Here is a 57,671-nt window from a genome sequence, read left to right as displayed (position 1 = left end):
CATGCACGAACGCCGCTTCCGTGCCGATGAAAGCCGGAGCGGTCTGCGATATCTCACCGATCACCAGATCCTCCTGCGCCGGAACGGAGGAGGCATGCGCACCCATGGCCCTGTCGAAAGCGATGATGCGGCGGTTGGGGAACAGCTCCCGCAGGTGATTGAAGGTGCGCCCGTTGCCAAGGCCGATTTCCATAAGCGCGCCTTCAGCCGGCAGATCGAGATCGGCTGCAACATGGTTGAGGATATCCCGCTGCGCGGTCAGCCGGCGAATGAAACTATCGAGTCTGCTCATGTTATCAGGCCTTGATGATGTGTTTTGCGGCTATATCGCGACGCGCGAAAACATTGCGCGTATCGATGATAAGCGGCGCCCATTCGCTTAGAGCGGCATAATCCACATTGTCATGATCGGTCGCAACGAGAACGGCGTCGAAGGCGCCAATCGTCTGCCTGTCCCACGGCACGGATTTCATGCCCATCAGGTGGCTATATTCTCGGGTTTTCGGGATTTCGGCCACGTGGGGATCGAAATAGGCCGCATCGCCGCCACGCTCCTGAATAAGCTCGATGAGCTTCAGCGAGGGGCTTTCGCGAATATCCGGCACATTCTTTTTATAGGCGAGGCCGACGACCAGCACCTTCGAGCGGCTGAGCGCCTTGCCGGAATGAATATCGAGCGCCTCTGCAACCCGCCCGATGACGTGACGCGGCATGCCGGTATTGATCTCGCCGGCCAGTTCGATGAACCGCGTCGGCAGTTCATATTCGCGTGATTTCCAAGTGAGGTAGAAAGGGTCGATCGGTATACAATGGCCGCCAAGGCCCGGGCCGGGATAAAACGGCATGAAACCGAACGGCTTGGTCTTCGCCGCATCGATCACTTCCCAGATGTCGATACCCATCGCCTCGTAGACGACCTTGAGTTCGTTGACGAGCGCGATATTGACGGCGCGGAAGACGTTTTCGGTGATTTTCACCGCCTCGGCCGTGGCGTTTGTCGAGACGGGAACGATCTTTTTGACCACCGAACCGTAAAATGCCGCCATCAGCTTTCCGGCCGCTTCGCCATCGCCGGCGACAACCTTGGGAATGGTCGAGGTCTCGAAATCGCGATTGCCGGGATCTTCCCGTTCGGGTGAAAAGCCGATGAAGAAATCGACGCCGGAGACGAGCCCCGTGCTTTCCAGAATGGTCTTCACCACACCGTCCGTCGTGCCGGGATAGGTGGTCGATTCCAGAACCACGAGCTGTCCCTTGCGCAGATGGGCGGCAATATCGCGGCAGGTCTTTTCGACATAAGAAAGGTCCGGCTCGCGATATTTCGTAAGGGGTGTGGGCACGCAGATGGCAATGACATCGCATTCGGCCAGCCTGGAGAAATCCGAGGTGGCGACAAAGCCCTCATCCTGCCGCACACTTGCCAGCACCTCGTCCGAAACGGCCTCGATGTAGCTGCGCCCCGCTTCGATCGCGGTAATTTTACCGGGGTCGATATCGAAACCGACAACCTTGAAACCGCCCCTGGCGATCGTCATGGCAAGCGGCAGACCGACATAGCCGAGGCCGATCACCCCCGCTTTGGCGCTTTTGTTTTCAATGCTGGAAAGCAGGTTCCGGGAAATGTCTGGAGAAGTCAAAGCGTGTCACGCTCCGCGCATGTGCAAAAGATGCCTTTCAGTTGGGCAAGAATGACGGACCTGTCAAGGCTCGGCCCTTTCAAATTCCGGTTGACGCCCAAGCCACCGGCAACGCACAACCATCGCCATGAAGATCGCCTTTTATGCGCCGCTCAAATCTCCTAACCATCCCGTTCCCTCCGGCGACCGGCTGATGGCCCGCCTGTTGATGAATGCGATGACGATGGGCGGTCACGATGTTTCCGTCGCTTCGGAACTGCGCAGCTTCCTGAAACAGCCGGATGGCCCGGCAAGGGCCTTGCTCGCCGATGAGGCCGAGCGCGAAATCGAGATCGTCACACGGCGCTGGCGACGGGATGGCGTGCCGGATCTCTGGTTTTGTTACCACCCCTATTACAAGGCCCCGGACTTGCTTGGCCCGGAACTGAGCAAACGTTTCAACATCCCCTATGTCAGCGCTGAAGCGTCCTATTCGCCGAAGCGAAATGGGATGGGATGGCAGGCGGTTCAGGATGGGTTGCTGGCCGCATTGAACGCCGCCGCCACCAATATCTGCTTCACCGCGCGGGATCGTGAAGGGCTCGTGCGGGCCTCGCCCATCCTTCGCTGGGCCATGCTGCCGCCCTTCATCGATGCCGGGGCTTTTCTCGAAAACACGCCCCAGCCGACACCTGCAAGGCTCATCACCGTCGCCATGATGCGGACGGGTGACAAGCTCGACAGCTATCGCGCCCTTTCCGAAGCGCTCGCCCTGTTGCCGCAGGATCTCGACTGGACGCTGGATATCGTCGGCGACGGACCGGAACGCCCGGCCGTACAGGCCATGTTCGGCGCGTTTCCCAATCACCGTCTCGTCTGGCACGGGGAAAAAACCGCGGCCGAGATCGCAATGCTCCTTTCAAAAGCCTCTCTCTATGTCTGGCCGGGCCATGGCGAGGCCTATGGGCTTGCCTATCTCGAAGCGCAGGCTGTCGGCCTGCCCGTTGTGGCCGAAGAAGTGGCTGGCGTCCCCGAGGTGGTAAAATCCGGCGCCACAGGATTACTGACACCAGAAAATGATAGAGCCGCCTATGCCGACGCGATCAAAACCCTGCTCGGCGACGACAGACAACGCGAAGAACTGGCACGGGCGGCCCGGCAATTCGTGAGGAATGAACGGTCTCTGGAAAATGCCGCAAAAGAACTGAACCATATCCTGCTGCAAGCAAAGGCGCGAACATCATGAGTCTGGAAAAACTCGTTGCGGCACTGGACGAATGCGGGCGGCGCGGCATATCCGCCGACCTCTGGCTCCGGGACGACGATGCGGTGGAGCCGACGCCCGCGCTCGACACGTTGCTCGATCTTTGCGGCGGCTTTTCCGCTCCGGTCACGCTCGCGGTCATCCCCGAGATGACAAACGATAGGCTCGCACGCTATCTGGATGTGTCGGACATTGCCCAGGTCGCCGTGCATGGCTGGTCCCATACGAATTATGCCGGCGAGAAGGAAAAGAAACAGGAACTCGGATCGCATCGCGATCCGGCTGTCGTTCTCGATGAATTGCAATCCGGACTGGATAAACTCCACGACCTGCATGGCGGGCGTCTGGTGCCGATGCTCGTGCCGCCGTGGAACCGCATAGATGCCGGTGTCGTGAAGGCACTGGCGGGCCTCGGATATCGCGCCCTATCCGTTTTCGGCCCGGAGAAAAGCACCCTGCCGCCCTGCCTGAACACCCATGTCGATGTGATCGACTGGCACGGCAGCCGCGGTGGCCGCGACGACGACGTGCTCTTCGCGGAGACCGCCGCCCGCATATTGAGTGCCGCCGAAAACGGCACCACCACTGGCATCCTCACCCACCATCTCGTGCATGACGACAATGTCTGGCGCTTTCTGAGACGGCTTTTCGAGGTGACGGCCGAACATCCCGCCGCCCGCTGGCGTTCTTCGAAAGACCTCGTCGACGAAATCTCACCATGATTTCCAGGCGATCAGCAACCCGCTCGCCTCAGTGGAAAGTTTCCGCCTGACCGCTTCCACCGTTTCAAAGGGCGCGCGGTCGGGAAGGGACGCGGCAACGAACCCCGCTGGCGCAAGGCTGATGCTCCCCGCCCGGGCGATGATGGTGAAGATCAAAGGGCCGGTCGACCACCAGGCGGGCGCGCGCGGCATGTCTTCGATAATACCGGGAAAGGCTTCCAGCATCCTGCTGAAAACCGGATGTCCGGCAGGCGTAGCGATGAAGGAATTGGCAAGCAGCATGCTGCCCTGCCCCGTGTCCCGTGGCGTTTTTTCGTCAAACACCGTCAGCCCCGCCAGCGGCAGGAATGTATCGAAACTCACATCGTCCCGCGCCGGATACCAGTCGCAATCGAGATAGATGCCGCCAAACCGCTCCAGCAGCATATAACGGGCCACATCCACCGCGCCCGGATAATCGCCCTTGTCCAGCATGGTTTTGAAGACGCCGTTCGAAAACACGCCTTCCCGCTCAAGATCGGCCTCCCGCCAGAGCCGATAGTCGTAACCATGGTTCGAAGCGTGGGCGGCCCATGCCTTAACCGAGACCGGCGGTGCTTTTTCCCCGATCCATATCTGGTGGATGAGCCTTGGCACATCCTCACGGCTTTTGAGGCTGATCGTGCGACGTTCTTCCGTGGAAAACCGCGCATATTTCTCCAGCACCTGCGGGGGTGGAACAAGCGTATATTGATAACCGATCTTGGCGACCATATCGCCCTCGGCCTTGGCGAGGCGCAGCCGTGCCGCATGCAGCCGGCGCGGCAGGCCGAGCACTGTTTTTTCACCCATCAGGTGGCCGTCCTTTGCTGCAACCAGCGATAACAGAAGCGCATTGGCTTCCGCATACTGACCGCCATTTTGCAACTGCCGGGCCTTATCCAGCTGGGCATCGTAATATTTCTTGTCGGACATGGATCCTCATCCAGAAACGCTCGTTAACATATCGCCAAACAAAAGGCGTCAGGCAAGCCGTCGTGTTTCGGAAGCCGGCTTTGAATTCGCTAAACAATTCGATGTTTCAGAGGCATAGACAGACAACAAACCCTGCGATAACGTGGATTTAAGCCCTCCTGAGCAAATTGTCACAAGGCAACGATAAAGAGACGGCAAGGAACCCTTTGGCATGAGCGCAGGCGCAGATTTGCTCCGTATTGAAAATCTGCGGGTCTCGTTTTCTCTCATGGGCGGCACCATCGATGCCGTCAGGGGCGCGAGCCTTCGTATTCTTCCGGGAAAAGTCACTGCCCTCGTCGGCGAGTCCGGCTCCGGAAAATCCGTCATCGGCCAGACCATCATGGGCATCCATCCCAAGACGGCGCGCGTGAATGGCCGCGTGCTGTTCACCGATCCGGAAAATGCCGCAGCCGGCCCCATCGATCTGCTGCAATTGCCGAAGGACGGCCGGGAAATCCGTTCGATACGCGGAAATCGCATCGGCCTGATCTTTCAGGAGCCGATGACGTCGTTCTCGCCGCTGCACACCATCGGCAACCAGATCGACGAGGCGCTCAGGATTCACAGCATCCTGTCACCGGCCGAACGTGCGGAAAAAATGCATGAAACGCTCGACCTCGTGGGGTTTTCCAAACCCAAGAAGGTCGTGAACATGTATCCCTTCGAGCTGTCGGGCGGCATGCGCCAGCGCGCGATGATTGCCATGGCGCTGATCTGTCGTCCCGCACTTCTGATCGCCGACGAGCCGACCACGGCGCTGGATGTGACCATACAGGCGCAAATCCTCAAGCTGCTGCGCGACCTCCAGAGCCGTCTGAACATGAGCATGCTGCTCATCACCCACGATCTCGGCGTGGTAGCCAATATCGCCGACGAGGTCGCCGTGATCTATCAGGGCGAGATCATGGAGGCCGGCACGGTCGACGACATTTTCAAGTCGCCGAGCCACCCCTATCTCAAGGGCCTGATGGCCGCCGTGCCGCATTTCGACATGAAGCCCGGCGAAAGGCTGAAGGCGCTTCGCGAAATCAACATTGACCACGAAAGCCTCGTCGGCAAAAAAAACGCCACAGTGAACAAGACCCCCGGCCCGCTTCTGACCGTGGACAATATCAGCAAGACGTTCACGACCCGGAAATCCAGCTGGTTCCGCAAAGGCGGCGCCAATGCCACCAAGGCGGTCAACAGCGTCAGTTTTGAAATTCGTCGCGGAGAATGCCTCGGGCTGGTGGGCGAAAGCGGCAGCGGCAAAACCACCGTCAGCAAAATCCTCATGCGCGCCGTTCGCCCTGATGAAGGCTCGGTAACCTTTCACCGGCCTGAGGGAGACATCGATGTCCTCAATGCCAGGGACGGAGACCTGAAAGAGCTGCGGTCGAAGATACAGATGGTCTTCCAGGATCCGATATCGTCGCTGTCTCCACGCATGACCGTGGGCAATATCCTGAGCGAACCACTGGAAATCCACGGACGGGGCGATGCGAAATACCGCGCGGAGAAAGTGCGCAATCTCGTCAGGGCCATCGGTCTCGGGGAAAGCGCGCTCAACCGTTACCCGCACAGTTTCTCGGGCGGACAGAGGCAGCGTATCGGCATCGCCAGGGCATTGGCGCTCGGTCCCGAACTTCTCATCTGCGACGAACCCGTTTCCGCACTCGATGTCTCCGTGCAGGCACAAATCCTCAATCTGCTGAAGGATTTGCAGCAGGATCTCGGGCTGACCTATCTCTTCATTTCGCATAATCTGGCGGTGGTGGACTATATGGCCGACCGCGTGGCGGTGATGTGCGAGGGTCGTATCGTGGAGTTGGCGCCGCGCGAAATCCTGATGCGCTCTCCGGTTCATCCCTATACGAAATCCCTGCTGGCGGCCGTGCCTTTCCCCGATCTCGACCGTCCGCTCGATTTCCGCACCATCGGCAAGATCAGCGCGACCGGCAAATTCGACTGGGGCAAACAGTTCCGCGACGAGGGCGATGGCGACATGATCTCCGCCGATCTCGGTGAAGGCCATTTCGTGCTTGCAAACGGCAATGCCGATATACGGGAGCTTCGCCCTTGATCACGCGTCGCACCACCCTTGCCCTCCTGGCCTCCGTCTTCCTGCCGGCCTATGCGCGGGCCGCCTATACCGACCCCAGCTATTTCAAGGAAAAACGGGAAAAGGGCGAATTACCCGACGTGGCGGAACGCCTGCCGAAAAACCCGCGCGTCATCGACATGAAAACGCTTGGCCGCGAGCCGGGAAAACATGGCGGCACGGTGCGTATGCTCATTGGCGGCCAGCGCGACATTCGCCTGATGCCGATCAGCAGCTATGCCCGCCTTGTCGGCTACGACGAGAAATTCGAGCTTCATCCGGATATTCTCGAAAGCTACGACGTTCAGGAAGAACGCATCTTCACCTTCAAGCTGCGCGAAGGCCACAAATGGTCCGACGGCAGCGACTTCACCTCCGAGGATTTCCGCTATTTCTGGGAGGACGTCGCCCTCAACAGGGAAATTCACAAGGGCGGTCCGCCGATCGAACTTCTGGTCAACAGCAAGCCGCCGCTTATCGAAGTCATCGACCGGCTGACGGTGCGCTACACCTGGGACGGTCCGAACCCGGATTTTCTGGCGAAGCTCGCAGCGGCCTCGCCTGCCCGGCTGTTCCTGCCCGCCGCCTATATGAAACAGTTTCACGTCAAATATCAGACTGCGGAAAAGCTCGCCAAGCTGATCAAGAAAAACAAGACGGATGACTGGAGCGGGCTGCATATCAAGATGTCGCGGCAGGTTCGGCCAGAAAATCCCGATCTGCCGACGCTGGATGCCTGGCGCAACACCACCGCGCCGCCGGCCGAGCAATTCGTCTTCGAGCGTAACCCCTATTATCACCGGGTCGACGAAAACGGCCTGCAACTGCCCTATCTCGATCGTTTTCTGCTCAACGTCACTTCGTCCGATATCATCTCGGCCAAGACGGCGTCCGGCGATAGCGATCTGCAATATTTCGGCCTCGATTTCGCCGATTACACCTTTCTGAAGGATGCCGAAAAGCGCTTTCCCCTGAAGGTGAACCTCTACAAGCGCTCTCAGGGTTCGCGCATCGCGCTGCTGCCCAACCTCAATTGTGCCGACCCGATCTGGCGCAGCGCTTTTCAGGATGTGCGCGTGCGCCGGGCGCTGTCGCTCGCGATAAACCGGCACGAAATCAACATGGTCTGCTTTTACGGGCTGGCAAAGGAAAGCGCCGATACCGTTCTGCCGGAAAGCCCGCTTTACCGGCAGGAATTTGCGGACGCCTGGAGCGCTTTCGACCAGGCGGCGGCCAACAGGCTGCTTGACGAAGCCGGTCTCGACAAGCGCGACAATGCCGGCCTTCGGCTCCTGCCGGATGGCCGCCCGGCCTATATCATCGTCGAAACGACTGGCGAAAGCACGCTCGAAACCGACGTGATGGAACTGGTGACGGATCACTGGCGACATATCGGCATTGCCGTTTCCGTCCGTCCCACCCAGCGCGATGTCTTCCGCAAGCGCGCCATGGGCGGCGAGGTGTTGATGTCGGTATGGATGGGCATGGATAACGGTGTGCCAACGCCGGACATGCTGCCTTCCGGCCTCGCGCCCACCGGCGATGACCAGCTGCAATGGCCGGTCTGGGGCGTGCACTATCTTTCCGGCGGCCGCGAGGGCAAGGAGCCCGATCTGCCGGAGGCGGCGCATCTGCTCGATCTCCTGAAAAAATGGCGCAGAAGCGTCACCGAACAGGAGCGCGAAGCCATCTGGCTGGAAATGCTGGGTATTTATACGCAGCAGGTGTTTTCCATCGGCATCGTCAACGGCGCGCTGCAACCCGTCGTTCATGTCAAACGCATGCGAAACGTGCCGGACAAGGCGCTTTTCGGTTACGAGCCCACATCCTATCTCGGCGTCTATATGCCGGATAGCTTCTGGTATGACGGAGACGCCTGATATGCTGCGGTATATTTTAAAGCGCATCCTCGTCATGATCCCCACGCTGATCCTGATTTCGATGCTGGTCTTCACCATCATCGAGCTGCCGCCGGGCGATTATTTCGAAAGTTATGTCGCCGAGCTGCGCGCCATGGGCGAGACGGCAAACCTTGCCGAAATCGAGGAGCTGCGTGTCCGCTACGGTTTCGACCAGCCGGCACCGATCCGCTATTTCCGCTGGGCGACCGGCATGCTGGTCGGTGATTTCGGTTATTCCTTCGAATATCAGCTGCCGGTCAGCGATGTGGTGGGAGACCGCCTGTGGCTGACGGTGCTCGTCTCCTTCGTCACCATCATCGTCACCTGGCTTATCGCCTTCCCGATCGGCATCTACTCCGCCACGCATAAATACAGCTGGGGCGATTACGGCCTCACCTTCCTCGGCCTGCTCGGCATCGCCATTCCCAACTTCATGCTGGCGCTGATTTTGATGTATTTCGCCAATATCTGGTTCGGTATCTCCATCGGCCATCTGATGGATCGGGAATATCTGAACCAGGCGATGAGCTGGGCGAAGTTCAAGTCGATCCTCGAACATATCTGGATCCCTGTCCTCATCATCGGAACGGCGGGCACCGCCGGTATGATCCGCCGCCTGCGCGCCAACCTGCTCGATGAATTGCAGAAACAATATGTGGTGACCGCCCGCGCCAAGGGGCTACATCCCTTCAAGGTGCTCACCAAATATCCGCTGCGCATGGCGCTGAATTTCTTCATCTCGGACATCGGCTCGATCCTGCCCGCGATCATCTCCGGCGCGGAAATCACCGCCGTCGTGCTGTCGCTCGAAACCACCGGTCCCATGCTCATCCGGGCGTTGCAGAGCCAGGACATGTATCTGGCCGGCTCGTTCCTGATGTTCCTCGCATTCCTGACGGTGATCGGCGTTCTGGTGTCGGATATCGCCCTTGCCATACTCGACCCGAGAATCCGCTTCGGAGGTGGTAACGTCAAATGACTTCATCCATTCCGAAACCCGGCGAAGCGCTGCCCCATTACGTCTCGACCGCGCCCTTCGACCCGTCGCTGATCGAACCCAACACATCCGGAATGGCGGCCTTCAGCAAGGCCTCGCAGCTGCGCCTCATGTGGTGGCAGTTCCGTCAGCACAAGATCGCGGTGTGGTCCGGCGCCTTTCTGGTGGTGCTTTATCTTTCGATCCTGATCTGCGAATTCCTCGCACCCTATAATCTCCACACCCGCAATATCGAGCATATCTACGCCCCGCCGCAGGCCATTCACCTGTTCAATGACGGAAAATTTGTCGGACCCTTCGTTTATGGCCGGGAAATGACGCTCGACATGGACAATCTGAGACGAGTCTACCGGGATGTGCCGACGGATATCCAGCCGCTGCGTTTCTTCTGCAAGGGCGACACCTATCGCTTCTGGGGCATGTTCGAGGGCAGAACCCATCTCGTCTGCCCGGCGGAGGGCGGTGAATTGTTCCTGCTCGGCACGGATCGCCTCGGCCGTGACGTGCTATCCCGCATAATATATGGCGCGCGCATTTCGCTGACCATCGGCCTTTTCGGCGTCGCCATGAGCTTCGTTCTCGGCATTGTGATCGGCGGTCTGGCGGGTTATCGCGGCGGCACATTCGATCTGATTGTCCAGCGCATCATCGAGGTCCTGCAATCCATCCCGAGCATTCCGCTCTGGCTGGCGCTTGCGGCGATCATGCCGGTGACCTGGAGCCCCATCCTCGTCTATCTCGGCATCACCATCATTCTCGGCATGCTGGACTGGACGGGCCTTGCGCGCGCCGTGCGCTCGAAACTTCTGGCGCTTCGCGAAGAAGACTATGTTTTGTCTGCACAATTAATGGGTGCCGGCACGCCGCGCATCATCGGCAGGCACCTTATTCCCGGCTTCATGTCGCACTTGATCGCATCGGCCACCCTGACGATACCGGGCATGATTCTCGGCGAAACCGCACTGAGCTTCCTCGGCCTCGGTCTCAGGCCACCGATCACAAGTTGGGGAATTCTGCTCACGGAGGCGCGCAGCGTCAGCGTCATTGCGCTATATCCATGGCTTCTCATCCCGACGATCCCGGTCGTTCTCGTCATTCTGGCCTTTAATTTCTTCGGTGACGGACTACGTGATGCTGCGGATCCCTTCAGATAAAATGGAACACCCTTTGATAAACTGCCCTTCCGCCATCGCCTTTTTTGTGAAAGGCAAAAAGAGGTGTGGCCCATGACCTCCCGTTTGAACGACGCGCGTATCCTCATGTACAGCCACGATTCCTTCGGGCTCGGGCATCTGCGGCGGTGTCGCACCATCGCGCATGCTCTGGTGGAGGATTATCGCGGCCTCAACGTCCTCATCATTTCAGGCGCGACGATTGCCGGCGCTTTCGATTACCGCGCGCGCGTCGATTTCGTGAAAATCCCAAGCGTCATCAAGCTGCGCAACGGCGAATATACGTCCATGGACAGACATATCGATCTTCAGGAAACGCTGAAGATGCGCCGCTCCATCATCTACCACACCGCCGAAAGCTTCCAGCCGGATATCTTCATCGTCGACAAGGAGCCCATGGGCCTGCGCGGCGAGGTGGAAGAAACGCTCGCCTATCTCAAGGGACAGGGCACCAAGCTCGTCATCGGCCTGCGCGACGTCATGGATGCGCCGCAGCTGCTCGAAGCCGAGTGGAAGCGCAACAATGTCATGACCAAGATCGGCCAGTTCTATGACCACGTCTGGATTTATGGCCCACCCGATTTCCACGATCCGCTGACGGGGCTCGACGTTCCGCACACCGTTCGCGACAAGATGGATTTCGTCGGTTTCCTGCAAAGATCCAGGACGCAGGCCGAGACCGTATCGCATCGGCCGGAAGGCGATTACCTTCTCGTCACCACCGGCGGCGGCGGCGATGGCAGCGAATTGATCGACGACGTCATCAACGCTTATCGCCATGACAGCGAACTGACGCACAAGGCGCTGGTGGTGCTCGGCCCCTATATGCCGGCGGATCAACGCCAGCGCTTCATGAGCAGCGTTGCCGATATTCCGCATATCGAAATCATCGAATTCGACAACCGCATGGAAGATCTCGTCGCCGGCGCGCAGGCTGTCGTCTCCATGGGTGGATACAACACCGTCTGCGAGATATTGTCCTTCGACAAACCCGCCCTCGTCGTGCCGCGTACGGTGCCGCGCGAAGAACAGCTTATCCGCGCCAGCCGCGCCTCGGAGCTTGGTCTTTTCGATATGCTTCTGCCGGAAGATGCCGAAAACCCGGCAAAAATGGCGGCAGCTTTGAAAGCGCTGCCGAACCGCGCGCCGCCTTCCGTCAATGCGCGCGGGTTGAAGCTGGACGGTCTGGAAAACATATCGCGCCGGATAGCCGAATGGCTGCCGCCCGAGGGCGACAAGGCGCCGATCACGCTGACCGCGTGACCGGTTCCCCGACAAACACCGCTTCAAAAGAGACACGCGCAACGTGACCGATACAAAAAAAATCGTGGTGCTCCTCAAGGGCTATCCGCGCCTGTCCGAGACTTTCATCGCCCAGGAACTTCTGGGGCTGGAGAAAGCCGGGCTGAAACTCGAACTCATGTCCATGCGCCGGCCCACGGACAAGAAGCGCCACCCCGTTCACGATGAAATCCGCGCGCCCGTTACCTATTTGCCAGAGTATCTGCACGAGGAACCGCTGCGCGTTTTGAAGGCGCTTTGGGCGTGCCGCAGGAAGCCGGGCTTCACCAAGGCGCTTCGCCGGTTTTTCAACGACCTGCCGCATGATCTCAGCCGCAATCGCTTCCGCCGTTTCGGGCAAGCTGCGGTGCTCGCGCATGAATGGCCGGCGGATGCCGAATGGCTGCATGTCCATTTCATCCACACGCCCGCCTCCGTCGCCGCCTATACCCACCTCATCACCGGCACGCCCTGGACGATTTCAGCCCACGCCAAGGACATCTGGACCTCCAGCGACCGCGACCTTGCCGCCAAGCTGCAAAGCGCCCGCTGGGCGGTGACCTGCACAGCCGGCGGCTTTCGGCATCTGCAGACCCTTTCCGGGTCAAGGCAGAATGTGCATCTGAGCTATCACGGCCTCGACCTCACCCGGTTCCCGCATTTCGACACGCCACGACCGGCGAGAGACGGTTCAGATGCCGATGATCCGGTGAGGATTTTGAGCGTCGGCCGGGCGGTCAAGAAAAAGGGCATCGATATTCTCCTGCGCGCCCTCGCCTCGCTGCCGCAGGATATCCATTGGCGCTTCACCCATATCGGCGGCGGCGATGAACTGGCTGCGCTGAAGAAACTTGCAGACGAACTCGGCGTCGCCGACAGGATCGTCTGGACCGGGGCCATGGACCAGAAGCAGGTGCTGGAGAACTACCGGGAAGCGGACCTCTTCGCCCTTGCCTGCCGCATCACCAGCGATGGCGACCGCGACGGCCTGCCAAATGTGCTGGTCGAGGCCGCGAGCCAGGCGCTAACCTGCATCTCCACTAATATTTCCGGCATTCCGGAGTTCTTCGTCAGCGGTGAAAACGGCTTGCTGACGGAACCGGAAAATCCGACAGCCTTCGCAGAGGCCCTGCGCACGGCCATCACCGATCCGCAATTGCGCCAACGTCTTGGCAGTGCCGCCGAAAACCGTGTGCGCACCGCCTTTGACCATCGCACCAGCATTGTCGAGCTGAAGGCCCTGTTCGAGACCGAGTGGGAAAAAACGCCATGACCGATACGGAAAAACGCCCCTGCGTCTTCTTCTACGTCCAGCACCTTCTCGGCATCGGCCATATCGCCCGCGCCAGCCGCATTGCCAATGCCCTTCAGGCGAACGGTTTCGATGTCGTGCTGGTTACGGGCGGCACCCCGGTTCCGGGCTTTCCGGGCGAGGGCATCCGCCATGTCGAATTGCCGCCCATCGCCGTCAGCGACGGCAGTTTTGCCGGCCTGGTCGACAGTTCCGGCAAACCGGTGGACGACGACTTCAAGAGGCTTAGAACCGACATGCTGATCGGGGCCTATCACGGCGCCAAACCCGATATCGTTATCATCGAGGCCTTCCCCTTCGGTCGCAGGCAGGTGCGTTTCGAATTGTTACCGCTTCTCGATGAGATAGAAGACAGCGAACCGCGCCCGCTCGTCATGGCGTCGCTGCGCGACATCTTGCAGGAAAAGACCAAACCGGGCCGGGACGAAGAGACCGTGTCGCTGGTGAAGAAACATTTCGATGCGGTGCTCGTCCATGGCGATCCGGATTTCGCCCGGCTGGAAGACACGTTTCCCCTCGCAGACGAAATCAGCCAGCGCATCGTCTATACCGGCCTCGTCGCTCCCCTTCCGCCGCCGGAACCGACGGAGAAATTCGATATCGTGGTTTCCGCAGGCGGCGGCGCCGTTGGGGCCGCACTCATACGGGCTGCTCTCGAGGCTGCCCCCCTCCTGGATGGCATCAAGAGCTGGTGCCTCGTGACCGGTCCCAACATGCCGCAGGCGGATTTCGATGCGATATCGGCGCGGGCGGCGGGCAATGTGTCCGTCTTCCGTTTCCGCAAGGATTTCGCAAGTTTGCTCGCCGGCGCACGGCTTTCGATTTCACAGGCAGGTTACAACACCGTCTGCGATATTCTTCAGGCAAAATGCCGCTCGCTTCTGATCCCCTTCGCAGCCGGGGGCGAAACCGAACAGAGCGCCCGCGCCGAACGGCTGGCGCGGTTGGGGCTGGCGCATGTGCTGGAGGAGAAGGATATTTCGGCGCAAGCGATGGCCGATGCCATCAAGACGGCATTGTCCCTGCCGGCTCCCGGCACGATCACGCCCGATCTCGATGGCGCAGCCGGAACCGCTAGAGCGTTGCGCCGCCTTTATGATGAGCGCTGAGGATCGTCTTCAACTCGCGAACCGCCGCCTCATCGGTAACCTTGCGCCCTGCGCTGGTGAAACCGAGCTTCGCCACCCTGCTGTCCGGATCAAAGGATGGAACGGCGGAACAGGATGCGTGGATTTCCGAGATCGGAAAGCGATCCAGCAAGGTCTGTACGCTCTGGGGACGCACCCCGGCACCGGGCATGACGACGATCCGGCCTGCGGCCATCTCGGATAGGTGTGCCAGGGCCTCAATCCCCTCAAGCGCCGAACGCGCGCCGCCGGAAGTGAGAATTCTTGGAAACCCCAACGCGATGGCGGCTTCCAGCGCCTCTTCCATGTCAGGCACGACATCGAAAGCCCGGTGCAGGGTCACATCCAGCCCGTTGGCATGACTGCACAATTCTTCAAGCAAGCCGATATCGAGCGAACCATCGCCACGCGATGCGCCGAGCACCACGCCGGAAAGGCCGGCGGCACGCGCCGCGTCGATATCGCGTTTCATCACATCCGCTTCGTCGCGCGTGAAGACGAAATCACCGGCGCGCGGCCTGATCATGACGCTCACCGGCAACCCACAGGACGCCGCGCGCTGCATGAAACCCGCCGATGGCGTCACACCGCCGCCCGAAAGCGCCGCGCACAGCTCGATCCGATCGGCCCCGCCGCTGACCGCCGCTTCCAGACCGGCGACATCGTCCACGCAAATTTCGAGAATCATCGTAACCTCTTTCATTTGAGTGGCCGTTACCTGCGGCGGCCCTTTCCATCAAGCGCGTAAAGCATATAAACGCCGCCGAGCCCCACGATCGCCCCCAATATGGAGGTTCCCGAATAGCTGGAGACCAGGGTTCCAACGGCAAAAATCAACGCACCCAGACCAGCGCCGAGGAAGATATTGACCGCAATCAGCGAGCTTCCGAGTCCCGGCCGGTCCGCGATCAGTTCCTGCAGATAGGTAATTGGAATGCTGATGATCGCGGCGGCGCCCAGCGCACTGATGACCGTTTGGGCGTAGATATGCCACGGCGCTGAAGCGAGCCCCTGCAGAATAAGATAGATGGCGTAAAGCCCCGCTCCCGCCGCAAGTGTCAGCGTCTGCGGAACCTTTTTCTCGATCCAGCCCCACAGGAGAATGAAGACGATTTCCAGCGCAGCGACGATACCCGCAACAATACCGATATCCGCCACCGTGCCCTTGGCCTGTCCGGTTATGATGAGCGAGCGCACGGAATCGTTGAGATGCAGCATCGAGCAGATGAGCGCGATGGCGATGATCCGGAGCAGCACCCGCCGCGATCCGATTTCCGCAAGCGAGGCGCGCAGGCCGAACCGCGCTTCGGTATTTGCCGAAGCCGGCGTGGCGGCCCGCGGCAGGCAGAAGGCGACAAGCAGAAAGCAGACAAGCGCGCAGATGCCCGAAAACAGGAATGCCATCAGCATATTGCCGGAATTCACCAGAAAAACACCGACAATGCCCGGCACCAGCACCCAGGAAAGCGAGATGGTTGCCCGCATGATCGAATTCACCGCGATCATCTCACCCGTCGAAAGGTTGCGCGCATCGGCGCGCACATGGGCGAAGATCAACGAATTCATCGCTCCGAAAATCGGCAGAAGCACCAGCTTCGCGGCCACGAAGGCGGTGGCGTTACCGGCCAGATAGACCAGCAGATAACCGCTGACGCCGAAGAGCGCGATATAGAGCATTGGCTTGCGATATTCACCCAGCCTGTCTGCGACGATGCCCATCAACACGCTGGCGCTGACATTGATGACGGCGGCAAACAGCATCAGCAGCGAATAGACGCTGTTGCTCAGTCCTATTTCGCGAATGCCGATGACCGCCTGATAGGGGGCGGTCGCCGCATTCGAGAAGCCGAAGAACAGAATGGCGAGCGCCCCGATACGGATCGACGGATTGTTGATGACGATGGAAAGAGCCGACGGCATAGATATTCGCCTGAGATGATCCGGCACCGCCGGATCGCTGGGTAAAAGCTACCGAACCGCTGTCATCGCCAGCGGGCCGAAAGGATGGGTTGAGGGGTATAATCGAAATGCGGCTTCCATGGGTAAAAATCGCCATCCCGGCGGCGATTGGGAAGGTTTTCGATATCCTGATTGATGACCCCTTCCGTCAGCGCCATGAGGTTGGGGTTGGCGATAGGCGCAAGCTCCGGTGAAAGATAACCGGACTTGACGACCAGTAGCCGCACCTCCTTTGGATTAAAGCCGAGACGGGTGAAATCGGAAATCATGTGATAGGGCCTGCGCCGCGCCGCCAGAATGACCGTGATGCCGCCGATGGCGACCACAGCCTGCCGCTGATCCGCAGCACCTGGATCGTCCAGCTTCACAACGCGGGCGTCGACGGTCACGGACGGGCTCTGTGGATCGAGACTGCCGCCGATCTTCAGGGAAAGCGCGGCACCTTCGCCGGCCGCAAAGCAGGCTTCGACCGCCGGCCTGTCGGTGATACCGCCCAGCAGCGCACCCTGCCAGTTGCGCGCAATCAGCGCAGCCAGAACATCGGCGCGATCGCCAACCCCACCACCGGTCGGGTTATCGCCGGAGTCGGCCAAGATGATCGGCCGCGTTGCCGTTTTTTCGGCGATATCCAGAATGGCCTCGAGCGGCTCGGTCACGGGGCCGAAACAAAAATCCTGCCGGGTATTCCAGTAGGATTGCGCGATTTCTATCGCGACCGCCTGTGCGGCCGCTTTGTCCGTTCCCGTCACCACGGCGCAGGCCGTCGCCCGGGGTTCGTCCGCCCAAACGTAGCCGATCATAAAATTCGCATCCCAAATGCCGGGCCGCGCATCGTGATCCGGCAGAACGGCGTAAAGGCTTTTGGTGGGTTCGTCTTCCGTGGAGGTCTTCTCCCCCGGCAGCAGAACCGGAATTTTCGCCCAGGCCACGCCGGGCTTTTCGCCCGTCTTCAGGGCCTTCAGCAGCATCGTCCAGGCCCGTACCATCGTCTCGCGCACATCGATATGCGGCGCAGTTCGGTAGCCGGCAAATATGTCGAGCTGATCGATGATCGTCTGGCTGACATTGCCGTGCAGATCATAGCTCGCAGAGACCACGACATCCGGCCCGACGACGGCGCGGGCGCTTGAAATCCAGTCACCTTCCGCATCGTCCATGCCTTCGACATTCATCGCGCCGTGCATGGCGAGATAAAGCCCGTCGAGCGGCAGCGCGGCCTTCAGACGTTCGAGAAACTCCGCCTTGAACGCCTCATAGGCCACGCGCGAAACCGGTCCGCCCGGCACCGCCCGCGCATGCAGAAGCGGCAACACCTCCGCCCCGCCTTCACCGAGGAAATTGAAATACTCGGCCTCCAGCAGTTCCGCGCCGCGAAAGACGCGAAAATCCTGCTCGCCCATCAGCACCGGCGAATAGGTGCTGCATTCGGTATGAATTCCACCCACGGCAATACGCATGTCGGTTTCCCCTCAATAAACCGGGCTCAAGGGGACGATGGCCGCAAAACGCAGCCAGTCCTTTTGCGCCTTTGGCGTCCACGCCGCCTCGGCAATCGCCGGCAGACGGGGGAAAACCAGATGGTTGAAATAGGCACGATTGAGGAAATGTTCGGACCAGATGCAGGCTTGAACGCCCTTCATCCGCTCCTTCAACTCCTCGGGAAATTCGCCTACAGCCTCATAGGCATAGGTATGCGAAGGCGGAACGGTGCCCGCCCAGCTTGCGCCCGGCTCCTGCCATGCTTCATCCTGCACCATGTCGAGATAATAGGCCTGACCCGGCGTCATCACCACGTCATAGCCTTGGCGTGCAAGCTCAAGCCCGACTTCCGGCTTCTGCCACGCCATCAGCAACGTTCCGGCCGGATCGACGCCGCCGCCGTGGGAAACCTCGTCCCAGCCGGCAAGCTGGCGACCGCGCTCATGCAGCATCCCCTGAATGCGCTTCATGAAATAGGACTGGATGCCAAAGGTGCCGTCGAGCCCTTCCTTTTCCATCAGCGCCTTGGCAAGCGGCGAGGCCAGCCACGACCCATCCGCAACCTCATCGCCGCCAATATGGATCAGCCGCGACGGGAACAGCTCCACCATCTCGTCGAATATCCTGCCGAGGAATTCATAGGTCGGCTCGATGGCCGGGTTGAGCGCATTGTTCGGATATCCCTGCACAGACCGGTAGCTGTCCGGCGCTTCCTGCCCGTCCGTCAGCTCCGGATAGGCCACGAGAGCCGCCGTGCTGTGGCCGGGAATATCGACTTCCGGCACGATTTCGACGTTCAATGCCGCCGCATGCGCAACGACCATGCGCACCTCATCCTGCGTGTAATAGCCAGACACCGGCTCAGCCCCGTTACCGAGCTGCGGCAGAAGCGGCGCATCCGGGCCGCGCGTGGCGCCAACGGTGGTCAGCAGCGGATAGGCCTTGATTTCGAGCCGCCATGCCTCGTCATCCGTCAGGTGCCAATGGAAGCGGTTCATGCGCAGCCATGCGAGAATATCGATAAGCCGCAGGACATCGCCTGTGGGATAGAATTGCCGCGAGACATCGAGATGGCAGCCACGCCAGCTATAACGCGGCGCATCGCTGATGGTGCCGGAGGCCGGGAAGCGGAATTGGGGATCGATGCGCGCGCCATGCAGCAGCTGCGCCAGAACCGTCAGGCCATATTGCAGACCGGCAGCGGCCGAATATTCCACGACCACCGCTTCTTTTGAAAAAGTGAGGCGATAACCTTCCGCTTCCAGCCCGCTATGCCGCTTGAAACGAAGGGGTTTTCCCTCATGAACCGGCGCAAGGCTGAAAGGCACATGTCCGACGGCAAAGAGCCGGCGGAACAGCGAAAGCACGGTTTCCACCGCAAGCACTTCTTCTGCACCCGCATCTTGCGCCGGGAAGAGCGCGACGGGAAAACCCTCGCCCGGTTCGGCATCGATTTCAGCGGGCCAGGGCTGAATGGAAAAGGGCAGATCGAGCTTTCCTTCGGGAAGCAGCACCGGTGCCGGTTCGCTGTGACGCCCATCCAGCATCAGGTCACCGACATCGACGGCGCGATGCGTTCCATCGGCAAGGCTGACATAGGCGGATTTCGCACCATCCGTGCGATGTCGGGCCGGCCGCAGCAGGCCATCGACCGTGAAGCGCCAGGATTTCCCCGGCTCGAGCACGAAGCCCGCCGGCGGTGCAAACTCATGGAAATTGGCGTTGCGGCGCAGATAAATAGCATTGTCGCAAGCGGGCTTGTCTACCGTCCGCGTTAACGACGTGTAGACGATGCGAAAATCCTTCAGCGGCTCGCGCGAAAGATTGACCAGAGTAAAGGTAAAACCGCCCGAGGCGGAATCTTTGAGCGGATGCCAGGAATTTTCGAGACGATAATGTGCGAGCGCCATGATGCTCCCCTTTATTGCGCATTGAGCCCTCAGGAGGGCTTCGGTCAGTAATGTTCGGATTGCGAGAAGGTCCGGGCCAGCGGCGCCTGCCCCGCCGTCAGTCCGCAATCGACCGGCAGGCACACGCCGCTGATCGCCTCCGCCTGTGGGCCGGCCAGAAAGGCGACGGCGTTGGCAACATCTTCGGGCCTCACGATGCGTTGCAGCGGATACCAGTGCTTCGCCTCTTCGAAGACCTGAGGATTGGCAGCGGCCCGCGCCTCCCATGCCTGGGTGCGCACGGTGCCCGGCGCAACGGCATTCGAACGGATGCCGAATTTGCCGTATTCGACGGCGATCAGCTTGGTCAGATGGATCAGCCCGGCCTTTGCGGCGCTATAGGCCGGGTGGCCGAAGACCGCCATGCCGTTCACGGACGTGATATTGACCACCGACCCCTGGGTCCGCTTCAGCGCCTCCTCGAAAGCCCTGAAGCAGAGAAACGGCGCTTCCAGATTGAGGGCATTGTCTTTGCGCCATATATCGGCGGTCGTGTCATGCAGGCTGACGGCCCTTGCGGCGCCCGCATTGTTGACGAGGGTTACAACATCGCCCAGCTCCGCGACCTCGGCGGCCAGCCTTGCAAGGTCCTGCGGATCGGTGACATCGCAGGTTTTCGCGATGAAGCGGGAACTGGAAAGCAGGGATAGCGCGCTCGAAAGGGCGCCCGGGTCGATATCGACCAACACGACCTTTGCATGGCTTTCAGCGAGCGCCGTGGCAATTGCCCGGCCAATATCACCTGCCGCGCCGGTAACGACGGCGAGCTGGTCTTTCCTGTCCTTCATCTCCTACAACTCCCTTGAAGCTTTCCACCCGCCACAAAGCGGGTCTCAGGCAAACCAGCCTGTATTTTTCGTCAGCCCGCCTCAGTCACCGAGCAATTGCTTGTCATCCGGGTCACGATGTTCCACGAGCTGCTGCTTGATATGACGCAACGTCACCATCGACCGTTGCCGTTGGTGATAGGCAGCAAGCGTCGCCAGAACATCGACGGCGGCCAGATAGGCGTAGCGCGATGAGGTGGGGCGGAAGATATTGTTTCCCTCGGGCACATTGACAGCCACCACCATGTCGGCAGCCGCAGCGACTGGCGTGTCGCTCTGGGTGAGCGCAATGGTGGTGACCCCCATTTCCCGCGCCAGCCTGAAACACTTCACCAGTTCCATGTTGCGACCGGAAAAGGACGAACCGATGATGACGTCTTCCTTGCGCGCCGCAGCCGTCATCATCAGCTGCATGCTGTGATCGGCGCTGGTGGAAACGCGCAAACCCAGGCGGAACAGCCGGTTCTGAATTTCCGAAGCGATCATCGAGGAATTGCCGCCTGCGCCGAAGGCATAGATCATGCCGCTATTGGCGATCCTGATCGCCGCTTCATCGGCAAGGGCGGGATCAAGCGTCCTGTGCAGCAGGAAAAGCGCTTCCTGCGCCTTGGCGAGCACCTCTTCAGCAACATCCGAGGGACCGGTGCTGGAGGGTTCGGAGGTGAGGTATCGAATACCCACATAGGCGGTCTTGGCGAGGCTGACCTTGAAATCCGAAAAGCTCTGGCACCCCAGCCGACGGCAGAACCGCGTCACGGTCGGCGGCGACACTTCGGCGCGGGCCGCAAGCTCGATGATCGAGGCGTTGACGGCGAATTCGAAGTCCGAAACCAGAATATCGGCAATCCGCCGCTCCGACTGCGAGAATTGTCCCCTGTCTTCCTGTATTCTTGCGAAAATATCCATGTTCACCGGTCTCCGTTCCGCCAAAACTTAAGGCTTGGCCCCGTTTCCGATGCACCCTAAGAAAGCGCGCCCGTCAACCGCATAGATCCATGAATCGAGGATGTTTCGTCTTGCTGACGACACCGCGCACACCTTTGATTTGAAAATTATTTTCTCTGTTGATTGAGAGATGAGCATATGCCAACAATCAACACCAGAGAAATCTCCAAATCTTGAAAATAATTTCAATAATGGACCCAAACCATGCGTGATCCCTTCAAAAACCCCTTTCCCGAAACAGACATCGCCCGCCATTCCATCTGGGAGATGCTGGTAACGCGGGACATCGACGCGTTCCTTGCCGCCGACTGGTCGAAGGTCGCGGAGGATTTCGTCGAGGACGGCTTTCTCGGCATCAACGCCAACCGGGATGCGAACCCGGACAATTGGCGCCTGTCGTTCCCTTCGCTCAGCGCCTATCGCGACGAGTGGCTGCGGCAGGCGCAGGATTTTCAAACCCAGCAATTCGCAGAGGACCCGCGCGATGCGATCTTTGCGACCACCACGCTGGAAGAAATCGAAGTGGAAGGTGAGACCGCGCTGGTGCGCAAGAAGTTCGACGGCAGGCTTCGCAAGGCCGATGGCAGCTTCGACGTCATGAAGTGGCAGACGCTCTATTATTGCCGGCTGCATCAGGGACGCTGGAAGATCAGCGGTTTCACCGGCTACATGCCCAACCCCATGCCGTGATCCAGCGGACATCTGGAAAAGCTTTGCACGCCGGGCCGAAAGCCCGGCGTTGTTTTTTCGTCTGGAAGGGGCGGAAAAATGCCGGAGACGGATCGCGTCAGGAACAGCCGGGCATGGAAAAACAGATAACATGGCCCGGCTCCTGCGCCTTATTGGATCAGCTTGAGGACTGAAAGATCGACACGCCGCTCCAGCGCAATGCCGCTTTCGTCAAACAAATGGCAATCCGATGCCTTGATACCGGTGACGATGGGCTCATCCACGACCACAGGTGCCGAGCCGGAAAGCAGCGCGCAATAATTCTCACCCGTCGGCGCAACGCCATAAGCGATGGTATTGACCCCGAGCCGCTCGATCACGCTGGGCGCGACCGTGACATTGAGGTCGGCCGTTTCGAGACCGGTATGTTCCGGGCGGATGCCGAGCGTCAGCTGCGTGCCTTCAAGACCGGCGCGGGGCTCCACCGGCACGGTGATCGTCTGGCCCTCATATTCCACCGTCACGCCCTCGGCGCTGACGGATTTGCAGGTGACCTTCAGGAAATTCATTTTCGGGTTGCCGATGAATCCGGCCACGAAGAGGTTCGCCGGCTTGTGATAAAGCTCGAGCGGCGCGCCGACCTGGGCGATTTCGCCGGCATTCAGCACCACGATGCGGTCGGCCATGGTCATGGCTTCCACCTGATCGTGGGTGACATAGATCATCGTCGCCTTCAGCGTCCGGTGAAGATTGGTGAGTTCGATGCGCATATCGGCGCGAAGTGCTGCATCGAGGTTGGAAAGCGGCTCGTCGAACAGGAATATCTTCGGCTCGCGAACGATGGCGCGGCCGATCGCCACGCGCTGGCGCTGACCGCCGGACAACATGCCGGGGCGCTGCTGCAGACGCTGATCGAGCTGGAGAATCTTGGCGACGCCCTCGACCTTCTGCTTGATCTTGTCCTCCTCCATCTTCTCGACGCGCAGCGGAAAAGCGATGTTTTCAAAAACCGTCATGTGCGGGTAGAGCGCATAGGACTGGAACACCATGGCGATGCCGCGTTTGACCGGCGGCAAGTCGTTGACCTTCACGCCATTGATGACGACGTCACCGGCGGAAATATCCTCAAGACCGGCGATCATGCGCAGCAATGTGGATTTGCCGCATCCCGAGGGGCCGACAAAAACGACGAACTCGCCATCCCTGATGTCGAGCTGAACGCCCTTGATGACTTCGAAATGTCCATAGTTCTTGCGGACGTTGTTGAGATAAAGCTGACCCAAGACTTGCCTCTCCCGTCAGCGGCCGACATCTGGCCACGTTCAGAGATGTTCCGAAACAGGGGCAAAGCCACACCGGATCGGAACCGTTGAAAACAGGGGAAAGAGCATCCCGGAAGACGCAGGGCATTCCCACGGCGAAACTTGCCGGATGCGGACGGCCAGCGCCCGCATCCGTGCTCATGACAGATTATTTATACTGCTCGAGAGCCGAAGCCGCTTTCTTCGCGGCATCTTCCGGGGTTGCCTTGCCAGTGACGACAGACTGCACCATCTCGATCATCGTGTCCTGGAAACCCTTGTAGTCCGTGAAGAGCGGCTCGGGACCGCCATAGGCGATACCGTCGATCAGCGGCTTCCAGAAGGGATCCTTGGCGATGAATTCATCGACCTTCGGCGACGGACGCAGCGGGGTGAGGCCCGCGCCGCCCTGCAGTTCGTATTCACCCTGCGGGCCGGGAGAGGTGATGAATTTGGCGAACTCGGTCGCCTTTTCTTCCACGCCGGTTCCCTTGAAGATCGCCAGGCTGTCGGTGATGAGCAGCGTGCCGGGACCCTTTGCTTCCGGGCCGAGCGGCAGCGTGGCGATGCCCCAGTTGATCTTGGTTTCCTGCAGGCGCGTGGCGGCGCCCGAACCGGCCTGGATCATGCCGACCTTGCCATCGAGGAAGATGGCGCGGATTTCGTTCTGCTCATAAGCCGTCGGGCCTTCGACGGAATAGGGCGTGATGTCCTTGTAAGCCTTCAGCGCTGCAACAACCTGCGGGCTGTCGACAGTGATCTTGTCGCCGTCGATCACCTTGCCGTTGTTGGTGTAAACCCAGTGCATGAACTGGTGCATGGTGTTGTCGAAGGTCTTGGCGGGCAGGCCGTAGCCGGCGATGCCGGTCTTTTCCTTGATCTGCTTGGCGAAAGCGATCTCTTCGGCCCAGGTCTTCGGCGGCGTTTCCGGATCGAGACCGGCCTGCTTGAACAGGTCCTTGTTCCAGTAAAGCGCCTTGGTCGAGAATGCGACCGGCACGCCCCACTGCGTGTCCTCGAAGGTCACGGTGTCGACGATATTGGGGTAATAGCTCTTCTTTTCGTCTTCGGTCATCGGCACCGGAACGATGAGATCGTTCTGCGCGAACTGCTTCAGCGTGCGCGAACCGACATAGGCCATGGCGACCGGGGTGCCGGCAGCGGCGAGCGTGGTCGCCTTGTCCTGGCACTGGGCCCAGCCGACGACCTCAGGCACGACCTTCCAGCCCTCGTTCTTGCCTTCCCATTCCTTGATGTATTTCTCATGGATGGGGTCCATCTTGTCGCCGCAATAGATCCAGCTGATCTCCTTGTCGGCGGCGTGCGCCGTCACCGTCGTAAGGGCAGTGGAACCGGCAAATGCGAAAGCGCAGAGCGCCAATCCGTAATGTTTCAGTGCCATAGGTAGTCTCCCGTTTTGGTGGTCGTTCCGGTTGTTGATTATTTCACCGCGCCGGCGGTCAGACCGCTGACGAGATATCGTTGCATGAAGAAGATCACGACCATGGCCGGCGCAATGCCGACGAAGCTGGCCGCCATCAACTCATTCCAGATGACTTCCTGGCGACCGAAATAGGCGAAGAGGCCGATGGGCAGCGGCATATATTCGGTCTTGGAATTGAAGGTGAGCGCGAAGATGAACTGCTGGGCGTAGGCGCCGATGAAGGTGGTGATGGAGACCACTGCGATGCCCGGCATCGCCAGCGGCAGGATCACGCGGCGGAAGGTGTAGAAATAGCTCGCACCGTCCACATAGGCCGCCTCTTCCAGTTCCCGCGGGATACGCAGCATATAAGTGCGCAACAGCCAGATGGCGGTGGGGATCAGGAAGGCCGCGCCGGGAATGATCATCGCCAGATAGGTGTTCAGCACACCCATGTTGCGCATCAGCCGGTAAAGCGGGATCAGAAGCACCGCGCCCGAAAACATGTTGATCGCCAGAAATGCGCCGAGCAACTGCCCACGCCCACGAAACTCGAAACGGGCGAAAGCATAGGAGGCCGGCACCACCAGGATGAGGACGATGATGGTCGAAATGGTGGAGATGAAGAAGGAGTTGAAAACGTAGCGGGCAAAGCCCGGAACGCTGACCCACATGGTCCGGTAGGCCTCGAAGGAACCGTTTTCCGGCCAGAACTTGTAGGGCGAGGAGAAAAGCAGGCTGAGCGGCTTCAGCGAAACCAGAAAACCTTCCACGAAGGGCGCCAGCACGAAGGTCAGGAACACGGCGATGCCGCAATAGATCCCGACCATTTCATACCACCTGTAGCGGTTGATCATCGCATTCTTGTCGCTCATCGGCTGGCCTCCTGCGAGATGCGGCTGGTGATGCGGAAGTAGAAATAGGTGAAGATCGACAGGAAGATGCAGATCAGCACGGCGCGTGCAGCACCTTCACCGTATTTGTAGGAGCCGATCGCCGTCTTGTACGTGTCGATGATCATGGTCGTGGTCTGGCCGGTCGGGCCGCCCTGCGTCAGTATCCAGATGATATCGAAGGAATTGAAAGTCGAAATCAGCGAGATCATCGACATGGTAATCATGGCCGGCAGCATCAGCGGCAGCGTGATGCGGCGGAAGCGGTAAAAGCGGCTTGCCCCGTCTGTCCACGCGGCCTCGTAGAGATCCTGCGGAATGGCCTGGATGGCCGCCAGCAGATAGAGCGTCACCATCGGCACGCCGATCCAGACGTCGGTGACGATCGTTGCCCAGAAGGCCGTTCTGCCATAGGCGAGGAACGCAACCGGACCATCCACCAGGCCGAGGTTCTGGAGCACGCCGGAAATCATGCCGAACTGGCCGTTATACATCCAGCCCCACATGAAGATGCCGATAGCCATCGGCACGATCCATGGCGGCATGGTCAGGATACGAAACAGCGCCCGGCCGGGCACGGCCGAATTCAGCAAAACCGCACCGAATGTGCCGATGATCATCTTTATCGAGACGGAAAAGAACGTCCAGATAAAGGTCCGCGTGATGACATCGGCAAAAGTCGCGTTGAAAATCTTCTCGTAATTGATGAAGCCGACCCAATTCGTCGTTTTTCTAAGCGACGCATCGGTAAAGGACAGGATGAAGGTATCGACGAGCGGATAAGCAACGATAACCGTGATGTATAAAAGCGCCGGCAGAAGAAGAAGCCAGGCAAAGACGACCGCGCTGCGTTTCGCATCCATCGCGCCGCCCCCTCAAGCCGATTTCACAGCGGGGGATTTCGGCTGTCCGTGCAGCGCCAGATCGTATTCCTCCCACACCGGCTTGAGATCGATCACTTTACGGCCATGGCGCGCTTCATCCATGGCAAGCGCCAGAATACCGGCTTCGATCGCATCGAGCGCGGAAACAGGCAGCGGCGTACCCTTGACGATATGGGCGATGACATCCTCGGCCATCTGCTCGTCCGCCCCGTAATGCTGCGAGAGCGTGGTCGCCGCCGAATAGGTCTTGGCGACGGTCTTTTCATTTGTCCGGGCATTGTGCACGTTCAGGAAGCCGCGAACGAAATCGCCTTCGGCCATGCCCTTGGCGCCGATGACGCAGAAACGGCGGAAATCGTCGGGAACGTTGAGATTGGTATGGAAGGCGAGCGATGCGCCGTTCTCATATTCGACGATCGCCGTCTGGTAATCGATGATGTCGCCGTCGCTGTCGAAAACCTTGTCGGAACCCATCCAGCCGCTCGGCTTGCGATGGTAAACCTCCATGTCGTTGATGCCGTCATGCTGCGGCGCATTTGCCGGCGTGAAGCTCTTTCGCCCGCCGAAGCTCGATACGAAACGCGGCCGCGCACCGACCACGCCATTATAGAGATCGAGGTCGTGGCAGCATTTTTCCAGCATGAAGGAGCCGGAATAATTCTCGTAACGCCGCCAGTCGCGCATGAAGAATGCGCCGTGATAGGGCGGGATATGCTCCGAGGCCTCAATGGAAACGACATCGCCCAGCTTGCCTTCGGCCTGCGCGGCGCGCAGATCGCGGTAGAGCGGGGAATAACGCAAAACCAGACCAACGAGCAGCCGCTCGTGACCGTGCCTGTTGAGCAGCCTGGCGAGCTCAAGGCTTTCCTCGATGCTGACGACGATGGGTTTTTCCGAGAAGATGGTGCAGCCGGCCTCAAGCCCGATACGGATATGCTCCAGATGCATGTGGTTCGGTGAGCCGATCATCAAGAGATCGAATTTTTCGTTTGCGATCAGCGCCTCGGGACTATCGTAAGCCTTACCGGCCGAAATGCCCTTTTCCTGCAGGCCCGGCAGGCCCGCCGGCGCCGGATCGACATAACCGACGATCTCGAAATCCTTGTCGATCTCATGAAAAACGTAGCCCAGATAACCGAGACGGAATCCGAGTCCGATAATTCCCACCTTCATGAACTTTGTTCCCTGTTCATTCGTAATTCATTTTCGCAGAAGCAACCATTTCTGTGCTGGTTATCCAGTTATCTGCGATAATTTCCTGCCACGATGAAATTAATTTTCACAACGGTCAAGCTAAATTCGATTTCGCAAACGCTGCCGCGAGTCGGAAACCGATTTTTCCGGCGCAACGGATGCGAAACGGATCGCCGCCGACCACCGACGCAAAAAACAATACCAAAAAAATGCCAATCGTCCAGAGCAATTCCGTTATCGAGAAAATTTTTTTGGTTAATGCGAAAATATCCGGCACATAGCCTTATTATTCGGCAAAATATCGAAAAAACCACCGATTAATCATACAAATCTAGCAATGGTTCTATTTTGGTATTGCCGATTGCGTGGCATATGGTATAGCCAGAGCCGGCCATATCGCCGACCACATGGATCGTGACAGAGGTTATGGATGAACGGGGCAGCGCTTAATCTGGACGACCTGCAATCAGGCGGCGGCCCGCTTTACCTGAAACTGCGCCAGACGATTGAAGACGCCATCAATGGCGGCCGCCTGAAGCACGGCGACGCCTTGCCGCCGGAACGGGATATCGCCGAAAGCGCCTGCGTCAGCCGCGTCACGGTGCGCAAGGCAGTGGACGATCTCGTTCGCGACGGCCTTCTCGTTCGCCGGCACGGTTCAGGTACTTTCGTCGTCAAGCCCATCACCCGCATGCAGCAGCCCCTGACCAAACTTACCTCGTTTACCGAGGACATGCGCCGACGCGGAATGACGGCGAGCACCCGCTGGCTGGACAGAGGCCTGTTCCACCCGACCGGCGACGAGATGATGGCGCTCGGCCTTTCCCAATCGGCCATGGTGGCGCGGCTCACGCGCCTGCGTCTTGCCAATGACCAGCCAATCGCACTCGAAGTCACCAGCCTGCCGGGCGATATCCTGCCTGACCCGCAACTGGTGGAAAACTCGCTTTATCTGGAGCTTGAGAAAAACGGCATTCGCCCGGTGCGCGCCATTCAGCGCATCTCCGCCCGTAACCTCACCGATGAGGAAACATTGTTGCTTGGGGTTCCGCCGGGTTCGGCAGCGCTTTCCGTTCAGCGAATGGCCTATCTGGAAAGCGGGCGCCTCATGGAAATATCCCGCGCGCTGTACCGCAGCGACGCCTATGACCTCGTCGCCGAACTGACGATGGGGCCCGAGTGACAAATCTCTTGATCAAGGACACGAAACGATGACAACCCTGATGCGCCAGGAAATCGATGAGATTCCCGATGCAGTCGCCCGCCTGCTGGACAATGCCAATGCCGACTTCCACGAAGCCGGAGGCAGGCTGAAGGCCCGTGACCCGGCCGTTATCGTCACCATTGCCCGCGGCTCCTCCGACCACGCCGCGCATTTCCTGAAATATGCGATCGAATTGCAGACCGGGCTTCCGGTCGCTTCGCTCGGCCCCTCGCTCGCCTCGATCTACCAGACGAATCTGCGGCTGGACCGCGCGGCGGCCTTCGCCGTCTCGCAATCGGGCAAAAGCCCTGACATCGTCGCTCTGGCGGAAAGCGCCCGCAAGGGCGGCGCGCTTACCTTCTCGCTGGTCAACACCCTGCCCTCACCGCTCGGCGATGCTGCCAATCACGCCATCAATATCCAGGCGGGCCCTGAAAAAGCGGTGGCCGCAACCAAATCTTTCGTCAACTCCATCGTCGCCGGCCTCGCAATCCTTGCCGAATGGACGGAAGACAGCCTGCTCGCCAAAGCCGTCAGCGCCCTGCCGCAGAATTTCGCCAAGGCCATCGCACTCGACTGGAGCCAGATCGGCGAAGCGGTCAAGGGCGAGGAATCGCTCTATATGCTGGGCCGCGGTCCGGCGCTGGCCATTGCCGCGGAAGCCGCGCTGAAATGCAAGGAAACCTGCGAACTCCACGCGGAGGCCTATTCATCGGCGGAAGTCATGCACGGCCCCGTTTCGCTGGTCGCACCGAAATTTCCCGTCATCGCTTTTGCCGCGCGTGACCGCGCCGAAACCTCCGTGACCGATATCGCGGCCGGTCTCGCCGGCAAGGGCGCAAGTGTTTTCGTCACCTCCGCAAAAGGCAGCCCGGCCAAGCCCCTGCCGTTTGTGGAAACCAATCACCCGCTGACCGACGCCCTGTTGCTGATCGCGCCGTTTTACGGCTTCATCGAGCAATTGTCGCGCGCCCGCGGCTTCAACCCGGATGCGCCCGTGGCATTGAAGAAGGTGACGGAAACCCAATGAGCAGCAGCAAGGCATTTGTCGGCGCCCGCATTTTCGATGGCGCCGCGTGGCACGATGGCAAGGCGCTCGTGACCGGTGATGGCCAGGTTGCCGACATCGTCGACCGCGTATCCGTGCCCGCAAACGCCGAAATCATCGATGCGGAAGGACTGCTCATTGCGCCAGGCTTCATCGACCTTCAGGTCAATGGCGGCGGCGGCGTGATGTTCAACAACGAGCCGGATGTGGAAGGCATTGCCCGCATCTGCTCGGCCCATGCGCAATTCGGCACCACCGCCCTGATGGTCACACTCATCACCGACCGGCCGGATATCACGGCCAAAGCCGCCGAAGCCGGCATCGCCGCCCACAAGGCAGGGGTGCCCGGCTTTCTCGGCCTGCATTTCGAAGGGCCGCATCTTTCCGTCGCACGCAAGGGCACCCATGATCCGGCGCTGATCCGAAAGATGGAAACGGCCGATCTTGCGGTTCTGACGGGCTGCAAGGCGAAGCTTCCCTTCGTGCTGACAACCATCGCCCCGGAAAACGTAACCGAGGCGCAGGTCACAGTGCTGCGCAAGGCCGGCATCGTCGTCAGCCTCGGCCATACCGATGTGGGCCTTGGCGTCGCGACAGCCTATGCCGAGGCCGGCGCATCCATGGTAACACATCTTTTCAACGCCATGAGCCCGCTCAGCCATCGCGAACCGGGGCTGGTGGGCGCGGCACTTGCGAACGGCAAGCTGGATTGCGGGCTGATCGCCGACGGCTTCCATGTCGATCCTGCAGCAATCGGCATTGCGCTTCGCGCCAAGAATAGTCCCGGCCGCATTTTCCTCGTCACCGACGCCATGTCCACCATCGGCACGGATGATGACGGTTTCGAACTGAACGGCAGGCGCGTCTATCGCAACGGCGGCAGGCTGACGCTGGCCGACGGCACGCTGGCGGGGGCGGATATCGATATGCTCTCCTGCATCCGCTTCATGCATGAAAAGCTGGACACACCGCTGGAAGAGGCTTTGAGAATGGCGTCCTCCTATCCCGCCGAGGCAATCCGCGCTTCTGGCAAAGGTAAGCTTCTGCCCGGCTTCGATGCGGATTTCGTCATGCTGACACCCGACCTTCAGATGCATTCGACATGGATCGGCGCAGAAAAAATCCACGATGCCACCCATTCCGGAGCCTGAATCATGATCGTTTGTTTCGATATAGGCGGAACGACCATCAAGGGCGCGATTGCCTACGCTCCCGACGATATTCGGCCCGTGCCGCGTATCCCGACGCCCAAGACCAGTTTCGAAGACTTCGCCGCCGGCCTGAAATCCGTCATCGACAATAGCGGCGGCACACCCGCCTGCGTGTCGCTGTCGATTGCCGGCGTCATCGATCCCGACACCGGCAAGGCCACTGTCGCCAATATTCAGAGCATCCATGGCAGGGTCTTGAAGGACGAACTGGAAAAGGCGCTGAACCTTCCCGTCATAGTATCGAACGATGCGGATTGCTTCGTTATCGCCGAATCGGAAATCGGTTCCGGACGGGGTCATCGCGTGGTCTTCGGCGTCATTCTCGGAACGGGTGTCGGCGGCGGGCTGGTGATCGACGGCAAGCTTATCAACAGCGACGGCGGTTTCGCCGGCGAATGGGGACACGGACCGGTGGCTGCGACATTGGCCGGAAATCCGCCGGTTTCGCTACCGCGTTTCGAATGCGGTTGCGGCCTTACCGGCTGCATCGACGCAATCGGCAGCGCCCGTGGCATGGAAAAGCTGCATTCGCATCTTCACCAGCAGGCGATGACCAGCGAGGATATTATTTCGGCCTGGCAAGCGGGCGATGCGAAGGCCGCAAGAACCATCGATGTCCTTATCGATATTCTCGCCTCGCCTCTGGCAATGGTGATCAACGTTACCGGCGCAACCATCGTGCCGGTCGGCGGCGGACTTTCGAATTCGAAGGCGCTTCTCGCCGCTCTGGACGAGGTGGTAAGGAGCCGCATTCTGAGGCGCTTCGACCGCCCTCTGGTCGTACCAGCCATCTGCCGCATCGAGCCGGGGTTGATCGGATCCGCCGTTATCGGGCTGAAATATGAGAAAGAAGCCGCCGGCATTGCCTGAGCGGCGTCACACCGTCTCTATCTTTTCCCGACGGAAACCCAGCCCCACCAGCCGGCCGGTCAAATGGGAAAGAAGCGGAAACCGCATGATGGCCAGCACAAAGGCTGGCGGTCCTTTCGGTTTTTCCGCATCGGCCCGTCCCTTCTTGCCGCCGATGCGCATCATCCGCTGCAGAAATTGCGTGGCCTTGGTCGGGAAGGATCGCCGCTTTTCAATTGCGGCGAGATCGTCATCGGCAATGGCCCGGCCGGACACGAGCACCGGCACCAATATATTGGCCGCCGCAACCGCATCCTGAATGGCCAGATTAATGCCAACGCCCCCGACGGGAGACATGGCATGGGCCGCATCACCGATGCAGATAAGGCCGGGTTTCCACCAGCGCTTCAGCCGGTCGATACGGACGGTCAGGAGATGCACATCGTCCCAGCTCTTAAGCTCATCGAGCCTTTCGCGTGGAAAGGGGCAGATTTCCGCAACCCTGTCCCTGAAGGCTTCAATTCCCTGTAGCTTTATGTCGGCGAAAAATCCCTTTCGCACCACATAACCGCATTGCCAGTAATCGCCCCGGTTGATCATGACGAAACCCTGCCGCGAGCCGGCATGCCCCATGGTTTCCGTCGGATCGTCGGGCTGTTTCGAAAGACGCATCCACAGCACCTCGGTCGGAATGCCGAAGCGCTGCACTTCCAACCCCGCCGCCTCGCGGACGGTGGAGTTGCGCCCATCCGCCCCCACCACAAGATCGGCCTCGATCTCGATGATGCCTTCCGGTGTGCTGACCGTGAGACCGCCGACATGCCCGCCGCGCTCAATCAAGCCGGTCACCGGCGCATTCATCAGCAATCGGAAATTTTCGTATTGCCCCGCCTTGCCGACGATGAAATTGAGAAAATCCCATTGCGGCATAAAGGCGATGAAGCGGTGGCGGACCGGCAGGCGGGAAAAATCCGCTATCGTGACGCGCTCGCCGCCGATGACCGCATTCAGCCTTGGCGCGCGCGTATGCGGCAGGCTCAGAAACTCATCGACAAAACCGAGTTGCTCCATCAATTCAAGCGTCGAAGGGTGGATGGTGTCGCCGCGAAAATCCCGGAGAAAATCCCCGTGTTTCTCGACGACGACGACATCGATACCGCTGCGCGCGAGCAACAGGCCAAGCATCATGCCTGCCGGCCCGCCACCGGCCACGGCGACGGATGTACGGATATGCTGAACGGACTTGCCGTCATTTTCCGGAGCGCTTGTCGCTTCTTCCATCACCTTCCCCCAATATCCCGCTGAAAGTCTCTATCGTGTATCCGCCGCCGGGAGGTTTGCATTCTTCGGCTGCGGCCAGCCCTGCGCATCGAACCGGAACAGCATTTCGGACCGGGCAAAGATAAAGGCGAAGGCCATGGCCGTCCACATGCCGAGCAACAGCCCGGCGGCGACATCGCTTGGATAATGTGCGCCGACGATGACACGCGAAACACCGATGACAAGGGCAAGCAGGAGAAACGCCCAGCGGAAGCGCGGCATCAACATGGCGAAAGCGCCGAAAAACGCCCCGGCGGCGGTCGAATGGCCTGAGGGGAAACTTTCATAGAGATTGTCGCCGGTAAATGGGGTGAGGCTATAGGCGCCCATTTCCAGTAGAAGCTCCGGCCGTGCCCGTCCTATCAGGAATTTCAGCGTATGGACGAGAATACTCGCCGTTCCGATCGTCAGGAAGAAATAGGTAAGAAGCCGCCATGCCGTCCTCAGCCGTCCATTATAGGTCTGCGCCTTTAAAACCCGTGCGGCGACATAGGCCAATATCGCCAGAAGGCCGGTGGAATAGAGCATCCAGCGGAAGGTTCCGAAATCGGTAATGGCACGATTGAAGGAGACCACGCCCCCTGGCAACGCCTGCGCGCTTTCGGAAAGACGCGGATCAAAAGGAATGAAGACAAGGACCAGCACAAGGCTTGCCGCAAAAATCCACCCGCTGGAAACCAGAAAACGTTGCATCGATATCCTCTCATTGTTTTTCTTGCATATGGCTTTGCCTTCCGCAAAAACAATAGCCCCGGCTTTGTCCTTGTTATGGCTGATTTTCGCGGGTAGAGGCTAAGGAATGTTGCCCGAAAGTGCTTAGCGGTTTCGGGAAAAACGACGTGCACCAAGGGGTGCGAACCGGAAACGACCGACGGACTGAATATGACGAATGCCAGTGAAATGCCACGCAAGCTGACAATATTGGGTTCGACCGGTTCGATCGGCACCAATACGCTGGATGTCGTCCGTCAGCTGGGTGGCCGCGAGGCGTTCGAGATCACGGCTTTGACCGGCGCGGGCAACATCGCTCTTCTGGCGGAACAGGCGCGGGAATTCGGCGCGCGGCTGGCGGTTACCGCCGAGGACGACAAATACGAAGCACTGAAATCGGCCCTTGCCGGCACCGGCATCGAGGTTGCGGCGGGCAAATCCGGCCTCGAAGAGGCCGCTTCGACGGATGCCGGCTGGGTGATGGCGGCGATTGCCGGAACCCCCGGCCTCGCACCTACTCTTACAGCCGCACGGCGTGGCGCAGACATAGCGCTCGCCAACAAGGAATGCCTGGTTTCGGCTGGCGATGTTTTTCTGCGCACGGTCAAACGGGGCGGCGGCAGGCTGATCCCGGTCGACAGCGAGCACAGCGCAATCTTCCAATGCCTGACGGGCGAACACAAGCAGGCCGTGGAACGCATCGTGCTGACCGCATCCGGCGGTCCGTTCCGCACCTGGTCGCGCGAGGAGATGGCCAATGTCACGGCGGATATCGCCCGCGCCCATCCCAACTGGTCGATGGGACTGAAGGTCTCCATCGGCAGCGCCTCCATGTTCAACAAGGGGCTGGAAATGATCGAGGCGAAATATCTCTTCGATCTGAGGCCCGATCAGGTGGAGGTGATCGTCCACCCGCAGTCGATCATCCATTCGATGGTGGGTTACACCGACGGCTCCTATATCGCCCAGCTCGGCTCTCCCGACATGCGCACCGCTATTTCCTATGCCCTCACCTATCCGCAACGCGGCAATCTGAGTGTCGAGCGGCTGGATTTCGCAAAACTGGCGCGGCTCGATTTCGAAGCGCCGGATGAAGCCCGTTTCCCGGCTATCCGGCTGGCCCGCACAGCGCTGGAGCGCGGCGGTTTGCAGGGCGCTGCCCTGAATGCCGCCGAAGAGACCGCCTTTCACGCTTTCGTTGCGGGCAATATCGGTTTTCTCGATATGGCCGAGATCGTCGAAACGGTCATGGACCGCATGCATGACGGTCGCTCCGCCGCCACGATTGAAGATGTCTTCGCGGCGGACAGGGAAGCCCGAGATCATGCAATGAAAATAGTCTCTGACATAGGCAAAGCGGCTTAACCGGTACGCCGTGGAGGCGCAGCCTCGAAGGGTTGGCCATCACCCGGATACGCCAACCTGCCGGCGGCCTATGCCGATTTCATCCAATAGGATATGACGCGGATTTTGTCTGGATTGTTCCAGTGGATCGACAGTTCGAAATCCGCAAAGATCCAGCGGTGAATATCATATCGTCCGACCCGGTCCGGCTCGCCCAGTTTGGCAATTGCATCGGCCTTGGTGTCCGAGAAACGAAGGCCTTTCCACAAAGGCCCGCCATAGGTTTCGATACTGTCCTCGTAACCCCAGCAAGCGCAACTGGTCAGCAGGTTGGGGCCTTCCCCAACGGAATGGCCGTCGTTTTCGTCCACGAGAGCCTGGTCTTTGAAATGGAAGTCCACGCCGAATGCTGGCGCGCTGAGATCGAATATCGCCAGATTCCTGTCGAGTTTGACGGCTTTTGACCAGGTCAGACCAAAAGGCGCTACGACCTTCGTGACGGCTTCGCTGTCGAACGGCTTGGCGATTGCGGTGATGAAGTCCTCCGGTTCGGGATACTGGATTGACCTCTGCATCTCACTCTCCGCGCTCCCTTCTCTTCGCCCTCGAATTCAATCGAACCTCACGCCACCGCACGCGCCAGCGCACAATGCGACCAGAGCTGGTGCAGCGCGCCGACCAGATGCTCGATATCGGCATCGCTGTGCAACGGTGTCGGCGTAATGCGCAGGCGCTCGGTCTTGCGCGGCACGGTCGGATAGTTGATCGGCTGCACATAGACACCGTGATTGTCGAGCAGGATATCCGAAATCCATTTGCACTTGGCGGCATCGCCCACCATGACCGGCACAATGTGGCTTGGGTTGTCCATGTGCGGAATACCGCGCGCATCGAGAAGGCCGCGAAGCCTGCGCACCCGGTCCTGATGGCGGGCGCGCTCGAAGGGGCTTGCCTTCAGATGCTGGATCGATGCAATCGCACCGGCGGCGAGCGACGGCGGCAGGGCCGTCGTGAAGATGAAGCCGGAAGCGAAGGAGCGGATGAAGTCGCAGACCGCCGTGGAACCGGTAATATAGCCGCCCATGACGCCGAAGGCCTTGCCGAGCGTTCCCTCAATGATCGTCAGGCGATCCATCAGGCCTTCGCGCTCGGCAATGCCGCCACCGCGCGGTCCGTACATGCCGACGGCATGAACTTCATCGAGATAGGTCATGGCGCCATAACGGTCGGCCAGATCGCAGATTTCCTTGATCGGAGCGATATCGCCATCCATCGAATAGACGGATTCGAAGGCAATCAGCTTCGGCGCATTCGGATCCGCCGCCTTCAATTTGGCTTCTAGGTCTTCGAGATCGTTGTGCTTCCAGATCACCCGCTCGCAGCGGCCGTAACGGATGCCTTCGATCATCGATGCATGGTTGAGCGCATCCGAGAAAATGATGAGCCCCGGAATTTTCTGACCGAGCGTGCCGAGGGTGGCCCAGTTGGAGACATAACCCGAGGTGAAAATCAGCGCCGATTCCTTGCCGTGGAGGTCAGCAAGTTCGCGCTCGAGAAGGACGTGATAGTGGTTGGTGCCAGAAATATTCCGGGTGCCTCCCGCACCCGCGCCACAGTGATCGATGGCGGCCTTCATGGCTTCGATGACTTTCGGGTTCTGGCCCATGCCGAGATAGTCGTTGGAGCACCAGACGGTTACATCCTTGCGCTCGCCATTGGCGTTATACCGTGTCGCACGGGGGAAATTGCCCTGCTGGCGCTCGATATCCGCAAAAACGCGATAGCGTCCCTCAGAATGCAGGCTTTGCAGTTCCGTCGTGAAAAATGCCTCGAAGTCCATGCCATGCTCCAGAATTGACCAGATCGTTTTCTGCCTCGACACCGGGACCGTCAACCCTTGCGGGCCACATTAACCGCGTCTGCGTCAATTCGCCGTTGTTTTGAACCATTCCAATAAACCGTTTATAGAACCCGATGAAAAGTACAAAATTGATTCACATCAAAAAACCCGGATTTTTGGAACCTTTTTTGCGCCGCGCCGTTGTTTGGGACGCAATCGATTACGCTCGGAGGAATGCCGAAAGAGGAGGCTTCCCTAAACGACATCGAATTGTTAGTTATCTGTGGCGGTCGGAGGTAGCAGTCGCCGCAGATAAATATGGGACGCCTACCGAGCCACAAGAGCTCATTGTAACGTTGGAGAGAGTTTCATGAAAAAGGCAATCATATTTGCGCTGGTCGGCCTGTCGCTCGCAAGCTGCACGCAGACCGAAAAGGGAGCTTCGATCGGCGCCGTTTCCGGTGCTGTCCTTGGCGGCGCTATCACGGGCAACGTTCGTGGCGCGGCAGTGGGTGCGGCAATCGGCGGTGTGGGCGGTGCCCTCATCGGCAATGCTTCCGAACCGGGCTATTGCTATTATCGCGACCAGTACGGTCAGCGTTACACGGCGCGTTGCCGCTAATCGCTTCGCGAAATACCGTTGCACAGAAGCCCCGGTCAACCGGGGCTTTTTGCGTTTTGGGCGGCAAAACACAAGCGCAAGGGTCCTCAAAGCCGTTTATTTATGATTAAATTGCAATGTTAACGGACAGGAAACGGGTTAGGGCGACAATAAAGGCTCAACCATAAAGCAGCTTATGCGAAGAACACGAACTAACCCGAAGACAGGTATTGCGTATCGGAAAGCTGGCACCGCACTTGCGTTTGCTGTGACGTTCGCCCTGTATCCGGCGTTTACCCGTGACGCCTTTGCCTTCAAACTGTTCGGCATGCGCCTCTGGGGTTCGGAAGAACCGGAGGTAGAGGTTATCAACCCCGTCAAATACGCCGTCACGCTCGATGCCACGGACGCCGATAAGTCCCTGAAAGACAGCCTGGAAAACAGCTCGCTGCTTCTTGCCGACAAGGACAAGCCGGCCTCCGGCGATCTTGGCCTTCTGATAAAGGCGAGAGACGACCGGGACAGGCTGATCGCGGCGCTTTATGAAAACGCCCGTTATGGCGGCATCGTCAAGGTCACCGTCGCCGGCAAGGATGTGGATAGCCTGCCGCCCAATCCGGTGTTCGATCATTCCGCTCCGGTGCCCGTGGTCATCACGGTTACGCCCGGCCCGGTCTTCAAACTCGGCAATGTCAGGCTTGAAGGCGATGTGACCGGCCGCAACCTTGAGGAATATGGCCTGACGACCGGCGGCGACGCCGGTTCTCTCGCCATCATCCGCGCCGGCAACAAGCTGATCGATGATCTGAAGGCCGAAGGCCGTCCGCTTGCGAAGCTGACAAAACGCGAGGCCGTCGCCAACCACGCGACGAATACGGTGGACATTACCATGGCGGCCGAAGGCGGTCCCGTGGCGCCCCTCGGCACGGTCACCGTCACGGGTGAAAAAACCGTCGATGGCGATTTTATCCGCCGTTATTCGCGCCTCAATGGCGGCGAGCCCTATTCGCCGGAAAAACTGCGCAAGGCCGCCGACCGGCTGCGGCAGCTCGGCGTCTTTTCCAGCCTGACCATCAAGGAAGCGGGAACGCTGGCGCGCGACGGCACCATTCCGCTTACCATCGAGGTCTCGGAAGGCAAGCACCGCTATTTCGGCGTCGGCGCGCAATATTCCACCACGGAAGGCATCGGCCTGCAGGGTTATTGGGGCCACCGCAACCTGTTCGGACAGGCGGAATCGCTGCGGATCGAAGGTTCGGTTTCGCGCATCGCAGAGGCATCGAGCGTCGAAGGCATGGATTATTCGGCGGGCATCACTTTCACCAAGCCCGGCATGTTCAATCCGCGCACCACCTTCAAGACCAGCCTGATTGCCAAGACCGAACACCCCGATACATATGACGCCAAGACAGTGACGGGCACAGCCGGTTTCGCCTACGAGCTCAACGATACCGATACAGCCGCAGCCGGCCTCGAGGTGCAATGGGCCGATACGGAAGACGCATTCGGCAAGAACGAATATCTCACCACCTCCATCCCGCTGGAATTCGTTCGTGATACACGCGACGACAAGCTCAACCCGACCGAAGGCTTTCGCGCATCGCTGGCCGCCAAGCCCAGCTATGAAGCGCTGAACGGCACCTTCTTTTCCTCTTTCGAAGGCTCCATTTCGGGTTACAAGGGGCTTGGCGCCGAGGACCGGCTGATCATGGCCGGAAAGCTTTCCGGCGGCGTGCTGGTCGGCGGCAGCGATCTGCAGGACATACCCACCACCAGGCGCTTTTATGCCGGCGGCGGCGGATCGGTACGCGGCTACAGCTACCAGGAAATATCGCCCTATAATGCCGCCGGCGACGCGACGGGCGGCCGCTCCTATGTCGTCGGCTCCGTTGAGGCCCGCATCAAGGTCACCGATACGATCGGCATCGTCCCCTTCATCGATGCGGGTGTGGTTTCGGAAGACGTGGCACCCGATTTTTCCGATATCCGGGCTGGCGCCGGTATCGGCCTGCGTTACGCGACGCCCTTCGGGCCTCTGCGTCTCGATGTCGCCATGCCGCTCGACAAATACGATGGCGGCAACAGTTTCGGCATTTATGCTGGCATCGGTCAGTCTTTTTAAACGCCGCAGTCGAACACCCTTGCAACAGAGTGTAGATTACCCTTTATGAAAACGTTGATTCGATTGCTGAAATGGCTGGGCTACGCTGCTTTGTGCGGCGTGGTGCTGGTGTTGCTTGCGGTTCTGTTCGTCGGTTTTACCCCGATGGGCGCAAGAATTGCCGCAAAGCAGATTTCATCGCTCGTTTCCACGCCCGATCAGGTAATCGAGATTTCGCCCCCGAGCGGCCTTTTGACCGGCCGCCTGCGGCTCGACAATGTCACGCTTTCAGACCGGCAGGGACCCTATGCCCGCGTGAACCAGATCGCCGTCGACTGGTCGCCCCTCTCACTGCTTGCCGGCACCTTCCATGCCGACCGGGTCTCGGCCGGATCTATCGATGTCGAACGCAAACCGCTTGCCCCGGAGCAGACATCGACCAAGAGCTCCGGCAATTCCTCGCTGCCGATCGAAATCGCCGTCGACAAGTTCAGCTTTCCCGATATCAGCCTTGGCCAATCGCTTCTCGGCCGTCCCTTCGACCTGAACGCGGAAGGCAACCTGACGGCTGCCCAGGACGATATGCGGCTGTCGCTCACCGCCCATCGGCTCAATGCGCCGGATGCGGAGGTCAATGCCGACATCGCCTTCCTTCCGAATGAGAATGTCCTGAAGCTGAAAGCGGAGATGAAGGAGCCCGAAGGCGGTCTTCTCGCCACGCTGCTTTCGCTTCCAGGAACACCTGCGGTGGCGATAGACCTCAACGGCGAAGGCCCGCTTTCCAACTGGACGGGCACGCTGCGCGGCAATGTCGCCGGCAATCCTGTCGTCAACGTCACCGGCCGCCACCTTCTTGCAGATGATGGCACCCGCCGTATCGAAATTGCAGGCGGCGGTCAGCCCGATCTGCTTCTGCCCCCGGCCTTCCGTCAGCTTTTTGCTGGCGAGACAAAACTCGACGCAAACGCCACGCTTTCGCCGCAGGGCCGTATCGAAATCGGCAGCAGCACGCTGGAGACCGGCACCCTGCTGTTGACGGCGTCAGGCACGGTCGATCCGAACGGTCAGAACGATCTCGCCGCCAATCTCATCGGCACCGCCGGCCCCGTAGATTTTCGCTGGCCGTTGGAGAATGGCGAGGTTCAGGCCCTCATCAACGGCCTCGATCTTTCCCTCAAGGGCGGTGCAGACGCCGCGCATCTCAACACGACGGTATCGTTGCGCAGCCTTTCCCTGCCGCAAGGCAGGCTCGATGACGTCAAGCTGACGGCCGAGAGTGCCGATCTCAACATCGCCAATCGCAGCGGCACGATCGCGACAGTCCTGTCCGTGGCGCAATCCTCCTTCGTCAGTGCCGATATCGACCGGCTGGTGCGGGCGCCCCTCACCATCAAGGCGCCGCTCAGCCTCACTTCGTCCGCCATCGGCTTCGACGGCGCGACGCTGGAAAGCGCCAGTGTCGGCGGAACTTTGAACGGCAGTTTCAATCTCGCCGACAATCGCCTGACCTCCAGCGTGCAGCTCTTCGCGCTGCCCGCCACCCTTCCACCGGCCCTCGCGGAAAAGTTCGACACCACCATTGCCCTCCAGGGCGATATCGACGTGACCATCGGCGGACGCACCAGCGTTGAAAACCTCGTCATCAAGTCGGGAACGATCGAAGCAACCGGCAATGTCGGCCTCGAAAACGATGCATTGAGCGCCAGCCTGACGGGTAAATTTCCCGCTCTTGAAAAACTGACGCCACAGGCGAAGGGCGTCGCCGATTTTGCAATCGAGGCCAGCGGCGCGCTAACAGCACCGGATTTCAACATCACCCTGAGTTCCGAAAGCGCGATCCTTGCCGGACGAACACTCGAATCGCTGAAGGTCAATGCAACGGGCAAGGCCGATCCCGCCGCGCCCCAGGCAAAGCTCACCGCCAGCGGCAGTCTCGACCGACAGAAGATCGACGCCAATGCCGATGTGGTGCAGACCGAAAACGGCACGGCCATCCCCGAGCTGCATGTGGCCGTAGGCCGGAATATCTTGAACGGACAGCTGCAATTCTCGCAGCAATTCCTGCCATCGGGCAATCTCTCCTTCAATTTCCCCGACCTTGCCCTGCTCGCCGCCCTCGCCGCGCAGCAGGCGGATGGCGATATTGCCGGCGATATCGCCCTGAGCAACGCCAATGGCCGGATTGCCGCGACGATCAAGGCCAATGGCGGCAGCATCCGCCAGGGCACGACAACGATCTCCAAACTCGCCGCCGATATTTCCATCGACGACCTTCAGGCTCTCGCCATCAATGGCAAGGTCAGCGCCGATAGCGTCAATGCCGGCGCCGCCGCGATATCGGGCCTGAATGCCACCATCGGCCATTCCGGCACGACGACGCAGTTCGACGTCAATGGCCGTTACGACAATGCGCCTCTGGTGGTAAAGGGCAGCGCTGAGACCGGCGGATCGCCGATGACGGTGCGGGTTGACGCTTTTTCCGCCGCCCCCAAGGGCATTGCGGTTCGCCTTGAAAAACCGAGCACCATCGCCATCCAGAACGGCACGGCCCGCATCTCCGATCTGACCATTATCACGGGTGAAGGACGGGTCGAGGTCAACGGCAGCGCCGGGTCGACGCTCGATATCAATGCCGATATTCGTTCTCTGCCCGCCAGTCTCGCAAATGCCTTCGCCACCGGACTGGATGCGGCAGGCAGCATCTCCGGCACGGTGAGCGCCAAGGGTGCGGCATCGAACCCTGCGGTCGATTACAATCTGAACTGGACCAATGCCGAGGTCGCGCAGACACGTGCGGCAGGCCTTGCCGCGCTCGACATCAAGGCGAATGGCCGTTTTGCCGGCGGCACCTTGCAGATCGACACCAATGTATCCGGACAGGGCGGCATGTCGCTTTCCGGCGGCGGCTCGCTGGGCATCGCCGGCAATCGTCCGCTTTCCATGGCGTTTTCCGGCAGGCTGCCCTTCTCCGCCGTCGCGGCGCAAACCGCAGCCCAGGGCCTCGATGTGGACGGTACCGCCGCCATCGACGTGAAGATTTCCGGCAGCGCTTCCGCACCTGTCGTTACCGGCAGCATCACCACCGATGGTACGCGCCTGACCGATGTGCGCCGGAACCTGACCATCAACGATCTGGGCGCCACCATCACCTTCGACCGCGACCGTGCCGTCATTTCGCGACTGACGGGTAAGCTGGCCGGCGGCGGAACGATCTCGGGAACCGGCAGTGTCGGCATAGCCGGTGGTTCGGGTTTCCCCGCCGATATATCGATTACCCTCAATCGCGCCGGTTATAATGACGGCACGCTGGTGACGACGGTGGTAAGCGGCACGCTGACGCTGAAAGGCCCGCTGCTGAATTCCCCCGTGCTGGGCGGCAACCTGACGCTGGACAGAAGCGCCATCACCATTCCGGAAAAGCTTCCGGCCTCGCTGACGGAAATCGATGTCAAGCACAAGAACGCCCCGCCGAAGGTGCGCGCGCAGGCCAAGGCGCTCGGGGCTGATCAGGGCGGCAGCGGCAGCTCGTCCACCATCAATCTCGATCTGCAGGTGAACGCACCGAGCGGCATCTTCGTGCGCGGGCGCGGCATCGATGCGGAACTCACGGGCAATCTGACGATCCGTGGCACGGCAGCCGTTCCGGTCATTTCCGGCGGCTTTGAAATGCGCCGTGGCCGGCTCGAAATCCTCACTCGCCGCCTCGATTTCACCACCGGCAATATCAGTTTCGGCGGCGGCCTCGTTCCGGTCCTCGATATGAAGGCCGACTCGACGGTCGGCTCTACGACTATCACCGTGGCCGTTTCCGGCAATGCCAACGATCCGACCTTTGCTTTCTCCTCGGCACCCGCCCTGCCGCAGGATGAGGTGATGGCGCAGCTGATCTTCGGCCAGTCCATGTCGAAACTCTCGGCTCTGCAAATCGCGAGACTGGCCGATGCCGCCGCCCAGTTGGCCGGCGGGCGTTCCACCTCGCTGTTCGACAAGCTCAGAAGCAATCTCGGCGTCGACGATCTCGATATTTCGACCGATTCCGAAGGGCAGGCCCGCGTTTCCGCCGGTAAATATCTGAACGAGAGAACCTATCTCGAGCTTCAGCAAAGCGGCGAATCCGGCGCAAAAGCTATCATCAACCTCGATGTCGGGCGGGGTGTGAAGCTACGCGGGGAAGCGGGCGGCGATGGCGAAGGCGCAGCCGGCATATTTTACGAGAAAGAATATTAGAATTTCCAATAAAGGTGCGTGGCGGTTTTTACGTCCGGACAATGCGTAAAATCGAAGAGAGTATCTTCGCGTTTCGAAGAAAAGCGAAAACACTTCAGCGCCGCTTCGCATTTAGGTTTGCGAAACCATCTGATGATACAAATCATCCATTGAAGACGGAAAATATTGTTTCCGGCTGTTCAGGCACCAGGCAGAACGCCAAATCCGCATATGCAAGTGTCGGTGCACTTGCGCCGGCCTCCACAGCGAGCATTGGGAAGAATTCTGATGGCAATGATTAACTCTACCAATTTTGGCGGTGAGACGCTCGAAATCATCGCGTTCCGCCTGCATGATCAGGAATTCTGCGTGAAGACGACGACCATCCGCGAAATTCGCGGCTGGGCGCCTTCGACGCCCATTCCCCACGCGCCGAAAGACGTCATTGGCGTCATGAACCTGCGCGGCTCCGTCATTCCGATCATCGATCTGGCTCACAAGCTCGGCATGAAGAGCACCGTCGCCAATGAGAGAAGCGCCATCGTGGTGGCGGAAGTTCACAACATGGTCATCGGCATGCTCGTCGACCGCGTTTCCGACATTCTGACAATCCCGGCAAACCAGGTTCAGCCGGTTCCTGAAATCTCGGCCTCCTTCGACAAGTCCTATTCGGAAGGCATCATCGCCAACGAACATGGCATGATCTGCTTCCTGAACCTTGCGAAAATGTTCAAGGGAACCGAAGCCGAAGATCTCGCGGCCTAATCAGGCTTTTTTGTCTGGCCCCGCCAAACGAAGACTATCGATCGATCCAGACCGCCGGTGCACCTTGCCCGGCGGTTTTGTTTTTCCTCTTTACCTCGCCTTATTAAATAAGAACATTTTAATATTATAGATATCTAATATTAAAGGCCGTGGAACAGTATCGCGCCGGCACGAATATCACGCTGGCCCGATACCTGACCGAGGCGGAGAGACGGAAGTGCCTGCATTGCTGCCTTCGGCGGCAAACCTGTTCGTTGTTCAACATGATACGACGCGGACCGCACATCCTGTGCGGGCTCGCCGCGCCGTGGGCCGTTTTTGGGGGACGTATAATGCTGGGGTTAGGGAAAAGCGCAGATAACAGAAATATGCTCGATGCGATATCGAGATCGCAGGCGGTCATAGAATTCGATCTCAAGGGTAATATCCTCACCGCGAATAAAAATTTCTGCACGGCGCTGGGTTATGATCTCACCGAGATCGTCGGCAAGCACCATCGTATCTTCTGCGACAGCGAGCTTGCCGGGTCGCGGGCCTATCAGGAATTCTGGGAGTCTCTCGCGCGCGGCGAGTTCCAGGCCAAGGAATATCGCCGTATCCGCAAGGACGGCTCGGTTATCTGGATCGAGGCCTCTTACAACCCGGTTTTCCGTTCCGGCAAACCCTATAAGGTCGTGAAGATCGCCACCGACATCACCGCCAAGAAAATCAGGGCCGTGGACGATGCGGGCAAGCTGGAGGCGCTCTCCCGTTCGCAGGCCACCATCGAGTTTTTCCCGGATGGCACCATCATCACCGCCAATCCGAATTTCTGCGCCACGGTGAATTACGACCTCAAGGAAATCGAGGGCAGGCATCATCGCATGTTCTGCGATCCGGCCTATGCCGCCTCGCCCGCCTATGGCAATTTCTGGCCGCGACTGGCGGCAGGGGAATTCATCTCGGATGAATTTGTCCGCTATGGAAAGAACGGCAAGGAAATATGGATCCAGGCTGCCTATAATCCGGTGCTGGACGAAGCAGGCAAGGTGGTCAAAGTGGTGAAATTCGCCACCGATGTCACGCCACGCATGAGCGCCATCAGTGTGCTTGCCGATGCCCTGCGGGCGCTGGCCGAAGGTGATCTTGTGCAGCGCCTAGACAACAGCTTCGTGCCCAGCATGGAAAAGCTGCGCGCGGACTTCAACGAAGTCGTCGCCAGGCTGCAGGCCACCATGCAGACCATCGCCCACAATGCCTCGACAATCGCCTCGGGCTCCGGCGAAATCCGCATCGCCGCCGATCAGCTTTCGCAGCGCACCGAACAGCAGGCCGCCTCACTGGAAGAGACCGCAGCCGCGCTGGAGGAAATCACCACCACCGTTGCCGATGCCAGCCAGCGCGCCGGCGAGGCCGGAAAGCTGGTGTTGCGAACGAGAGAACATGCCGAACATTCCGGCGATATCGTCCAGCAGGCAATTTCCGCCATGGATGCGATTTCGCGTTCCTCGGGTGAAATTACCAACATCATCGGCGTCATTGACGACATCGCCTTCCAGACCAATCTTCTGGCCCTGAATGCGGGTGTCGAAGCCGCCCGGGCCGGCGAAGCCGGCAAAGGTTTCGCGGTCGTGGCGCAGGAGGTCCGCGAACTCGCACAACGGTCCGCCGTTGCGGCCAAGGAAATCAAATCCCTCATCAACACCTCCCGCGAGCAGGTCGCCAACGGTGTGGATCTGGTGGGCAGAACCGGCGGCGCGCTCCGGGATATCCAGTCGCAGATGAGCGAGATCGACACCAATGTCTCGGCGATCGTTGAAGCCTCGCGCGAACAGGCGAATGGTCTCAGCGAAATCAATCAGGCCGTCAACGTCATGGATCAGGCCACCCAGAAAAACGCCGCCATGGTGGAGGAAACCACCGCCGCCAGCCACGGCCTCGCCACGGAAGCGGAAAATCTGCATGAGTTGCTGCGGCAGTTCAGAATATCGCATGAGGCATCGCCCGCTCGTCCGGCCGACAAAAAACCGGCCGTCGTCACCCGCCTCCCGACGCCGCAACCGCGATATGCCGCCGCGCCAAGGTCTCACGGAAACGCAGCAGCCGAATGGGCGGAATTCTAGGCTCGCTCTGAAGCCAGGGGCAGCCGGGAAATGGCGGCCTCAATGTTATAGAATGATACGATCCGCCCGGGTGAAGATTTCAAAATCTTCACCCCGCACCAGCGCCACAAGTGTGACACCCGAACTCTCGGCCGTTTCGATGGCAAGCGCAGTGGGTGCTGAAATTGCCGCCAGAATGGGGCTGCCAAGGATGGCCGTCTTCTGGACCATTTCCACCGACAGTCGGCTGGTGACAACCACAATGCCCTTATCGGGCGATAGATCTGCATTGACGACCGCACCTGCGAGCTTGTCGAGCGCATTGTGGCGGCCGACATCTTCGCGGACAGCAAGCAGCCCTTTTTGAGGATTGTAGAAACCCGCGCCGTGAACTGCCCGCGTTTCGCGATTGAGGCTTTGCGCTTCATTCAGCGCTTTGACCGCAGCAACGATGTCATCTCCGTCAACGGAGACTTCCACGCCGCTCAACTCCGGTACCACGCGGACCGCCTGTTCTATGGACTCGATTCCACAAAGACCGCAGCCGACGGGGCCTGCCATATGCCGCCGTCTTGCCCGCAGCGCATCCGCATTGGCGTCCTGCAAATCCACCTGAACATCGAAGCCCTGCCCGGCCTCAATCACCTCTATGGAACGGATTTCCGCCCTTGTGGATATGATGCCTTCCGTAAGACTGAAACCGACCGCGAAATCGACAAGATCAGCTGGGCTCGCCATCATTACGGCATGGGTGCTGCCGCCATAGGAAAAGGCAACAGGCACCTCCTCCGGCACCGACCTCTCGCCCTCCACTATGGCCCCTTCGCGCAAAGCGGTTCTTGCGACCCTTCGGTAACTTGCCTTTGCCGACACCCGATCATTCCTCCATGACGAAAATCTGCTTCGTCTCGCTCACGATCCCAAAGCAGCATTTCTTCCCGGTATCACATCTAACCGAAAGCCCTGAAAATCGGAACGGTTTCCCGGGTGCACCCGTTGAAGGCGCTCCCTGCCTTACCCATTTTCCGCACGTCCATCATTGATGTAATCCCGCCAACGCCATTCGGAAGCTCAGATCAGGCCAGGTGACGGGTTTCCATGCGAAAGCATGCCATGCTTCGGCTGATATGGTAAGGCAACAGCCCAAAACAAAAAAGCGACCGAAACGGCCGCTTTCTGCTTTAGGTTTTTTGTGGGCAGTCATTCTTTCGAACCCGCCCGGTGCTTTCAAGCGGCGACGAGAACCTCATGCAGGTTCGTCAGTTCGTAAAGATGCTTTTCAAGCTTGGTCAGATGTTCGTGGTGATGATTACCCTCTTCGATTTCGGCCTTGGCCGCATCGATACGCTTCTGCAGCGTGTCGGGGGACATGTCATCGGCCGAAACGGCGGATTCGGCGAGAAGCGTGCAGCCGGTCGGCAGAATATCGGCAAAACCACCGAAGACGACGTATTTATGCGTCTCACCGGAGGCGAACTTCACAGTCACCAGACCCGGCTTGATCGTCGTCATCGTCGGAGCGTGATTGGCCAGAACGGTCATTTCACCCAGCGTTGCCGGGATGACGACTTCCGTAACCGTTTCGGAAACGAGCAGACGCTCCGGGGAAACGAGATCGAATTTGAAACTGTCAGCCATGGCTATTCACTTCTTTTCAATTACGCGGGCGTCACGGACTTCATTTCTACAACGCCGGCATCACCATTCCGGTTTCGCCACCGTTGCCGGCAAGGCGCGCAGTTGAACCACGCGCCCGCCAATTCATTATCAGGCGGCTTCGCCAGCCAGCTTCTTTGCCTTTTCGATGGCTTCTTCCATCGAACCGACCATGTAGAAAGCAGCTTCCGGCAGATTGTCGTATTCGCCGTTGACCAGACCCTTGAAGCCCTTGATCGTGTCTTCGAGAGCGACGAGCTTGCCCGGCGAACCGGTGAAGACTTCAGCAACGAAGAACGGCTGCGACAGGAAACGCTCGATCTTACGGGCGCGGGCAACCGTCAGTTTGTCTTCTTCCGACAGTTCGTCCATGCCGAGGATGGCGATGATGTCCTGGAGAGCCTTGTAGCGCTGCAGGGTCGACTGAACCTTACGAGCAACTTCATAGTGCTCTTCGCCGACGATCATCGGGTCGAGCATACGCGAGGTGGAGTCGAGCGGGTCAACAGCCGGGTAAATACCCTTTTCAGCGATCGAACGCGACAGAACCGTCGTTGCGTCAAGATGCGCGAACGAGGTTGCGGGAGCCGGGTCGGTCAAGTCGTCGGCGGGAACGTAAATCGCCTGAACCGAGGTGATCGAACCCTTGGTCGTGGTGGTGATGCGTTCCTGCATCTGGCCCATGTCGGTTGCGAGCGTCGGCTGGTAGCCCACGGCCGAAGGAATACGGCCGAGCAGAGCCGACACTTCCGAACCAGCCTGCGTGAAACGGAAGATGTTGTCCACGAAGAACAGAACGTCCTGGCCTTCGTCACGGAAGTTTTCAGCGATCGTCAGACCGGTCAGAGCAACGCGGGCGCGGGCGCCCGGCGGTTCGTTCATCTGGCCGTAAACGAGCGCAGCCTTGGAGCCTTCGCCGCCGCCGAGCTTGTTGACGTTCGACTCGATCATTTCGTGATAGAGGTCGTTACCTTCACGGGTACGCTCACCAACACCGGCGAATACCGAGTAACCGCCGTGCGCCTTGGCGACGTTGTTGATGAGTTCCATGATGAGAACGGTCTTGCCAACGCCGGCGCCGCCGAACAGGCCGATCTTACCACCCTTGGCGTAAGGAGCGAGAAGGTCAACGACCTTGATGCCGGTGACGAGGATCTGTGCTTCCGTCGACTGCTCGACGTAAGACGGCGCGTCCTGGTGGATGGCGCGCTTCTTGGCCGTGGTGATCGGACCGGCTTCGTCAACCGGCTCACCGATGACGTTCATGATACGGCCGAGCGTTTCCGGACCGACCGGAACTTCGATCGGCGCACCCGTGTTGACGACGCCCTGACCGCGAACCAGACCTTCAGTCGAGTCCATGGCGATCGTGCGAACGACGTTTTCGCCGAGATGCTGCGCGACTTCCAGAACGAGGCGGTTGCCGTTGTTCTCGGTTTCGAGCGCGTTCAGGATCGGAGGCAGTTCGCCTTCGAACGCCACGTCGACAACAGCGCCGATAACCTGGGTAACCTTGCCCGCGCCGTTCACCGCTGCGGTTTTCTTGGGGGTAGCTGCCTTAGCCATTATCCTTACCCTCTTTCCTTACCTCAGAGCGCTTCCGCGCCCGAAATGATTTCAATGAGTTCCTTGGTGATCTGAGCCTGACGCTGACGGTTGTAGGACAGCGTCAGCTTGTTGATCATCTCACCGGCATTGCGCGTTGCATTGTCCATCGCGCTCATCTTGGCGCCCATTTCACCGGCAACGTTTTCGAGCAGAGCCCGGAAAACCTGAACCGAAATGTTGCGCGGAATAAGGTCTTCCAGAATAGAAGCCGCATCCGGCTCATATTCGTAGACGGCGTTCTGCGTCGCGGCATCCTCTTCCACAACTGGCGTTGCGGCTGGAATGAGCTGCAGGCCGGTCGGGATCTGGCTGATGACGGACTTGAATTCCGAATAGATCAGCGTGCAGACATCGAACTCACCCGCGTTGAAGAGCGAGATCACCTTCTTGGCGATCTGGTCGGCATTTTCAAAACCGACCTTCTTCACGTCGCGCAGTTCGACGCGCTCGATGATGTTGGCTGCGAATTCGCGGCGAAGGCTATCATAACCCTTCTTGCCAACCGTGATGATCTTGACCGTCTTGCCTTCCGAAATCAGCTTGCGGGCGTGATCGCGGGCAAAACGGGAAATCTGCGAGTTGAAACCGCCGCAAAGGCCACGTTCAGCCGTGCAGACGACGAGCAGATGCACGTCGTCCTTGCCGGTGCCGGTCATCAGCGCCGGAGCAACGTCTGCCTCGACCGCCTTGGCGATGTTGGCAAGAACGGCGCTCATGCGCTGAGAATAAGGCCGGGCGGCCTCCGCAGCTTCCTGGGCGCGCCGAAGCTTCGCCGCGGCGACCATTTTCATCGCCTTGGTAATCTTCTGCGTCGCCTTTACGGAGGCAATGCGGTTTTTCAGATCCTTTAGTGAAGGCATCCGTTATCCGTCCGAGTAAAAGAGCCCTGATTTAAGAGAAAGACTTGGCGAAGCTATCAAGAGCGCCCTTGAGCTTGCCCTTGGTATCGTCGCTGATAGCCTTTTCCGTGCGGATGGTGTCGAGGATCGCCTTGCCTTCCGAGCGGAGGTAGGAGAGGAAACCCTGCTCGAACTTGCCGACCTGCGCGACCGGAACCTTGTCGAGGTAGCCGTTGACACCAGCGAAGATCACCGCGACCTGTTCTTCCGTCTTGAGCGGAGAGAACTGCGGCTGCTTCAGAAGCTCGGTCAGGCGGGCACCGCGGTTAAGCAGGCGCTGCGTGGAAGCATCAAGGTCCGAACCGAACTGGGCAAAAGCGGCCATTTCACGATACTGGGCGAGTTCACCCTTGATCGAACCGGCAACCTGCTTCATCGCCTTGATCTGGGCGGCGGAACCAACGCGCGAAACCGACAGACCCACGTTAACAGCCGGGCGGATACCCTGGTAGAACAGGTCGGTTTCAAGGAAGATCTGGCCGTCGGTGATCGAGATCACGTTGGTCGGAATGAAGGCCGAAACGTCGTTACCCTGGGTTTCGATGACCGGCAGAGCCGTCAGCGAGCCTGCGCCCATTTCGTCGGAGAGCTTTGCAGCGCGCTCGAGAAGACGGGAGTGAAGGTAGAAAACGTCGCCCGGATAAGCTTCGCGGCCCGGAGGACGACGCAGCAGAAGCGACATCTGACGATAGGCAACGGCCTGCTTGGAAAGGTCGTCGTAGCCGATGAGAGCGTGCTTGCCGTTGTCACGGAAGTATTCGCCCATGGCGCAACCGGCAAACGGAGCAAGGTACTGCATCGGAGCCGGATCGGAAGCGGTCGCAGCAACGATGATCGAGTACTGCAGCGCGCCGCGCTCTTCCAGAACTTTCACGAACTGGGCAACGGTCGAACGCTTCTGACCGATAGCGACGTAGACGCAATAAAGCTTGTCGCCGTCGGGACCATTGTCGTGAATGGCCTTCTGGTTCAGGATCGTGTCGAGAATGATCGCGGTCTTGCCGGTCTGACGGTCGCCGATGACGAGCTCGCGCTGACCACGGCCAACCGGGATGAGAGCGTCGATAGCCTTGAGGCCGGTCGACATCGGCTCATGAACCGACTTGCGCGGAATGATGCCGGGAGCCTTGACGTCAACGCGCGAACGCTTGGCGGCATTGATCGGGCCCTTGCCGTCGATCGGATTGCCAAGCGCGTCAACGACGCGGCCGAGCAGTTCCGGACCAACGGGAACGTCAACGATAGCGCCAGTCCGCTTTACGGTGTCGCCTTCCTTGATGTCACGGTCCGAACCGAAGATAACCACACCGACGTTGTCGGCTTCAAGGTTGAGCGCCATGCCGCGGATGCCGCCCGGAAACTCGACCATTTCACCGGCCTGAACATTGTCGAGGCCGTAAACGCGGGCAATACCGTCACCGACGGAAAGCACCTGACCGACTTCCGAGACTTCCGCCTCGTTGCCGAAATTTTTGATTTGATCTTTCAGAATTGCGGAAATTTCCGCGGCGCGGATATCCATCAGCCAACCTCTTTCAGTGCAAGCTTAAGGGTGGAAAGTTTGGTGCGAAGAGACGTATCGATCTGGCGAGAGCCGACCTTGACGATCAGGCCTCCGAGGATCGACGGATCGACGGTAACGGAAACCGCCACATCCTTGCCGGTAACGCTCTTCAGCGCCGCCTTCAGTTCAGTTTCCTGCGCCTCGTCGAGCGCATGTGCCGAGGTAACCTCGGCGGTGATTTCGCCGCGGTGGGCAGCGGCAATGGTGCGGTAGGCGCGGATCATGCCGGGAACGGCAAAGAGACGGCGGTTATTCGCAACAACCTTGAGGAAATTGAGCGCGAGACCGGCAATGCCGGCCTTTTCGCAGATCGCGGTGATTGCCTTGAACTGATCCTCGGCGGAAAACACCGGGCTCGCAACCAGACGCTTCAAATCGTCGCTTTCGTCGAGAAGTGCGCCGAACTTGTCCAGTTCGGCCTGAACCGCTTCGACCGTACCCGCTTCCAAAGCAAGCTCGAAAAGCGACGACGCATACCTTTCCGCTACACCGGATGTTCCATGGGAGGTGTCTGCCACGGGCACTTTTTCCCTGCTAATCGTCCAAGACCATGAGCGATGGGGCTCCACCGCATCAAATTCTTGAAATCGTTTCAATTTCCCCGAAAAAGACCGGAATTCCCCCCTGCCTTTTCCCAATTTCGCGGTCCGTCTAGCATAGGACGCCGGGACTCGCAACACGCGTAATAGCGGAAAGCGCCGTTTGGGCAAGGGGGAATGCGTTTAAATTTTCCGATTTCGCCCAGGATGCGGCATCTGTGCGTCACAAAAGGCAAAAAGCCCGCCTCAGACCAGCCCGAACACGTAGCTCAACGACAGTGCAGCGAGCAGGAAGTGTACAACCAGAAGTAAGAAATTCCGCATGGTTGCGCCTCCATCGGAGAGTATGGAGAGAATACCGCCGAACACGCTGAGGCCGAAAGCCGCACCGAAGGCGAGATAGACCATGGGCTGCGCGAGAAGCAGGGCGGCGGCGCCGAGACCGAGATAGAACCCGGCAAGCGACGAACGCACGAGTGCATAACCATCCCTGCGCTCACCCGCCGGCTGCAGACCGAAGGCACGCAGCGTAATACCCGGCGCAAACATGAAAAAAAGGCCCATCACGGCCGAAACCACCGCCGCTCCGAAGGCGAGCTGCTCGCCGAACTCGGCGGGAAAATAAAACTCCATCTCGTTCCCCAAATCATTTTGACTGCCTGCTGCGTTATGACACGGTCATGACAGCGGGAAAACGCCCCGGCGGCAAAGTTCAAAGGAAACTTTGCGGGTCGATATCGAGCTGCACATGCACGCTGCCGCGCTCTTTCGGGCCATTGGCCAGAAGCGTGCGGAGAAAAGACTGCATGTCGGAATTTCGCCGCCCGTGTACGAGGAGGCGGAAACGGTGGCGGCCGCGGATGAGCGCGAGCGGGGCTTCCGCCGGCCCGAGCAGCATGATGCCGGTAACCTGTGGGGCTGCGGCCCTCAAGCCCCGGGCATGGGTTTCCGCTTCCCCGCGCGTATCGGCGGAAACGATGATCGAGGCAAGCCGTCCGAAGGGCGGCAGAACGGCTTTTTCGCGCTCCACGATTTCCCTTTCGTAGAAGGCCGATGCATCGCCCGAAACGATGGCCTGCATGACGGGGTGCTGCGGCTGATAGGTCTGCAACAGGCCATGGCTCTTCAACCCCGTGCGCCCGGCGCGCCCCGTCACCTGCGAGAGCAGCTGAAACGTTCGCTCCGCCGCGCGCGGATCGCCATTGGCAAGGCCGAGATCGGCATCGACGATGCCCACCAGCGTCATCAGCGGAAAATTATGTCCCTTGGCGACGAGCTGCGTGCCGATGACGATATCCGCCTCACCCTTGACGATCGCCTCCAGCTCCAGCCGCAGGCGCTTGACGCCCATGAGATCGGAGGAGAGGACGATGGTGCGGGCTTCCGGGAAATGTTTCTCCACCTCTTCGGCGATGCGCTCCACACCCGGCCCGCAGGCCACCAGATGATCGAAGGTGCCGCATTCCGGGCAATGGTCAGGCGTCGGCTCGTTGTGGCCGCACTGGTGGCACTGCAATTGATTGCGGAACCGGTGCTCCACCAGCCAGCTGGAACATTGCGGGCACTGGAAACGGTGGCCGCAGACCCGGCAGAGCGTCAGCGGCGCATAACCGCGACGATTGAGGAAAAGAAGCGCCTGCTCGCCCTTCTCGATGGTCTTGCCGATGCCGCGCAGCAGAACCGGGGAAAGAAACCCTCCCCGTTCCGGCGGATGACGGCGCATATCGACAAGATGCAGGTCCGGCATCGCCGCATCGCCGAAACGCGTGTGCAGATGAATGGTGTTGTAACGCCCCGAACTGCCATTGACCTGGCTTTCCACGGAGGGTGTGGCAGACACCAGCACGACAGGAAATTCTGCTATCCGCGCCCTGACGACGGCCATGTCGCGGGCATTATAAAAGACGCGGTCTTCCTGCTTGTAGGCGGGGTCGTGCTCTTCATCGACGATGATCAGACCGAGATTATCGAAGGGCAGGAAAAGTGCCGAGCGCGCGCCGGCCACCACCTTCACCTCACCCGTCACCGCCTGCCGCCAGACCTTTTCCCGCATGCGCGGTGACAGGTCCGAATGCCATTCCGCCGGTTTCGCACCGAAACGATCCTGAAAACGTTCAAGGAAGGCCGCGGTCAGTGCAATTTCTGGCAGCAGGATGAGAACCTGCCTGCCCTGACGGAGCGTCTCCGCCACCGCCTCGAAATAGACCTCGGTTTTGCCAGAACCTGTGACGCCGTCGATCAGCGAAACATGAAAGCCACCCTTGCGCACATCCTCGAGTATCTCCGAAGCGGCCTGTTTCTGCGGGCCTTCCAGACGCGGCTCGACATAGTCAGGATCGGGTTCGGCCACGACAGGCGGCGCCGGCAGAAACACCGTCTCGAACACGCCCTGCTTGACAAGCCCATCGATCACGCTGGTTGAAACGCCGGCGGCATGGGCAAGCCCGCTCTTTGTCCAGCCATGCCCCTCTGCCGCCAGTTCCATCACCCGCTCGCGGGCGGGGGTAAGGCGCTCCGGCCGGCCTTCGGTCAGCCGCAGCCCCTCGATCATCGGCTCGGGATCGAAGGCGGCAGGTGCTCTGAGCGCCATGCGGGCCACGAGGCCGGGCGGAGACAGCGTATAGGCGGCGACCCAGTCGACGAAGCGGCGCATTTCCGCCTTCAGCGGCGGGCACTCGAAACTTTTGGTGATGGGCCGCAGCTTCTTCGGATCGACGCTCTTTTCTCCGGCATCGTCCCACACCACGCCAAAGACCTGCCGGGGCCCAAGCGGCACCTGCACGACGGAACCCGTCTCCACCACCATATCCTCGGGCACCGAATAGCTGTAGGGCCCGGGCGCCGGCATGGGCACGAGAACGGGCACCGTGCGCGTGGGCGACGGCGGGTCGAACAGAGCCCCAAACAGATCGGACGAATCTTTTGCCATGATGTGGCGACCATGCCTCGACGACAGGAAAAAGGAAACCGCCCGGATGTAGTGGGCGTGCCTTGCAAAGTCCACCTCTTAACCAAATGCTGACCATAAGCGCATAGTTTCGACGCATGGAATGGAGCGCCCCGTGACCGAAATCCTGACATTCGCCCAAGCCGATCTTCTTGACGAGCGCCAATCCTGGCTCGCCGCCCTCGCCGGCGAACGCCGGCTTTCGGACAATACTGTCGAGGCTTATGAGCGCGATACCCGGCAGTTTCTGACATTCCTGACCGGTTACATCGGCAAACCGGCCTCCATCACCGATATTGCCGATCTGCGTCCGGTCGATCTTCGCGCCTTTCTGGCCAATCGGCGCAAGGAAGGTGCCGGCCCGCGGTCGCTCGGGCGACATCTGGCCGGCCTGCGCTCCCTGCTGCACCACCTGCAGAAAAAGGGTCTCGTTAACGCAGCCGGCGCCACCGCCATGCGCGCGCCCAAACAGCCGAAATCGCTACCGAAACCGCTGACCGACCGGCAGGCGCTGAAAATTACCACGAGCGAAGCGCAACTGAACGACGAACCATGGATCGCCGCGCGCAATGCCGCAGTCCTTTCGCTGCTTTATGGCTGCGGCCTTCGCATTTCCGAGGCGCTCGGTCTTACCCCCGCCGATTTTCCACCCGGCGCCCGCAGCCTGCGCATTACCGGTAAAGGCAACAAGACGCGGATTGTGCCCCTGCTGGCGGTGGTGACGGAAGCCGTCGATACCTACAGGAAGCTTTGCCCCTATGCCCTGTCGGCGGATGAGCCCATGTTCCTCGGCGCTCGCGGCGGCAAGCTGCAGCCCGCCATCATCCAGAGGGAAATGCAGAAACTGCGCGGCGCTTTCGGCCTGCCGGAAAACGCCACGCCGCATGCGCTGCGCCACTCCTTCGCCACGCACCTTCTGGCCGGCGGCGGCGACCTGCGCACCATTCAGGAACTGCTTGGCCATGCCAGCCTCTCCACCACACAGGTCTATACCGGGGTCGACACCGCGAGACTGCTGGAAATCTACGACAACGCCCATCCGCGCGCATGAAGGAGGAAATGGTTAACCATAATCATTAACCAGACATCCAAGCCGCCGTTCTATAAGCGAACGACAACCGGATTGGACCGATGCACAGCCTGATAAAACCGCAAAACCTCACCGCCACCCTGATGGGCAAGACCG

At 59.7% G+C, this 57,671-nt stretch carries 49 protein-coding genes (2 of these 49 running past the window's edge); 22 read left to right on the top strand and 27 right to left on the bottom strand.

Features of this window, described 5'->3' with window-relative positions:
* Together EM858_RS09975 and EM858_RS09970 are read right to left on the bottom strand one after the other, a co-directional pair.
* Positions 1–292, bottom strand: partial view of a class I SAM-dependent methyltransferase gene (locus EM858_RS09975; RefSeq protein ID WP_127756589.1) — the 5' portion only. Its footprint begins 191 nt before the window's first position; 292 of the gene's 483 nt are visible here — the first part of the coding sequence; it begins with the start codon at positions 290–292; the stop codon falls past the left edge of the window.
* Positions 293–296: 4 nt separating this feature from the next.
* The gene (locus EM858_RS09970; RefSeq protein WP_164865386.1) at positions 297–1,637 is read right to left on the bottom strand and encodes a nucleotide sugar dehydrogenase; all 1,341 of its coding nucleotides are present in this window, start codon (positions 1,635–1,637) and stop codon (positions 297–299) included.
* Positions 1,638–1,764: 127 nt separating this feature from the next.
* Between EM858_RS09970 and EM858_RS09965 the strand changes: the two genes are divergently transcribed.
* Together EM858_RS09965 and EM858_RS09960 are read left to right on the top strand one after the other, a co-directional pair.
* A complete protein-coding gene (locus EM858_RS09965; RefSeq protein WP_127756588.1) occupies positions 1,765–2,862 on the top strand; it encodes a glycosyltransferase family 4 protein in 1,098 nt (365 codons plus the stop codon).
* Entirely contained in the window at positions 2,859–3,602 is a 744-nt protein-coding gene (locus EM858_RS09960; RefSeq protein WP_127756587.1) for a polysaccharide deacetylase family protein, read from the top strand. The genes EM858_RS09965 and EM858_RS09960 overlap by 4 nt, the downstream gene beginning before the upstream one ends.
* On the opposite strand, the gene EM858_RS09955 is transcribed toward EM858_RS09960, so the two are convergent.
* Positions 3,594–4,556 carry a glycosyltransferase gene (locus EM858_RS09955; protein ID WP_164865385.1) on the bottom strand — a complete coding sequence of 321 codons (963 nt, stop codon included), beginning with the start codon at positions 4,554–4,556 and terminating at the stop codon, positions 3,594–3,596. The two genes, EM858_RS09960 and EM858_RS09955, sit on opposite strands and share 9 nt — an antisense overlap.
* A gap of 211 nt (positions 4,557–4,767) precedes the next feature.
* Here EM858_RS09955 and EM858_RS09950 point away from each other — a divergent pair, with 211 nt between their 5' ends.
* From EM858_RS09950 to EM858_RS09920, 7 genes are all read left to right on the top strand, one after another.
* Positions 4,768–6,660, top strand: coding sequence for an ABC transporter ATP-binding protein (locus EM858_RS09950; protein WP_127756586.1), 1,893 nt, complete (start codon positions 4,768–4,770; stop codon positions 6,658–6,660).
* Complete coding sequence (locus tag EM858_RS09945) at positions 6,657–8,558, top strand: ABC transporter substrate-binding protein (protein ID WP_127756585.1); 1,902 nt, start codon at positions 6,657–6,659, stop codon at positions 8,556–8,558. Before EM858_RS09950 ends, EM858_RS09945 begins: the two co-directional genes overlap by 4 nt.
* A gap of 1 nt (position 8,559) precedes the next feature.
* Positions 8,560–9,558 carry an ABC transporter permease gene (locus EM858_RS09940; RefSeq protein WP_003521288.1) on the top strand — a complete coding sequence of 333 codons (999 nt, stop codon included), beginning with the start codon at positions 8,560–8,562 and terminating at the stop codon, positions 9,556–9,558.
* Positions 9,555–10,730 carry an ABC transporter permease gene (locus EM858_RS09935; RefSeq protein ID WP_127756584.1) on the top strand — a complete coding sequence of 392 codons (1,176 nt, stop codon included), beginning with the start codon at positions 9,555–9,557 and terminating at the stop codon, positions 10,728–10,730. The genes EM858_RS09940 and EM858_RS09935 overlap by 4 nt, the downstream gene beginning before the upstream one ends.
* A 72-nt stretch (positions 10,731–10,802) precedes the next feature.
* Positions 10,803–12,011, top strand: coding sequence for a glycosyltransferase family protein (locus EM858_RS09930; RefSeq protein WP_127756583.1), 1,209 nt, complete (start codon positions 10,803–10,805; stop codon positions 12,009–12,011).
* A 43-nt stretch (positions 12,012–12,054) separates the two neighbouring features.
* Positions 12,055–13,302, top strand: coding sequence for a glycosyltransferase (locus tag EM858_RS09925; protein ID WP_164865384.1), 1,248 nt, complete (start codon positions 12,055–12,057; stop codon positions 13,300–13,302).
* Positions 13,299–14,450, top strand: coding sequence for a glycosyltransferase (locus EM858_RS09920; protein ID WP_127756582.1), 1,152 nt, complete (start codon positions 13,299–13,301; stop codon positions 14,448–14,450). The genes EM858_RS09925 and EM858_RS09920 overlap by 4 nt, the downstream gene beginning before the upstream one ends.
* Here the strand turns inward: EM858_RS09920 and EM858_RS09915 are convergent.
* The 6 genes from EM858_RS09915 to EM858_RS09890 all read right to left on the bottom strand — a co-directional run bounded on the left by EM858_RS09915 (position 14,416) and on the right by EM858_RS09890 (position 21,588).
* On the bottom strand, positions 14,416–15,156 hold the full coding sequence (locus EM858_RS09915; protein ID WP_127756581.1) for a copper homeostasis protein CutC: 741 nt from the start codon (positions 15,154–15,156) through the stop codon (positions 14,416–14,418). The two genes, EM858_RS09920 and EM858_RS09915, sit on opposite strands and share 35 nt — an antisense overlap.
* Positions 15,157–15,182: 26 nt before the next feature.
* Positions 15,183–16,388, bottom strand: a complete 1,206-nt coding sequence (locus EM858_RS09910; protein WP_020808536.1) for an MFS transporter — start codon at positions 16,386–16,388, stop codon at positions 15,183–15,185.
* Between the two features lie 62 nt (positions 16,389–16,450).
* Positions 16,451–17,884 carry a M81 family metallopeptidase gene (locus EM858_RS09905; protein WP_127756580.1) on the bottom strand — a complete coding sequence of 478 codons (1,434 nt, stop codon included), beginning with the start codon at positions 17,882–17,884 and terminating at the stop codon, positions 16,451–16,453.
* 12 nt (positions 17,885–17,896) lie between these two features.
* Entirely contained in the window at positions 17,897–19,816 is a 1,920-nt protein-coding gene (locus tag EM858_RS09900) for a beta-N-acetylhexosaminidase (protein ID WP_127756579.1), read from the bottom strand.
* A 44-nt stretch (positions 19,817–19,860) separates the two neighbouring features.
* Positions 19,861–20,643 (bottom strand): SDR family oxidoreductase, encoded by a 783-nt coding sequence (locus EM858_RS09895; protein ID WP_127756578.1) that lies wholly within the window; start codon positions 20,641–20,643, stop codon positions 19,861–19,863.
* Between the two features lie 81 nt (positions 20,644–20,724).
* Complete coding sequence (locus tag EM858_RS09890; RefSeq protein WP_003504906.1) at positions 20,725–21,588, bottom strand: MurR/RpiR family transcriptional regulator; 864 nt, start codon at positions 21,586–21,588, stop codon at positions 20,725–20,727.
* Between the two features lie 243 nt (positions 21,589–21,831).
* Between EM858_RS09890 and EM858_RS09885 the strand changes: the two genes are divergently transcribed.
* A complete protein-coding gene (locus EM858_RS09885) occupies positions 21,832–22,317 on the top strand; it encodes a hypothetical protein (RefSeq protein ID WP_127756577.1) in 486 nt (161 codons plus the stop codon).
* Positions 22,318–22,466: 149 nt separating this feature from the next.
* Here EM858_RS09885 and ugpC read toward each other — a convergent pair whose 3' ends face one another.
* From ugpC to EM858_RS27300, 6 genes are all read right to left on the bottom strand, one after another.
* Positions 22,467–23,579 carry a sn-glycerol-3-phosphate ABC transporter ATP-binding protein UgpC gene (gene ugpC / locus EM858_RS09880; RefSeq protein ID WP_003521276.1) on the bottom strand — a complete coding sequence of 371 codons (1,113 nt, stop codon included), beginning with the start codon at positions 23,577–23,579 and terminating at the stop codon, positions 22,467–22,469.
* A 187-nt stretch (positions 23,580–23,766) separates the two neighbouring features.
* Positions 23,767–24,999: an ABC transporter substrate-binding protein gene (locus EM858_RS09875; protein ID WP_003521275.1), complete on the bottom strand. Its 1,233-nt coding sequence runs from the start codon at positions 24,997–24,999 to the stop codon at positions 23,767–23,769.
* Positions 25,000–25,037: 38 nt separating this feature from the next.
* Positions 25,038–25,895 carry a carbohydrate ABC transporter permease gene (locus EM858_RS09870; protein WP_080815714.1) on the bottom strand — a complete coding sequence of 286 codons (858 nt, stop codon included), beginning with the start codon at positions 25,893–25,895 and terminating at the stop codon, positions 25,038–25,040.
* Positions 25,892–26,776: a sugar ABC transporter permease gene (locus tag EM858_RS09865; RefSeq protein WP_003521273.1), complete on the bottom strand. Its 885-nt coding sequence runs from the start codon at positions 26,774–26,776 to the stop codon at positions 25,892–25,894. Before EM858_RS09865 ends, EM858_RS09870 begins: the two co-directional genes overlap by 4 nt.
* 12 nt (positions 26,777–26,788) lie before the next feature.
* The gene (locus tag EM858_RS09860; RefSeq protein ID WP_080815712.1) at positions 26,789–27,970 is read right to left on the bottom strand and encodes a Gfo/Idh/MocA family oxidoreductase; all 1,182 of its coding nucleotides are present in this window, start codon (positions 27,968–27,970) and stop codon (positions 26,789–26,791) included.
* Between the two features lie 115 nt (positions 27,971–28,085).
* Positions 28,086–28,268, bottom strand: a complete 183-nt coding sequence (locus EM858_RS27300) for a hypothetical protein (RefSeq protein ID WP_127756576.1) — start codon at positions 28,266–28,268, stop codon at positions 28,086–28,088.
* 153 nt (positions 28,269–28,421) lie between these two features.
* Here EM858_RS27300 and EM858_RS09850 point away from each other — a divergent pair, with 153 nt between their 5' ends.
* The 4 genes from EM858_RS09850 to EM858_RS09835 are packed head-to-tail and all read left to right on the top strand — an operon-like array spanning position 28,422 to position 32,324.
* Entirely contained in the window at positions 28,422–29,174 is a 753-nt protein-coding gene (locus EM858_RS09850) for a GntR family transcriptional regulator (protein ID WP_003521268.1), read from the top strand.
* Between the two features lie 28 nt (positions 29,175–29,202).
* Entirely contained in the window at positions 29,203–30,225 is a 1,023-nt protein-coding gene (locus EM858_RS09845; RefSeq protein ID WP_127756575.1) for an SIS domain-containing protein, read from the top strand.
* Positions 30,222–31,394 carry an N-acetylglucosamine-6-phosphate deacetylase gene (gene nagA / locus EM858_RS09840; protein WP_127756574.1) on the top strand — a complete coding sequence of 391 codons (1,173 nt, stop codon included), beginning with the start codon at positions 30,222–30,224 and terminating at the stop codon, positions 31,392–31,394. The genes EM858_RS09845 and nagA overlap by 4 nt, the downstream gene beginning before the upstream one ends.
* Before the next feature lie 3 nt (positions 31,395–31,397).
* Positions 31,398–32,324, top strand: a complete 927-nt coding sequence (locus tag EM858_RS09835; RefSeq protein ID WP_127756573.1) for an ROK family protein — start codon at positions 31,398–31,400, stop codon at positions 32,322–32,324.
* A gap of 6 nt (positions 32,325–32,330) precedes the next feature.
* Here the strand turns inward: EM858_RS09835 and EM858_RS09830 are convergent, their stop codons facing one another.
* Both EM858_RS09830 and EM858_RS09825 read right to left on the bottom strand, forming a co-directional pair.
* Complete coding sequence (locus EM858_RS09830) at positions 32,331–33,584, bottom strand: FAD-dependent oxidoreductase (protein ID WP_127756572.1); 1,254 nt, start codon at positions 33,582–33,584, stop codon at positions 32,331–32,333.
* A 30-nt stretch (positions 33,585–33,614) separates the two neighbouring features.
* Positions 33,615–34,316 (bottom strand): phosphatase PAP2 family protein, encoded by a 702-nt coding sequence (locus EM858_RS09825; protein WP_127756571.1) that lies wholly within the window; start codon positions 34,314–34,316, stop codon positions 33,615–33,617.
* Between the two features lie 189 nt (positions 34,317–34,505).
* Between EM858_RS09825 and dxr the strand changes: the two genes are divergently transcribed.
* Complete coding sequence (gene dxr, locus EM858_RS09820; RefSeq protein ID WP_127756570.1) at positions 34,506–35,699, top strand: 1-deoxy-D-xylulose-5-phosphate reductoisomerase; 1,194 nt, start codon at positions 34,506–34,508, stop codon at positions 35,697–35,699.
* Between the two features lie 68 nt (positions 35,700–35,767).
* On the opposite strand, the gene EM858_RS09815 is transcribed toward dxr, so the two are convergent.
* Both EM858_RS09815 and hemA read right to left on the bottom strand, forming a co-directional pair.
* Complete coding sequence (locus EM858_RS09815; protein ID WP_080815696.1) at positions 35,768–36,253, bottom strand: hypothetical protein; 486 nt, start codon at positions 36,251–36,253, stop codon at positions 35,768–35,770.
* Between the two features lie 47 nt (positions 36,254–36,300).
* Positions 36,301–37,518, bottom strand: a complete 1,218-nt coding sequence (gene hemA / locus EM858_RS09810; protein WP_127756569.1) for a 5-aminolevulinate synthase — start codon at positions 37,516–37,518, stop codon at positions 36,301–36,303.
* Between the two features lie 370 nt (positions 37,519–37,888).
* On the opposite strand from hemA, the gene EM858_RS09805 reads away from it, so the two are divergent.
* The 5 genes from EM858_RS09805 (at position 37,889) to EM858_RS09785 (ending at position 47,293) form a co-directional block, all read left to right on the top strand.
* Positions 37,889–38,140 carry a YMGG-like glycine zipper-containing protein gene (locus tag EM858_RS09805; RefSeq protein ID WP_003492347.1) on the top strand — a complete coding sequence of 84 codons (252 nt, stop codon included), beginning with the start codon at positions 37,889–37,891 and terminating at the stop codon, positions 38,138–38,140.
* Positions 38,141–38,315: 175 nt separating this feature from the next.
* Entirely contained in the window at positions 38,316–40,241 is a 1,926-nt protein-coding gene (locus EM858_RS09800) for an autotransporter assembly complex family protein (protein ID WP_127756568.1), read from the top strand.
* A 45-nt stretch (positions 40,242–40,286) separates the two neighbouring features.
* Positions 40,287–44,447: a translocation/assembly module TamB domain-containing protein gene (locus tag EM858_RS09795; protein WP_127756567.1), complete on the top strand. Its 4,161-nt coding sequence runs from the start codon at positions 40,287–40,289 to the stop codon at positions 44,445–44,447.
* A 267-nt stretch (positions 44,448–44,714) separates the two neighbouring features.
* Positions 44,715–45,191, top strand: coding sequence for a chemotaxis protein CheW (locus EM858_RS09790; protein WP_003504949.1), 477 nt, complete (start codon positions 44,715–44,717; stop codon positions 45,189–45,191).
* A 368-nt stretch (positions 45,192–45,559) separates the two neighbouring features.
* Positions 45,560–47,293 carry a methyl-accepting chemotaxis protein gene (locus EM858_RS09785; protein ID WP_164865382.1) on the top strand — a complete coding sequence of 578 codons (1,734 nt, stop codon included), beginning with the start codon at positions 45,560–45,562 and terminating at the stop codon, positions 47,291–47,293.
* Between the two features lie 45 nt (positions 47,294–47,338).
* On the opposite strand, the gene fdhD is transcribed toward EM858_RS09785, so the two are convergent.
* The 8 genes from fdhD to EM858_RS09745 all read right to left on the bottom strand — a co-directional run bounded on the left by fdhD (position 47,339) and on the right by EM858_RS09745 (position 56,467).
* A complete protein-coding gene (gene fdhD / locus EM858_RS09780) occupies positions 47,339–48,145 on the bottom strand; it encodes a formate dehydrogenase accessory sulfurtransferase FdhD (protein WP_127756565.1) in 807 nt (268 codons plus the stop codon).
* A gap of 354 nt (positions 48,146–48,499) precedes the next feature.
* Positions 48,500–48,910 (bottom strand): F0F1 ATP synthase subunit epsilon, encoded by a 411-nt coding sequence (locus tag EM858_RS09775; RefSeq protein WP_003492358.1) that lies wholly within the window; start codon positions 48,908–48,910, stop codon positions 48,500–48,502.
* A gap of 129 nt (positions 48,911–49,039) precedes the next feature.
* Entirely contained in the window at positions 49,040–50,494 is a 1,455-nt protein-coding gene (atpD, locus tag EM858_RS09770) for a F0F1 ATP synthase subunit beta (protein ID WP_127756564.1), read from the bottom strand.
* A gap of 23 nt (positions 50,495–50,517) precedes the next feature.
* Entirely contained in the window at positions 50,518–51,396 is an 879-nt protein-coding gene (locus EM858_RS09765) for a F0F1 ATP synthase subunit gamma (protein ID WP_080815685.1), read from the bottom strand.
* 31 nt (positions 51,397–51,427) lie between these two features.
* A complete protein-coding gene (atpA, locus tag EM858_RS09760) occupies positions 51,428–52,957 on the bottom strand; it encodes a F0F1 ATP synthase subunit alpha (RefSeq protein ID WP_080815683.1) in 1,530 nt (509 codons plus the stop codon).
* Positions 52,957–53,523, bottom strand: coding sequence for a F0F1 ATP synthase subunit delta (locus EM858_RS09755; RefSeq protein WP_183232595.1), 567 nt, complete (start codon positions 53,521–53,523; stop codon positions 52,957–52,959). Before EM858_RS09755 ends, atpA begins: the two co-directional genes overlap by 1 nt.
* Positions 53,524–53,784: 261 nt before the next feature.
* Positions 53,785–54,171 (bottom strand): phage infection protein, encoded by a 387-nt coding sequence (locus EM858_RS09750; RefSeq protein WP_003523527.1) that lies wholly within the window; start codon positions 54,169–54,171, stop codon positions 53,785–53,787.
* 79 nt (positions 54,172–54,250) lie between these two features.
* Entirely contained in the window at positions 54,251–56,467 is a 2,217-nt protein-coding gene (locus tag EM858_RS09745) for a primosomal protein N' (protein ID WP_127756563.1), read from the bottom strand.
* 121 nt (positions 56,468–56,588) lie between these two features.
* Here EM858_RS09745 and EM858_RS09740 point away from each other — a divergent pair, with 121 nt between their 5' ends.
* Positions 56,589–57,536: a tyrosine recombinase XerC gene (locus tag EM858_RS09740; protein WP_127756562.1), complete on the top strand. Its 948-nt coding sequence runs from the start codon at positions 56,589–56,591 to the stop codon at positions 57,534–57,536.
* An 80-nt stretch (positions 57,537–57,616) separates the two neighbouring features.
* Positions 57,617–57,671, top strand: the 5' portion of a protein-coding gene (locus EM858_RS09735) for a TraB/GumN family protein (protein WP_127756561.1). Its footprint extends 1,043 nt past the window's final position; 55 of the gene's 1,098 nt are visible here — the first part of the coding sequence; the start codon lies at positions 57,617–57,619; the stop codon falls past the right edge of the window.

This window comes from Agrobacterium sp. CNPSo 2736 (assembly GCF_004005385.1).
Lineage (GTDB): Bacteria > Pseudomonadota > Alphaproteobacteria > Rhizobiales > Rhizobiaceae > Agrobacterium > Agrobacterium leguminum.
The sequence above is the reverse complement of the archived record's forward strand: the minus strand, read 5'-3'. Positions and strand labels throughout refer to the sequence as shown.

Excerpts from the sequence above, each read along its gene's own strand:
- EM858_RS09965 (WP_127756588.1), top strand. The coding sequence starts at position 1,765 with ATGAAGATCGCCTTTTATGCGCCGCTCAAATCTCCTAACCATCCCGTT.
- EM858_RS09960 (WP_127756587.1), top strand. The coding sequence starts at position 2,859 with ATGAGTCTGGAAAAACTCGTTGCGGCACTGGACGAATGCGGGCGGCGC.
- EM858_RS09955 (WP_164865385.1), bottom strand. The coding sequence starts at position 4,556 with ATGTCCGACAAGAAATATTACGATGCCCAGCTGGATAAGGCCCGGCAG.
- EM858_RS09950 (WP_127756586.1), top strand. The coding sequence starts at position 4,768 with ATGAGCGCAGGCGCAGATTTGCTCCGTATTGAAAATCTGCGGGTCTCG.
- EM858_RS09940 (WP_003521288.1), top strand. The coding sequence starts at position 8,560 with ATGCTGCGGTATATTTTAAAGCGCATCCTCGTCATGATCCCCACGCTG.
- EM858_RS09935 (WP_127756584.1), top strand. The coding sequence starts at position 9,555 with ATGACTTCATCCATTCCGAAACCCGGCGAAGCGCTGCCCCATTACGTC.
- EM858_RS09930 (WP_127756583.1), top strand. The coding sequence starts at position 10,803 with ATGACCTCCCGTTTGAACGACGCGCGTATCCTCATGTACAGCCACGAT.
- EM858_RS09920 (WP_127756582.1), top strand. The coding sequence starts at position 13,299 with ATGACCGATACGGAAAAACGCCCCTGCGTCTTCTTCTACGTCCAGCAC.
- EM858_RS09915 (WP_127756581.1), bottom strand. The coding sequence starts at position 15,156 with ATGATTCTCGAAATTTGCGTGGACGATGTCGCCGGTCTGGAAGCGGCG.
- EM858_RS09910 (WP_020808536.1), bottom strand. The coding sequence starts at position 16,388 with ATGCCGTCGGCTCTTTCCATCGTCATCAACAATCCGTCGATCCGTATC.
- EM858_RS09905 (WP_127756580.1), bottom strand. The coding sequence starts at position 17,884 with ATGCGTATTGCCGTGGGTGGAATTCATACCGAATGCAGCACCTATTCG.
- EM858_RS09900 (WP_127756579.1), bottom strand. The coding sequence starts at position 19,816 with ATGGCGCTCGCACATTATCGTCTCGAAAATTCCTGGCATCCGCTCAAA.
- EM858_RS09895 (WP_127756578.1), bottom strand. The coding sequence starts at position 20,643 with ATGAAGGACAGGAAAGACCAGCTCGCCGTCGTTACCGGCGCGGCAGGT.
- EM858_RS09890 (WP_003504906.1), bottom strand. The coding sequence starts at position 21,588 with ATGGATATTTTCGCAAGAATACAGGAAGACAGGGGACAATTCTCGCAG.
- EM858_RS09885 (WP_127756577.1), top strand. The coding sequence starts at position 21,832 with ATGCGTGATCCCTTCAAAAACCCCTTTCCCGAAACAGACATCGCCCGC.
- EM858_RS09875 (WP_003521275.1), bottom strand. The coding sequence starts at position 24,999 with ATGGCACTGAAACATTACGGATTGGCGCTCTGCGCTTTCGCATTTGCC.
- EM858_RS09870 (WP_080815714.1), bottom strand. The coding sequence starts at position 25,895 with ATGAGCGACAAGAATGCGATGATCAACCGCTACAGGTGGTATGAAATG.
- EM858_RS09865 (WP_003521273.1), bottom strand. The coding sequence starts at position 26,776 with ATGGATGCGAAACGCAGCGCGGTCGTCTTTGCCTGGCTTCTTCTTCTG.
- EM858_RS09860 (WP_080815712.1), bottom strand. The coding sequence starts at position 27,970 with ATGAAGGTGGGAATTATCGGACTCGGATTCCGTCTCGGTTATCTGGGC.
- EM858_RS09850 (WP_003521268.1), top strand. The coding sequence starts at position 28,422 with ATGAACGGGGCAGCGCTTAATCTGGACGACCTGCAATCAGGCGGCGGC.
- EM858_RS09845 (WP_127756575.1), top strand. The coding sequence starts at position 29,203 with ATGACAACCCTGATGCGCCAGGAAATCGATGAGATTCCCGATGCAGTC.
- nagA (WP_127756574.1), top strand. The coding sequence starts at position 30,222 with ATGAGCAGCAGCAAGGCATTTGTCGGCGCCCGCATTTTCGATGGCGCC.
- EM858_RS09835 (WP_127756573.1), top strand. The coding sequence starts at position 31,398 with ATGATCGTTTGTTTCGATATAGGCGGAACGACCATCAAGGGCGCGATT.
- EM858_RS09830 (WP_127756572.1), bottom strand. The coding sequence starts at position 33,584 with ATGGAAGAAGCGACAAGCGCTCCGGAAAATGACGGCAAGTCCGTTCAG.
- EM858_RS09825 (WP_127756571.1), bottom strand. The coding sequence starts at position 34,316 with ATGCAACGTTTTCTGGTTTCCAGCGGGTGGATTTTTGCGGCAAGCCTT.
- dxr (WP_127756570.1), top strand. The coding sequence starts at position 34,506 with ATGACGAATGCCAGTGAAATGCCACGCAAGCTGACAATATTGGGTTCG.
- EM858_RS09815 (WP_080815696.1), bottom strand. The coding sequence starts at position 36,253 with ATGCAGAGGTCAATCCAGTATCCCGAACCGGAGGACTTCATCACCGCA.
- hemA (WP_127756569.1), bottom strand. The coding sequence starts at position 37,518 with ATGGACTTCGAGGCATTTTTCACGACGGAACTGCAAAGCCTGCATTCT.
- EM858_RS09805 (WP_003492347.1), top strand. The coding sequence starts at position 37,889 with ATGAAAAAGGCAATCATATTTGCGCTGGTCGGCCTGTCGCTCGCAAGC.
- EM858_RS09800 (WP_127756568.1), top strand. The coding sequence starts at position 38,316 with ATGCGAAGAACACGAACTAACCCGAAGACAGGTATTGCGTATCGGAAA.
- EM858_RS09795 (WP_127756567.1), top strand. The coding sequence starts at position 40,287 with ATGAAAACGTTGATTCGATTGCTGAAATGGCTGGGCTACGCTGCTTTG.
- EM858_RS09790 (WP_003504949.1), top strand. The coding sequence starts at position 44,715 with ATGGCAATGATTAACTCTACCAATTTTGGCGGTGAGACGCTCGAAATC.
- EM858_RS09785 (WP_164865382.1), top strand. The coding sequence starts at position 45,560 with ATGCTCGATGCGATATCGAGATCGCAGGCGGTCATAGAATTCGATCTC.
- EM858_RS09775 (WP_003492358.1), bottom strand. The coding sequence starts at position 48,910 with ATGGCTGACAGTTTCAAATTCGATCTCGTTTCCCCGGAGCGTCTGCTC.
- atpD (WP_127756564.1), bottom strand. The coding sequence starts at position 50,494 with ATGGCTAAGGCAGCTACCCCCAAGAAAACCGCAGCGGTGAACGGCGCG.
- EM858_RS09765 (WP_080815685.1), bottom strand. The coding sequence starts at position 51,396 with ATGCCTTCACTAAAGGATCTGAAAAACCGCATTGCCTCCGTAAAGGCG.
- atpA (WP_080815683.1), bottom strand. The coding sequence starts at position 52,957 with ATGGATATCCGCGCCGCGGAAATTTCCGCAATTCTGAAAGATCAAATC.
- EM858_RS09750 (WP_003523527.1), bottom strand. The coding sequence starts at position 54,171 with ATGGAGTTTTATTTTCCCGCCGAGTTCGGCGAGCAGCTCGCCTTCGGA.
- EM858_RS09745 (WP_127756563.1), bottom strand. The coding sequence starts at position 56,467 with ATGGCAAAAGATTCGTCCGATCTGTTTGGGGCTCTGTTCGACCCGCCG.
- EM858_RS09740 (WP_127756562.1), top strand. The coding sequence starts at position 56,589 with ATGGAGCGCCCCGTGACCGAAATCCTGACATTCGCCCAAGCCGATCTT.